This is a genomic window from Halostella pelagica (genome assembly GCF_004762015.1).
Taxonomy (GTDB): Archaea; Halobacteriota; Halobacteria; order Halobacteriales; family Natronoarchaeaceae; genus Halostella; species Halostella pelagica.
Window position 1 is genome coordinate 1 of sequence record NZ_SJES01000008.1, and the last position, 55709, is coordinate 55709.

General features: G+C 58.9%; 60 protein-coding genes and 1 pseudogene (1 of these 61 running past the window's edge). 12 read left to right on the forward strand and 49 right to left on the reverse strand.

The window, feature by feature from the left end; all coding sequences use genetic code 11:
* The 5 genes from EYW42_RS16075 to EYW42_RS16095 form a co-directional block, all read right to left on the reverse strand.
* A partial coding sequence (locus tag EYW42_RS16075) for an ArdC-like ssDNA-binding domain-containing protein (RefSeq protein ID WP_135536390.1) occupies positions 1 to 705 on the reverse strand: 705 nt, incomplete at its 3' end.
* 87 nt (positions 706 to 792) lie between these two features.
* The gene (locus EYW42_RS16080; protein WP_012289562.1) at positions 793 to 1140 is read right to left on the reverse strand and encodes a hypothetical protein; all 348 of its coding nucleotides are present in this window, start codon (positions 1138 to 1140) and stop codon (positions 793 to 795) included.
* 74 nt (positions 1141 to 1214) lie between these two features.
* Positions 1215 to 2216: a DUF6610 family protein gene (locus EYW42_RS16085; protein ID WP_012289563.1), complete on the reverse strand. Its 1002-nt coding sequence runs from the start codon at positions 2214 to 2216 to the stop codon at positions 1215 to 1217.
* Positions 2217 to 2339: 123 nt separating this feature from the next.
* Positions 2340 to 2615 carry a hypothetical protein gene (locus EYW42_RS16090; protein ID WP_012289564.1) on the reverse strand — a complete coding sequence of 92 codons (276 nt, stop codon included), beginning with the start codon at positions 2613 to 2615 and terminating at the stop codon, positions 2340 to 2342.
* Entirely contained in the window at positions 2615 to 3034 is a 420-nt protein-coding gene (locus tag EYW42_RS16095) for a hypothetical protein (RefSeq protein WP_135536392.1), read from the reverse strand. Before EYW42_RS16095 ends, EYW42_RS16090 begins: the two co-directional genes overlap by 1 nt.
* 165 nt (positions 3035 to 3199) lie before the next feature.
* On the opposite strand from EYW42_RS16095, the gene EYW42_RS16100 reads away from it, so the two are divergent.
* A complete protein-coding gene (locus EYW42_RS16100) occupies positions 3200 to 3820 on the forward strand; it encodes an SDR family oxidoreductase (protein ID WP_012289566.1) in 621 nt (206 codons plus the stop codon).
* A 158-nt stretch (positions 3821 to 3978) separates the two neighbouring features.
* Here EYW42_RS16100 and EYW42_RS16105 read toward each other — a convergent pair whose 3' ends face one another.
* The 3 genes from EYW42_RS16105 to EYW42_RS16115 form a co-directional block, all read right to left on the reverse strand.
* Entirely contained in the window at positions 3979 to 4344 is a 366-nt protein-coding gene (locus EYW42_RS16105) for a DUF7568 family protein (protein WP_012289567.1), read from the reverse strand.
* 130 nt (positions 4345 to 4474) lie between these two features.
* Entirely contained in the window at positions 4475 to 4774 is a 300-nt protein-coding gene (locus EYW42_RS16110) for a hypothetical protein (RefSeq protein ID WP_049892640.1), read from the reverse strand.
* Positions 4775 to 4828: 54 nt separating this feature from the next.
* Positions 4829 to 5050 carry a hypothetical protein gene (locus tag EYW42_RS16115; RefSeq protein WP_049892641.1) on the reverse strand — a complete coding sequence of 74 codons (222 nt, stop codon included), beginning with the start codon at positions 5048 to 5050 and terminating at the stop codon, positions 4829 to 4831.
* 184 nt (positions 5051 to 5234) lie between these two features.
* On the opposite strand from EYW42_RS16115, the gene EYW42_RS16120 reads away from it, so the two are divergent.
* A complete protein-coding gene (locus EYW42_RS16120; protein ID WP_012289569.1) occupies positions 5235 to 5486 on the forward strand; it encodes a hypothetical protein in 252 nt (83 codons plus the stop codon).
* 126 nt (positions 5487 to 5612) lie between these two features.
* On the opposite strand, the gene EYW42_RS16125 is transcribed toward EYW42_RS16120, so the two are convergent.
* The 10 genes from EYW42_RS16125 to EYW42_RS16175 all read right to left on the reverse strand — a co-directional run bounded on the left by EYW42_RS16125 (position 5613) and on the right by EYW42_RS16175 (position 12490).
* A complete protein-coding gene (locus EYW42_RS16125) occupies positions 5613 to 5891 on the reverse strand; it encodes a DUF7389 domain-containing protein (RefSeq protein WP_012289570.1) in 279 nt (92 codons plus the stop codon).
* A gap of 23 nt (positions 5892 to 5914) precedes the next feature.
* Positions 5915 to 6316 (reverse strand): DUF6166 domain-containing protein, encoded by a 402-nt coding sequence (locus EYW42_RS16130; protein ID WP_006186966.1) that lies wholly within the window; start codon positions 6314 to 6316, stop codon positions 5915 to 5917.
* A 105-nt stretch (positions 6317 to 6421) separates the two neighbouring features.
* Positions 6422 to 6913 carry a hypothetical protein gene (locus EYW42_RS16135; RefSeq protein WP_006186967.1) on the reverse strand — a complete coding sequence of 164 codons (492 nt, stop codon included), beginning with the start codon at positions 6911 to 6913 and terminating at the stop codon, positions 6422 to 6424.
* A 108-nt stretch (positions 6914 to 7021) separates the two neighbouring features.
* Positions 7022 to 7459 carry a hypothetical protein gene (locus EYW42_RS16140; protein WP_006186968.1) on the reverse strand — a complete coding sequence of 146 codons (438 nt, stop codon included), beginning with the start codon at positions 7457 to 7459 and terminating at the stop codon, positions 7022 to 7024.
* 83 nt (positions 7460 to 7542) lie between these two features.
* Positions 7543 to 7923, reverse strand: a complete 381-nt coding sequence (locus EYW42_RS16145) for a hypothetical protein (RefSeq protein WP_050033547.1) — start codon at positions 7921 to 7923, stop codon at positions 7543 to 7545.
* Positions 7924 to 8238: 315 nt separating this feature from the next.
* Entirely contained in the window at positions 8239 to 9465 is a 1227-nt protein-coding gene (locus tag EYW42_RS16150; RefSeq protein ID WP_012289573.1) for an MFS transporter, read from the reverse strand.
* Positions 9466 to 9710: 245 nt separating this feature from the next.
* Positions 9711 to 9992 carry a DUF7521 family protein gene (locus EYW42_RS16155; RefSeq protein WP_049892643.1) on the reverse strand — a complete coding sequence of 94 codons (282 nt, stop codon included), beginning with the start codon at positions 9990 to 9992 and terminating at the stop codon, positions 9711 to 9713.
* Entirely contained in the window at positions 9989 to 10366 is a 378-nt protein-coding gene (locus EYW42_RS16160) for a winged helix-turn-helix domain-containing protein (protein ID WP_012289575.1), read from the reverse strand. Before EYW42_RS16160 ends, EYW42_RS16155 begins: the two co-directional genes overlap by 4 nt.
* Before the next feature lie 385 nt (positions 10367 to 10751).
* Entirely contained in the window at positions 10752 to 11726 is a 975-nt protein-coding gene (locus EYW42_RS16170) for a transcription initiation factor IIB (protein ID WP_135536394.1), read from the reverse strand.
* A 224-nt stretch (positions 11727 to 11950) separates the two neighbouring features.
* Entirely contained in the window at positions 11951 to 12490 is a 540-nt protein-coding gene (locus tag EYW42_RS16175; RefSeq protein ID WP_115864529.1) for a plastocyanin/azurin family copper-binding protein, read from the reverse strand.
* 99 nt (positions 12491 to 12589) lie between these two features.
* Here EYW42_RS16175 and EYW42_RS16180 point away from each other — a divergent pair, with 99 nt between their 5' ends.
* Positions 12590 to 14398: a multicopper oxidase family protein gene (locus EYW42_RS16180; protein WP_115864528.1), complete on the forward strand. Its 1809-nt coding sequence runs from the start codon at positions 12590 to 12592 to the stop codon at positions 14396 to 14398.
* A gap of 546 nt (positions 14399 to 14944) precedes the next feature.
* Here EYW42_RS16180 and EYW42_RS16185 read toward each other — a convergent pair.
* The 3 genes from EYW42_RS16185 to EYW42_RS16195 form a co-directional block, all read right to left on the reverse strand.
* Positions 14945 to 17530 carry an efflux RND transporter permease subunit gene (locus EYW42_RS16185; protein ID WP_115864527.1) on the reverse strand — a complete coding sequence of 862 codons (2586 nt, stop codon included), beginning with the start codon at positions 17528 to 17530 and terminating at the stop codon, positions 14945 to 14947.
* 276 nt (positions 17531 to 17806) lie between these two features.
* Complete coding sequence (locus EYW42_RS16190; protein ID WP_098727616.1) at positions 17807 to 18085, reverse strand: DUF7521 family protein; 279 nt, start codon at positions 18083 to 18085, stop codon at positions 17807 to 17809.
* Positions 18082 to 18534 carry a winged helix-turn-helix domain-containing protein gene (locus tag EYW42_RS16195; RefSeq protein WP_098727617.1) on the reverse strand — a complete coding sequence of 151 codons (453 nt, stop codon included), beginning with the start codon at positions 18532 to 18534 and terminating at the stop codon, positions 18082 to 18084. The genes EYW42_RS16190 and EYW42_RS16195 overlap by 4 nt, the downstream gene beginning before the upstream one ends.
* Before the next feature lie 372 nt (positions 18535 to 18906).
* On the opposite strand from EYW42_RS16195, the gene EYW42_RS16200 reads away from it, so the two are divergent.
* Positions 18907 to 19347: a hypothetical protein gene (locus EYW42_RS16200; RefSeq protein ID WP_135536396.1), complete on the forward strand. Its 441-nt coding sequence runs from the start codon at positions 18907 to 18909 to the stop codon at positions 19345 to 19347.
* 74 nt (positions 19348 to 19421) lie between these two features.
* On the opposite strand, the gene EYW42_RS16205 is transcribed toward EYW42_RS16200, so the two are convergent.
* The 3 genes from EYW42_RS16205 to EYW42_RS16215 form a co-directional block, all read right to left on the reverse strand.
* On the reverse strand, positions 19422 to 20315 hold the full coding sequence (locus tag EYW42_RS16205; RefSeq protein ID WP_202613934.1) for a biosurfactant protein 1: 894 nt from the start codon (positions 20313 to 20315) through the stop codon (positions 19422 to 19424).
* A 97-nt stretch (positions 20316 to 20412) separates the two neighbouring features.
* Positions 20413 to 21339 (reverse strand): transcription initiation factor IIB, encoded by a 927-nt coding sequence (locus EYW42_RS16210; RefSeq protein WP_006186984.1) that lies wholly within the window; start codon positions 21337 to 21339, stop codon positions 20413 to 20415.
* 213 nt (positions 21340 to 21552) lie between these two features.
* A complete protein-coding gene (locus EYW42_RS16215; RefSeq protein WP_135536400.1) occupies positions 21553 to 22449 on the reverse strand; it encodes a replication factor A in 897 nt (298 codons plus the stop codon).
* Positions 22450 to 23189: 740 nt separating this feature from the next.
* Here EYW42_RS16215 and EYW42_RS16225 point away from each other — a divergent pair.
* Both EYW42_RS16225 and EYW42_RS16230 read left to right on the forward strand, forming a co-directional pair.
* Positions 23190 to 24113, forward strand: a complete 924-nt coding sequence (locus tag EYW42_RS16225; RefSeq protein ID WP_135536402.1) for a MarR family transcriptional regulator — start codon at positions 23190 to 23192, stop codon at positions 24111 to 24113.
* Complete coding sequence (locus EYW42_RS16230) at positions 24110 to 24922, forward strand: DUF6036 family nucleotidyltransferase (protein ID WP_135536404.1); 813 nt, start codon at positions 24110 to 24112, stop codon at positions 24920 to 24922. The genes EYW42_RS16225 and EYW42_RS16230 overlap by 4 nt, the downstream gene beginning before the upstream one ends.
* A 42-nt stretch (positions 24923 to 24964) precedes the next feature.
* Here EYW42_RS16230 and EYW42_RS16235 read toward each other — a convergent pair whose 3' ends face one another.
* The 10 genes and pseudogenes from EYW42_RS16235 to EYW42_RS16275 form a co-directional block, all read right to left on the reverse strand.
* The gene (locus EYW42_RS16235) at positions 24965 to 25294 is read right to left on the reverse strand and encodes a hypothetical protein (RefSeq protein WP_135536406.1); all 330 of its coding nucleotides are present in this window, start codon (positions 25292 to 25294) and stop codon (positions 24965 to 24967) included.
* A gap of 69 nt (positions 25295 to 25363) precedes the next feature.
* A complete protein-coding gene (locus EYW42_RS19940) occupies positions 25364 to 25660 on the reverse strand; it encodes a hypothetical protein (RefSeq protein WP_202613935.1) in 297 nt (98 codons plus the stop codon).
* 9 nt (positions 25661 to 25669) lie between these two features.
* Positions 25670 to 25915 carry a hypothetical protein gene (locus EYW42_RS19945; RefSeq protein WP_202613936.1) on the reverse strand — a complete coding sequence of 82 codons (246 nt, stop codon included), beginning with the start codon at positions 25913 to 25915 and terminating at the stop codon, positions 25670 to 25672.
* Complete coding sequence (locus EYW42_RS16245) at positions 25905 to 26582, reverse strand: nucleotidyltransferase domain-containing protein (protein WP_135536408.1); 678 nt, start codon at positions 26580 to 26582, stop codon at positions 25905 to 25907. The genes EYW42_RS19945 and EYW42_RS16245 overlap by 11 nt, the downstream gene beginning before the upstream one ends.
* Before the next feature lie 170 nt (positions 26583 to 26752).
* Positions 26753 to 27094: a type II toxin-antitoxin system PemK/MazF family toxin gene (locus EYW42_RS16250; protein WP_135536410.1), complete on the reverse strand. Its 342-nt coding sequence runs from the start codon at positions 27092 to 27094 to the stop codon at positions 26753 to 26755.
* Positions 27091 to 27450, reverse strand: coding sequence for a MarR family transcriptional regulator (locus EYW42_RS16255; RefSeq protein ID WP_135536412.1), 360 nt, complete (start codon positions 27448 to 27450; stop codon positions 27091 to 27093). The genes EYW42_RS16250 and EYW42_RS16255 overlap by 4 nt, the downstream gene beginning before the upstream one ends.
* Positions 27451 to 27544: 94 nt before the next feature.
* Positions 27545 to 27754: pseudogene (locus EYW42_RS20715) on the reverse strand (DUF7558 family protein); the annotation flags it as partial.
* A gap of 26 nt (positions 27755 to 27780) precedes the next feature.
* Entirely contained in the window at positions 27781 to 29328 is a 1548-nt protein-coding gene (locus EYW42_RS16265; protein ID WP_135536416.1) for a hypothetical protein, read from the reverse strand.
* 722 nt (positions 29329 to 30050) lie between these two features.
* Positions 30051 to 30389, reverse strand: coding sequence for a DUF7558 family protein (locus EYW42_RS16270; RefSeq protein ID WP_135536418.1), 339 nt, complete (start codon positions 30387 to 30389; stop codon positions 30051 to 30053).
* Entirely contained in the window at positions 30389 to 30679 is a 291-nt protein-coding gene (locus EYW42_RS16275; protein ID WP_135536420.1) for a hypothetical protein, read from the reverse strand. The genes EYW42_RS16270 and EYW42_RS16275 overlap by 1 nt, the downstream gene beginning before the upstream one ends.
* A 204-nt stretch (positions 30680 to 30883) precedes the next feature.
* On the opposite strand from EYW42_RS16275, the gene EYW42_RS16280 reads away from it, so the two are divergent.
* Positions 30884 to 32602 (forward strand): MBL fold metallo-hydrolase, encoded by a 1719-nt coding sequence (locus tag EYW42_RS16280; protein WP_135536422.1) that lies wholly within the window; start codon positions 30884 to 30886, stop codon positions 32600 to 32602.
* A gap of 120 nt (positions 32603 to 32722) precedes the next feature.
* On the opposite strand, the gene EYW42_RS16285 is transcribed toward EYW42_RS16280, so the two are convergent.
* The 13 genes from EYW42_RS16285 to EYW42_RS16345 form a co-directional block, all read right to left on the reverse strand.
* Positions 32723 to 33157, reverse strand: a complete 435-nt coding sequence (locus EYW42_RS16285) for a hypothetical protein (RefSeq protein ID WP_135536424.1) — start codon at positions 33155 to 33157, stop codon at positions 32723 to 32725.
* Between the two features lie 8 nt (positions 33158 to 33165).
* A complete protein-coding gene (locus EYW42_RS16290; protein ID WP_135536426.1) occupies positions 33166 to 33699 on the reverse strand; it encodes a DUF7342 family protein in 534 nt (177 codons plus the stop codon).
* A 157-nt stretch (positions 33700 to 33856) separates the two neighbouring features.
* The gene (locus EYW42_RS16295; RefSeq protein ID WP_135536428.1) at positions 33857 to 34303 is read right to left on the reverse strand and encodes a hypothetical protein; all 447 of its coding nucleotides are present in this window, start codon (positions 34301 to 34303) and stop codon (positions 33857 to 33859) included.
* Positions 34304 to 34376: 73 nt separating this feature from the next.
* On the reverse strand, positions 34377 to 35648 hold the full coding sequence (locus tag EYW42_RS16300) for a phage NrS-1 polymerase family protein (protein ID WP_135536430.1): 1272 nt from the start codon (positions 35646 to 35648) through the stop codon (positions 34377 to 34379).
* A gap of 367 nt (positions 35649 to 36015) precedes the next feature.
* Complete coding sequence (locus EYW42_RS16305) at positions 36016 to 39084, reverse strand: TraM recognition domain-containing protein (RefSeq protein WP_135536623.1); 3069 nt, start codon at positions 39082 to 39084, stop codon at positions 36016 to 36018.
* Positions 39074 to 40201, reverse strand: coding sequence for a hypothetical protein (locus EYW42_RS16310; RefSeq protein WP_135536625.1), 1128 nt, complete (start codon positions 40199 to 40201; stop codon positions 39074 to 39076). Before EYW42_RS16310 ends, EYW42_RS16305 begins: the two co-directional genes overlap by 11 nt.
* The gene (locus tag EYW42_RS16315) at positions 40194 to 43541 is read right to left on the reverse strand and encodes a VirB4 family type IV secretion system protein (protein WP_135536432.1); all 3348 of its coding nucleotides are present in this window, start codon (positions 43539 to 43541) and stop codon (positions 40194 to 40196) included. Before EYW42_RS16315 ends, EYW42_RS16310 begins: the two co-directional genes overlap by 8 nt.
* A 6-nt stretch (positions 43542 to 43547) precedes the next feature.
* Positions 43548 to 44744, reverse strand: coding sequence for a hypothetical protein (locus tag EYW42_RS16320; protein WP_135536434.1), 1197 nt, complete (start codon positions 44742 to 44744; stop codon positions 43548 to 43550).
* Positions 44744 to 45445 carry a hypothetical protein gene (locus EYW42_RS16325; protein ID WP_202613939.1) on the reverse strand — a complete coding sequence of 234 codons (702 nt, stop codon included), beginning with the start codon at positions 45443 to 45445 and terminating at the stop codon, positions 44744 to 44746. The genes EYW42_RS16320 and EYW42_RS16325 overlap by 1 nt, the downstream gene beginning before the upstream one ends.
* A gap of 182 nt (positions 45446 to 45627) precedes the next feature.
* Positions 45628 to 47367 carry a hypothetical protein gene (locus tag EYW42_RS16330; protein ID WP_135536627.1) on the reverse strand — a complete coding sequence of 580 codons (1740 nt, stop codon included), beginning with the start codon at positions 47365 to 47367 and terminating at the stop codon, positions 45628 to 45630.
* 68 nt (positions 47368 to 47435) lie between these two features.
* Positions 47436 to 47921 carry a pilin gene (locus tag EYW42_RS16335; protein ID WP_135536438.1) on the reverse strand — a complete coding sequence of 162 codons (486 nt, stop codon included), beginning with the start codon at positions 47919 to 47921 and terminating at the stop codon, positions 47436 to 47438.
* A gap of 17 nt (positions 47922 to 47938) precedes the next feature.
* Positions 47939 to 48208: a hypothetical protein gene (locus tag EYW42_RS16340; protein ID WP_135536440.1), complete on the reverse strand. Its 270-nt coding sequence runs from the start codon at positions 48206 to 48208 to the stop codon at positions 47939 to 47941.
* Between the two features lie 464 nt (positions 48209 to 48672).
* Entirely contained in the window at positions 48673 to 49608 is a 936-nt protein-coding gene (locus EYW42_RS16345) for a WD40/YVTN/BNR-like repeat-containing protein (RefSeq protein ID WP_135536442.1), read from the reverse strand.
* 123 nt (positions 49609 to 49731) lie between these two features.
* On the opposite strand from EYW42_RS16345, the gene EYW42_RS16350 reads away from it, so the two are divergent.
* From EYW42_RS16350 to EYW42_RS16365, 4 genes are all read left to right on the forward strand, one after another.
* Entirely contained in the window at positions 49732 to 50478 is a 747-nt protein-coding gene (locus tag EYW42_RS16350) for a hypothetical protein (RefSeq protein ID WP_202613941.1), read from the forward strand.
* 51 nt (positions 50479 to 50529) lie between these two features.
* Positions 50530 to 51780: a hypothetical protein gene (locus EYW42_RS16355; RefSeq protein WP_135536444.1), complete on the forward strand. Its 1251-nt coding sequence runs from the start codon at positions 50530 to 50532 to the stop codon at positions 51778 to 51780.
* Positions 51781 to 52054: 274 nt separating this feature from the next.
* On the forward strand, positions 52055 to 52948 hold the full coding sequence (locus EYW42_RS16360; RefSeq protein WP_259371301.1) for a DUF4238 domain-containing protein: 894 nt from the start codon (positions 52055 to 52057) through the stop codon (positions 52946 to 52948).
* Positions 52949 to 53006: 58 nt separating this feature from the next.
* Positions 53007 to 53309, forward strand: a complete 303-nt coding sequence (locus tag EYW42_RS16365; protein ID WP_135536449.1) for a hypothetical protein — start codon at positions 53007 to 53009, stop codon at positions 53307 to 53309.
* A 247-nt stretch (positions 53310 to 53556) separates the two neighbouring features.
* On the opposite strand, the gene EYW42_RS16370 is transcribed toward EYW42_RS16365, so the two are convergent.
* Positions 53557 to 54111 carry a hypothetical protein gene (locus EYW42_RS16370; protein ID WP_135536451.1) on the reverse strand — a complete coding sequence of 185 codons (555 nt, stop codon included), beginning with the start codon at positions 54109 to 54111 and terminating at the stop codon, positions 53557 to 53559.
* Positions 54112 to 54577: 466 nt separating this feature from the next.
* Between EYW42_RS16370 and EYW42_RS16375 the strand changes: the two genes are divergently transcribed.
* Positions 54578 to 55309 carry a hypothetical protein gene (locus EYW42_RS16375; protein ID WP_135536453.1) on the forward strand — a complete coding sequence of 244 codons (732 nt, stop codon included), beginning with the start codon at positions 54578 to 54580 and terminating at the stop codon, positions 55307 to 55309.
* Between the two features lie 55 nt (positions 55310 to 55364).
* On the opposite strand, the gene EYW42_RS16380 is transcribed toward EYW42_RS16375, so the two are convergent.
* Positions 55365 to 55709, reverse strand: partial view of a TRAM domain-containing protein gene (locus EYW42_RS16380; RefSeq protein ID WP_135536455.1) — the 3' portion only. The gene runs 90 nt beyond the window's last position; the window shows 345 of its 435 coding nt (coding positions 91–435); its start codon lies off the right edge, out of view; its stop codon occupies positions 55365 to 55367.

A 55709-nucleotide genomic window follows, 5' to 3' on the forward strand; every position in this document is an offset into this window, starting at 1 on the left:
GTGAGCGAACTCGTGGATGAGTGTCACGGCGAGGTCGGCCTGATTCGAGCGGGCTTTCGCCTCGACGACTGGTTGGAGATCACGCTGACTCCGGTATTTGCAGACGCCCTTGGCGTCGCCATGCCCCCAGTCGTCAGCGTCGACGATACGGACCGTAACGCCGATATCAGCGGCTGCATCCTCGAGTGCGGGCACCAGGTCGTCGGCATCGCCAGTCGCCTCAGTCTCCAGCCCAGGAAGCGGCTCACCCTCGGTCTGAGACACATCGAAGACAGCAGTGGGTTTGAAGCCGACAAGCCCTTTCGACCACTCGTCAGGCGATGTCTCGTCGTACTCACAGTCGCTTTGTTCATGGTAGCTAGGCGAGTTCTCGCACTCGGGACACTGCTTGGTGATGATCGGGGCCCAAATCCAGATGGCCTGTTCGCCCTCCTGGACGTGCCGGTCGAACTCATTCCGCCAGGTGTTGTAGCCGGCGACCTTCGTCGCCTCGGGACACTGGAGATTGATGAGGAGCGTGTTTCGATGGGAATAGTCGTGGAAGCGACTCTGGACGTCGAGCCACTCCTGGAACTCCTCGCTCGCCTGCGCATCGTCAACGTGGTCGACGAGCTCGTCGATCCACGCTTCGATGGTACTGTGCATCTCGTCATGTCGAGTGTCGGTCTCCTCGAATGAGACCGACGGGTCACTGGTCGTAGCCATAGTGTTCACCGAATCGAATTCACGGCGATTGCGTCAGTTCAGGACGCGCCGCACCCCTTGGGGCGCATAAAAAACTCGCGGCGGCGGTCACCGCAAGGCTGCTTTCTCGTCAGCGAAGCCGACCGCCACGAGGTACTCGAGGAACTCATCGAACTGTTCCACGTCGCTGGGGGTGTCGGCCGCGAGGTGTCGTACCCACTCGATGGCCCACTGGAACGCGGGATCGGCTCCGCCCTTTCCGTGGATGTACCACCAGCGGGCGGCCTTCAACACGACTAGCGGATTCGTCGGTGGCTGCTCGCCGGCTAGCTCACGAGTAACCGATCGGATTTCCTCGGGCACCTCGCCGGAATCGACCTCGCCGGATTGGGTGTTCGCGACATCGACTGGAATCTCATCAATCGAGACGTCGTTCGTACTCTGTTGTTGACTCACAGGAGTTCACCTCAGTGTGAAGGCCTTTTTCGAGCCCTCGCCCACTCCGGGGGCACGAAAAACCGCTTGTGGCGTCATGCGGGCGGGAGGTACACGCTCTGCTCGCCGGCGAGCTCCTCGAGATTGTTCCGATGACGATGTGCGAAGTAGCAATCATAGCTGCAGTAGCCACAGATCTCGCCCGTGTCGTACTCAGCGATGTAGGGGCTGCGCCGGGTCATCCAGACGTTCGCCTCACATTCAGTACATGCAGCACCATCGAGATGGGTCGGTGACGGGCCATGATACTCGAGTTCAAGTCCATCCTCTTGGGGCGTCGACTCGGGCCAGACGCCGTGTGCCTGCCAGAACTCGCGAATCTGGGCAAGGCCATGGCGAACGGTCTTCCGAACTGTCATGTGCTCGGCGTCGCGACCGCTGTCGTCCCAGCCGTCCGACGTCCAGAACTCGCCGAACTGCGCCCCACGATGCAGCCCGTTCCAGTCGAGGCCGACGATGTCGGCAGGTGGGTCACCCGTCAGCGTCGGTCGGGTGAGCTGCTCGATCACATCGAGTTGCTTGGGTGGACTGCCACCGAGAATATGGACGCGCCGCCCGCGCCAATCAGCAGGATCAGAGAACTCGTGAGCGAGTCGATCAGCGTATCCCCGGGAGTACCCGACGACGAGGTCATCGGGGACAGCGTGGATCGCTGCCTGGCACTTCGGGACGATCACGGGGTCTGCGTCCGGGTAACTTCCCTGGATCTCGCAGGCAGCAGCAACGTATTCGTCGACCTCGTCGACGTCGTAGGCGTCGCCAATCACACCGACCTCCGGTTCGTATTCGAAGAAGCGCTCGATATACCGATCGAGGTCGGGATTTCGAAAATCGTTGTCGAGCATCCCGACCGGTAGGTCCAGGTCTGTGTACTGCTGTTGTTGGTAGGTACAGTCCTCGCGAAAGCCCGTGAGAAAGCCGAGCCGGAATGCGTCAAGCGCAAATGGAACCCGGTGGAGGAACGCCAGGTGGTCAGCCTGCCGAGCGGCTGTAATTTCAGTCGCGATGCTGCTGGTCGGACGTGCTGAGAGCGCCATCTCGAATCACCCAGAAGATGCAGGGTTGATCGCCCCGCGCTCGCTCTCGGGGCGAGAAAAAACCACGAGCAGACGCCAATCTTAACCAACAATAAGAGCTAGCCGCTTCTGATGTTGGTTAACTCATCGGTGGTATCGAGCCTCGAGTGGGTCGATCTCTCCGGCGTGGACGAGACTCGTCTCTGAGTCCGCCTCTTCGTGAAGAAGATCGACGAGTGCGAACTGCGCGCAGGCAGTGAACGAACACGCCTCGTTCTGACACCAGACGTCGGCGTAGGCGATGTCGGTCTGCTCGCCTGCATAGACGGGTTTCCCAATACCAAGCTGCGAGTCGCAGCCGTCGCGAGGGCAGATCGGTTCGATACGCGTGAATGTGGGCGTGTCTTCCATTGAATTCATCAGTAAGGGTCGTAGCTCGGCGTGATATCGCCGGTCAGGACGCTGCTCTCGATGGCGTTGCTCTCGCCGCCTTCGAGGTCGATGATGCGATAGACGGCGTCGCCGCTCCACTCGCAGTCTTCATCGGAACACTTCGCGCTCGCGTACGCGCCATTCTCGTTGTTCAGATGGACACTCAGGAGATCGAGACGCTCGCTGCAGAGCGGACACTCTGCTGGCACCTGCGCGTAGCGATACCCCGTCGCGATGGTGATGTCGTCCTGGTCCACTTCGACGCCGTGGCGCTCCCCGAGTCGGTCACGGACTGCTACGCGAAGATCGTCCAGGAGTGCATGGCGCATTTCCTCATCGACGGGTAGCTCGACGCCGTCGACGGTGATCGTCAGCCGGTACGCTATCGTCTGGGTTGTATCGTCCATTCTGGTCACCTCTGGGGGCACATTCGCCTGCGCCCGCGCCCCTCTCGGGCGCTCAAAAACTACCTCGTGAAGGGCCAGTGGTGGTCTCTGATGACCTCTCTGCCGGATCAGGAGCTTCCCCGAGTACGAATTCTTTTGGCGCTATCGCACGTCCGTTACGACGCCATGAACGTACTCATCGCAGGATCACACGGCGGGGTCGGCCAGCATATTACTGCGGTGCTGAGCGAAAGCGATCACACAGTCCAAGCGATGGTGCGCGAGGAGTCACAGGTCTCGGAGATGGAGGCCTTCGGCGTCGAGGTGGTCGTCGCGGACCTCACCGAGGACGTCTCCCACGCCGTCGACGGAAGCGACGCGATCATCTTCGCGGCGGGGTCTGGTGGCGAGGACGTCGAAGGCGTCGATCGAGACGGTGCAATCAGGCTAATCGACGAAGCCGAAGAGCACGGTGTCCCGCGCTTTGTCATGCTCAGTGCGATCAATGCCGACAACCCTGAGGAGAGTCCCGACGCGCTTCGGCCGTACCTCGAAGCCAAACTGGCGGCTGATGAGCATCTCCAAGCAAGCGAACTCACGGAGACGATCGTCCGACCAGGGGAGTTGACCAACGAGTCCGCAACCGGGCGGATTGAGGCAGCCCGTCGGGTCGAACGCGGCCAAGTCACCCGCGCCGACGTTGCCCGCACGCTCGGTACCGCACTCGACACGGAGAACACCTACGGGAAGACCTTCGAGATGATCGAAGGCGACGAACCAATCGAGAGCGCGCTCGAAACCGTTTGATCAGATTCGCCTTCCTCTGGCGCTGGTGCGACGGCCTTTCTGCACTCGTCGCCGACTTCCTCACAGCGAACGGCATCGGCATCATCCCGAAATTCATCTCGGAGGGACTATTCTATGACACCTTCCGCTAACGAGCACGTGTCCTTCCGAACTCTCGTTCAGCGTTCAGGGCCGTAGATGATTGCTGACCGGCTTTCGTAGCCGCACTCTCGACATTCGAACCACCGTTGGACTTTCGCGCCGTCAGCACTCTTCTGGCCGACGACGACGTCGTCGTTCGGACACTCTGGACAGGGTAACTCAGGGTGGGGTCGCTTTCGGAGTTCATCGCGAAGCGAGGTAGCTTCTTTCGTCTCGAATCCGCGCGACCACACCGGGTAGCCGTCGACGAGGATCGCGGCACGCCACTTGTGGATATACGAGTCCGGCGCTCGGTGAAACACCGCGTGCGCGTTGGTCTCTGTGTTGCGATACGCTAGCTTCGGGGTACGGCTCTCACGCGTCCAATTTGTAATTCGTGGCATGGGTACTGATGCCCCCGCGTTCGGGAGGCTCGCAGTCGCTTGATTCGGGGATTGACTAGTCTCGCGAGTCGATATCTCGCTTCTCACCATCACTTACCCAACACAGCCAGTCGAACGAACTGGTTGTTGGTTACTCCTCGAAGAGACAGCGATCGGATGCATCGTCGCCGGCGAGCGTCTGCTGATCCTCGGTAGTATCGGCGAAGAGGTTCGACTGATCACTCTCGGACGATTGTTCTACCTCCGGACGGTCGTCGACGCCGAACTCACTCGCCTCGGGCCGATCGAGCCGTGAATCACGGTCGCGGTGGTCCACGTCCGCACCGAAGTCCTCGAGGGAGGTTTCGACGCTCGTCCCGGTCACTTCGAGCTGGCCATCGTCTCCGAAGGCGGTCTGCTGTTGAATCTCGATTTCCGGTCGATTGCTCATGTGAATTGAGCCTCCACCCACTGGAGGCTCCGAAAAACTTCCACGAGCGTTGTCTCAGCCCTCTTCTTTGCGGAGTTCGCTGGCTCTGTGTTCGAGACGCCGGAGAATCTGGACCCGATTCTGGTGGGTGTTCTCGTAGGCAACGCAGGCCCGCAGCGTCTCCATGTCGTGAATCGTCACGATGCCGGCGTTGAGAAGTCCCGTATTCGATGGTTCGAGACGCTGTTCCGGTGATAGGCCGCTCGATTCCGTGGATTGCTCTGAGGAGTTGCTCACTGAGTGTCGCCTCCGCTCCTGCTGAGGCGACGAAAAAACAGCGCCGGACTGAGAATGTCAGAGAGTAGTTTGTGCATCCTCGTTTCGCGTCGTGTGGCGAATAGGCTGAACGCTCAGTACAGGTAGTACACTTATCGCTCGGTACAAGCAAAATATATAATGGATGGCGAGCGTAGGACTTGATATGGCTGACTCCGACAACCTCACTGAATCCGAAATTCGGCGTGCCGTGAGGGAGGAGATGTCAAGAGCGGGACGGTCAGTTCTCTCAACTGTCTTTTGGACGATACTGGCAGCATTCACGATCCTCGTTGGCCTTCAAGCGGTTCAAATGGCATTCTACACAACTGGTTTGGCTGTTGTGGCCTTTGCAGCGGTCGGTATACTCGTTACGGGCGCTAGCATCTATCTCCTTTATCTCCTTCACTGGGCCTAGCAATAGCTGATACTACGATTTTTGAATCGACTCGCCCCATTCGCACACACATTGAACAGATAGTTCAGTCAAAACGAGTCGAAATTTGTGGCCTGCCAAATCGTTTTGTGAGACCCGCTAGACTGCTTACTCGTCTTCTTCCTCGGGTTGGATTTGGCGGGCGTCCTCGGCGAGTTTGTAAACGTACGCTCGAAGGATCTCCATGTCCTCTCGGGCGTCTTCGAGCGTTTTCGCTTTCACCTTGGCTTTGATCTGGTCTTCATCTCGTGTCCCGGTTCCGCGCTTGAGCTTCACGGTCAGCGAGACACCGACGTCGCTGCGTTCGACGTATTCCGTTGGTGACGGCCGCTCACTGTTCTCTATCGATTCGACATCCGCACGAGACGGCTGGTTGTGTTCCGACATATGTTACTCTCAGTGATTGGTGCTCAGATAGACGGTGCGGCCGCTTCGTCGGATGTCTCGCGAAGGACTGCGTCGATGTCACTGCCGGTGAGTCGCCAGCGCCCGCCGGGACCAGTGCAATCCAACTGGCTTACGACCTGGTTTTTGAACTCCGTGTATTGCGCTAGCGCAACCTCCTCGTCGTCGGAGTAATCGAGCAGGAGCGCGAGCGCGAGTTGTGCCGGGCCACTGCCCCCGTATCCCCATTCGAAGCCAGAGGGACTGTGACTCGCCAACTCGAGACTCCGATTTGGAGTGAGCCGTTCCTGACCGGGCTGTTTCTCCACGATGGCGCGGCCTCGCTGTCGATAGCCGACGTAGACGACGTCACGGTCACTTCTCGGGCGTGTCTGTTCGACTGATTGTGAGTCGATAGTTCCACTCATCGTTCTATTCGAGGTGTGCTCGTTCGAGCACCCCCGCACCCCTCAGGGGGCGAAAAAAATGCTCTGCGGTCACTGCACCACGGAGCAGCTGGCCGGTTTGTTCCCTCAGAAGTGGATGTCCGCCGGCACAATCCAGAGATCGTCACTCTCGTCGAGAATTCGCTCCAACTGGCCTCGATGCCGGATGCCGCTGCCATGTTCGTCATACAGGCAGACCGAAGGCCCGTCGTACGCACCGACCTGGTGGAATGCGTGCCGGGCGAGGTCCGCATCGCGCATGATCTCCTCGTCGCTGTGTTCGTCGAGTGCCTCCTTCACCCGGTCGAGATTCCGCTGAAACTCCTCTTTCGTGGCTTCCCAGCCGCGTTCGAGCAGCTCCTCGCCCTCATCGGATTCCACAGAAGCTGCAACCGGGAGATCACCCCAACGGGCCGTTCCAGCGACCGTCGTGTCCTCCTCGTCAAAGCACACGTAGTAATCGAAGACAGCACCTGCGTGTGGCACGGCGCCGACGAGTCGATCGAACACCGTCTTTCCGGTGGCGAGCGCATCATCTCGTGTCGATGCCTCAACTAGCGTGTAAATGACCATGTGCATCGGTTGTCACCTCGGTCTGCCGACGCACGCGACTCCGCTCCGCATCACTGCTTGGTGCGCCGGCACCCATCGCCGGCGCTCGATAAACACCGCCGGAATACGCGCTCGCTAGGCGTCGTCTCGTTCCGACCCAGTGATCTCCTCGACGGTGATCGTCAGGTCACCGGTTTCGTAGTCGGCGTCGAAATCGACCGCGAACGCCGCCGATTCGTACGCTGCGTGGTAGGCGCGGTGGAGTGCGAGTGTTCCAGTCGCTTTGAAGTGGAAGAACGCGGCTGCCGTGTACGGTTTGCTCGCGGTTTCGATCTGCGATTCGACCGATGCTTGCAGCGCGATCTGCGGCGTATCGGTGTCGATCCCGGCGGCAAAGGCCCGAGCTTCGTCGACGCTCGCTTGCGAATGCTCGGGCGTCTCGCCAGTAAGAACATTCACCGGGGTCTCTGTCTCCTCGGTGAACAGGACGTCTTCGAACGTCTGCGTACCGAGGATTGCCTCGGGGCCTAGCTCACAGTCCTCGAACGAGTCGTCAGTAGATTGCTCGGACATGGTATCACGAAGCCCCACGTGGGGCTCAGTCCGTCAGCCCCCGATAAACGACTCCTCTTCACCTGCCAAGGGATGATCACCAGTTATTCGCCGATCGGGTCGAGTCCGGTCAGATCGGCGTGAAGGACCTCACCATTGCGGATGACGTACCGCTTGGCGAGGACCGGAAATCGACACTTCGTATACCCGGCCGTCTGGATGTCGAGTTCCTGGTCGCCATCGATGTACTCCGCGAGCTGCCGGAGGAACTCGTGGGTCACGATCCCACCGTCATAATCGGGGAGACCGTTCTCACGCGCTTCGTACACCTCGAAGCTATCGTAGCCCCAGATGATGAGTTCGCCCTCCTCGTCTACCTCCCAGTTGAGGGTCCCGAAGCAATAGCTCTCACAGAGCTGACGGACTGCTTGTGCGTCCGATACAATCGTGCCGGTCGACGTCGTCGCTGCTTGGAGTGTTGCCATAGGTTGTACTCGAGGGCGCTTTCCTACCCCCGCACTCCTCAGGGGGTAACAAACGTACTGCGGTTACTGGGTTCTGGAACGGGACGGTGGATGATTCGCTCCTCTCGAATGTGCGGAAAGCGTTTAGAAGACCTCCCAAGCAAGTACACGCACGTATCGAGATCTGTTGTGATACCGGCCTTCGGTCTATTGGCCTACGTTCCGAGGGGCAGATATGGGCCTAGAACACTCGCTGAACGAAGCCATCTACACCCTCTTTTCGTGGGTGCGGGGCAACCGTACTCGGGATAGAGACAAGCTCATGGAACAGATCAATCACTCATTTGTGAATGTGCGACGTTGAGTTGATTGCCCAGTTTCTGAAAGCGTGAGAAGGCCGAACGCAGAGATGCCGAGAGCGAGGGCAGCGAGACCGGCGATGAGGAGCGTATCGGTGTAGCCCACAATTGAGGCAACAGCAACGAACACTGGCGGGCCGAGGGTCGTTCCGAACTGAAGCACGCTCGTTCGGATACTCATGATTCCGCCGCGGAACGCATCGGGCGCGAGTGTATTCAGTGCTGTATCGGTGATCGGTTCCGCGAATCCCTGCCCGATACCGAAAAGGAACAGTGCGCCGGCAAGGACGGTGATCGAGTGGGCGAGTGCAGCGAGCGTCATCCCGATACCGTAGGTCACAAAACCGAGTGTGATGAGCCGCGGGGGTGAGAGATGGCGCATGAGACGGGACGACTGTGAGGACGTCACCCCCATCGTCACCGCTGGGAGTCCGAGCAACAGCCCGATCATCCCAGAAGAAAGGCCGTAGGATTCGTCGAGAATGAACGGGACGACCGTGAGCTGTGCGCCATAGAGAACAAAGAAAATGCCGAAAATAGCGACGTACAACCCGAGAGCCGTCCGTGTTGGGACCGATTGAGCTGCGTTAACGACGTACGACAGTCCGGACGAATCCATGCTACTCTCGGGTTCAGGGAGAATCGCAGAGCCGGCAACGGCGACGACAATACCGAGTGCGAAACAGACGAACGGCGCGGCCCACGAGAGCAGCGCAAGGCCACCGCCCAGTAAGGGGTAGCCAGCCGCGCCGATGGCGAGGATTGCCGCGTTCAGTCCAATGAGACGACTCTGCTGTTCCCCCGAGAACAGGTCACCGAGCAGCGTCACGGTGAGACTCATGATGGCACTGCCAGCGGTTCCCTGCACGACGCGGAGACCGAGAAGCGTTGTGAATTCGTCGACAAACACGACTGCAATGCCACTCACGCCAAACAAGAATAGCGAAGGGACGAGCACACGTTTGCGACCAACGCGGTCGGCGATGAGACCGATGAACGGTGTGAGAACGATACCGGGCAAGGTAAATGCCGAGATGAGGAGACTCGCTTGACTCGCCGAGATGTTCCATGCTGCTTGAATCGTCGGCAGTGCTGGGCTGATGAGGGAGACGCCCATCACACTCACGAGCGTACTCGCAAAGATGATGAGGACTGTCTGTGATTGCTGGATGTCTGTGAGTGGGTTGGATAGAGCTGTTCTCATGGATGTTGTCGTTCGAAATTCGCTTGCCGATACTACATCGAATAGCGCTGTGTACGGTAGTGGGGCGTGAGTGAGATACCGCCGAGGCAACGGTCAGCGTTATCCGGTCCACAATCAGCGTACTGGCGGGCCGACAGAAACCGCGTGCCAACGCAGTTGCATACTCGATACACCGTACTTTCTCCAAAATGGGTCAGACTGAGTTTCAAACTTACGTACTCGCCTTCGTAGTCGCGGAGCTGTCTTCACCTGCGTTCGAGATAAAGTGAGTACATGATGATAGCCAATCCTATCGCAACAAGGACGCTATTGATTAGAATGCCCAATTCGAGTGAGACGGAGAGGATTTGATGTGCAATTCCTGCGAGCAGCGCGCCGAACGTGATAACACCGAACCCGATCCCGAGCGCTCGCAGTGAGGGCGTGCCTGTTCGTCGATACGCCTTGTACGCGATATACGTGATACCGCTCCCCAACAGCAGGATCACCGTCTTCACGACGACAATGGCCGGTCCTGTCCACATCATAACTCATCCCCCATCTTCGACCAAATATCTTCGAGGCGTTCGTCGGGGCTCCGTGGTGGGCGTTTCACGGCTACCGACAAGTCGTCTTCGTCGTCCATAGAGATGGTCACATCGTCGAAGTCTCGTTCGTATCGCGTAGTTCGACCCCCACCAGGATTGATTGTGTCCTGTTCGCGGACGAGGGAGGCTCGACTAAGGAGTTCTAGTTTCCGGTACAACGTCGATTTGGGTATGTCACAGGCGTCGATGAGTTCGTTCGCGGTCATGGGTTCAGCTGTTTCACGGAGGATAGCTCGACAGTTGGCGTCGTCCAGCGCATCAAGGACATTCTGCAACGATGGAGAGTCCTCAGATGACGCGGGATCGCTCACCATACTCTAATTTTGGACGGTATTGGGGATATGGCATCCGATTACAACTCAAACAATGGAGAGTGGACGTAGTCTGGAACAGAAATCGGCTCCTCGAGAGTATCAATCGCATCCATCTCAAATCTGTCTGACTCCATTCTCAGTGACCTCATAGCGTCCTCGGCCGCGTGAATGGATATATCCCTTCTCGTGTAGACGAGCACAGGTTTGATCCACCGTTATCGGATGGCGCTCAGCAGTTTTAGCGATCTCCATGACACCCAGTGGCGATTCCGCGATGAGTATTTCAAGGATCTCCCGTTCGGTTTCGCGAGTGAGTTCACTCATCACGTCCCTCGCTGAACTGGAGGCGTCCGAACCCTCTCGCATGGCTCCGCTGGATCGCTCTTCACGCATAGTCACCGTTCTCTGCGTAGACTTCGAGCAGTTCTTGATAGCGATTCCGAATGGTTACCATACTCACGTGAGCAGCGTTACTCACCGTCTCCTGTGTCAACTGTTCATTCGTTAAGTGAGTCGCCGCGTAGAGCGCGGCCGCTGCAAGACCCGCAGGGCTCTTTCCGCTGTGAACAGCCTGCGCCTTTGCGGTAGTGAGTAGTTCACGGGCCTGTCGTGTCGCCTCATCGCTCACCTCGAGCGCCGACGCGAATTGAGGGATGTATTGGAGAGGATCTGCTGGTTCAATCTGCAACTCGAGTTCACGAGATACATACCGATATGCACGCTGAATGCGGATTTTTTCGACTCGGCTGACCTCAGCGAATTCAGACAAAGGACGTGGCGTTCCGTGTTGTCTGGCTGCTGCGTACAGAGCGGCTGTCGACATTCCTTCGATGGATCGGCCTGGAAGGAGGTTTTCGTCGACAGCCCGGCGGTAAAGGGCCCCAGCGGTTTCACGAACTGGTCTTGAGACACCGAGGGCGGATGCCATCCGACTGATTTCGCCGAGTGCTTGTTTGAGGTTCCGTTCGTGTGCATCCTTCGTTCGGAACCGCTCATCCCACGTTCGAAGTCGTTGCACTCGGGCACGCTTACGCTCCGAAATCGACTGTCCAGACGCATCCTTATTTTGCCAACCGATCGTCGTACTGAGTCCCTTGTCGTGCATGAGTTGCGTTGTTGGAGCCCCAACGCGACTTTTCTCGTCTCGTTCTTCACTATGAAATGCCCGCCATTCCGGACCGCGGTCAATAGCTGCTTCGTCGAGAATCAAGCCACACTCCTTACAAGTTGTCTCCCCGTGCTCATCATCGTGAACGACCCGACCATCACACTCCGGACATGATACTCTCGACTGGGACTCGGAGGTTGATTGCTGTTCACTTGTATGGTTGTCTTCGATGTTGAGTGTCGTGTTGGGCATGAGTACCAGATTCCAGATATCGTCTCTCGATCAATCTGAGTGGGTGTCTCTAGCGTAGCTGTGAGTCGACACTCCCAAGAATACCGGGCGGAATCCCAACATATGGGAATCCGGCAATCTGGTTTATTGAGCACAAACTAAGATTCGCGGTGTCGGAAATATAGTTGTCTCTGATTGGGATACTAAGGTTACGAACCGACCAGCTAACAGCTGCGGGTGGAGCGTCACCCAGAAAAGTCGCTGTACGAAACCGCTCCCTGGTCGACGATCGTTTGACTCTCAGGGACGTCTCCGTCCGGCGGCATACTCCCCTCAGCGGGGCCTCCGGGCTCTCCAACCACGATGCGGCCGACCATGTCGAGGCTCTTGTGGGGGGTACAGTAGTAGTCGTGCGTACCTGCTGTCTCGAAAGTGTGTTCGAAGGTAGCACCTTGTTCGCTGAGTATCCCACTGTCGAACGCCTCGGCACCGTCCGGGATGCGCGTGACTGACGCCTGTCCATTCCCCTTCTTGTATGCTGTCGCAGAGTGGCTGCCGCTATCGATCTCGAACGTGATCGTTTCGCCGGATTCGACGAAGAGCCCGATCGGGTCGAAGTAATAGTCGCTTCCCTCCGTGACCATCAGAATTGTCGTTGTGTCTCCGTTCGATGGAGTATCCGTCTCACCGCTTTCGTCGGGGTTCGAGCTGCTACAGCCAGCGAGCCCGGTGAGACCTGCGGTTGCGGCGACTCCACCTGCTTTCAGGACCTGTCGACGTTCCATACCCGACCATTGGAACGCCACTGATAGACCACTTTGGCGGATTCCCACCGGTCGGGATTCCGCCGTCGACTGACTGTCACTGCGCACGAAGTTCTATACATGAGGGACCATCTTGGAGCGCCCGGGACCGGCCTATCGCGGCGTGAATTCATTGCGGCGACGGGCAGTACTGGCGCGCTGAGTCTCGCAGGGTGTGTAGCCCCGACTGGAAGAACTGAGACTCCGTCGCAGTCACTCTCAGGCGAGCATTCGTCGCCTGAGATTGAAAAGTGGCTTGCCGAAGTCCCTCGGCCAGGTGTCCTGGAACCAGTTGGGGAGAAGGACGGGAACCCCTATTACGAGGTTGAAATGCGCGAGATTGAGCAGAAGATTCATCCTAACCTTCCACCGACGACTGTCTGGGGGTACGACGGCCAATACCCGGGGCCGACGATCGAAGCACAGCAGGGCGAACCAGTCTATGTGCGCTGGATGAACAAGTTACCGAACGAACATCTCCTACCGGTGGATGAGACGATTCACAGTAGCAAGATTCCCTACGACAGTACCGGAGTACGGGTCGTGACCCACCTTCACGGCGGGAACGTCGAGCACACGAGCGACGGCAAGCCGACAGCGTGGTTCACGCGGGACTTCGAGCAAACCGGCCCGAAGTTCAAGAAAAAAGACTACTACTACGTAAACGACCAGCCCCCGGCCACGCTCTGGTATCACGACCACTCGCTCGGAATTACTCGGTTGAACGTCTACGCCGGTCTTGCCGGACTCTATCTCCTCCGGAACGACCGAGAGGAGTCACTTGGTCTACCGTCGGGCGAGTACGAGATCCCACTGGTGCTCCAGGACCGCAGCTTCAACGACGACGGATCGTTGTTCTACCCGACCGCCCGCTCCGGGACGGACAGCGACTCGCCGAACCCCAACCCGAGCATCGTCTCGCAGTTCTTCGGTGACACGTCCGTCGTCAATGGGAAGGCTTGGCCTCGGCTTTCAGTCGACCCGAGGAAGTACCGATTTCGGATCCTCAATGGGTCGAACTGTCGGTTCTACAACCTCAAGCTGTTCGAGTACAACGAGTCGGACGGAACGACCGGAGCGGGCGGGCCGCCGTTCACCCTCGTCGGAAACGATGGTGGTCTGCTGGCCTCACCGGTCACGATCGAGGACCGTCTGGAGATCGGTACGGGCAAACGTGCCGATGTCGTCGTTGATTTCTCGGACTACGCCGGACAGACGCTCCTGGTGCACAACGACGCCGCGGCACCTTACCGTGGCCCGGACATTAATACCGGAGAACAACAGCCGCTACCGGACGTGATGCTTGTCGATGTCGCCGCCGATGACGTCGACGATCCGAGCCAGGTTCCGAGTACGTTGGCGGAAGTGCCAGAAATCCCCGTCGACTCGGTCGACGAGGAACGGTACCTCCCGATGACCATGAGTTCCGACGAGTACGGACGACCCTTGCACCTCTTGGGTTCGGAAGCGGAGTCATCGCCCCACAAACTGTACGATCCGGTTACTGAGGAGCCCACCCTCAACGACACGGAAATCTGGAGCTTCGCGAACCTGACGGGAATGTCTCACCCGATGCATATGCATCTCGTGCACTTCCAGGTGCTTGGGCGACAGCCGTACAGTGAGTACGACCCCGAGGCGGAGACGATCGATATCGAGTCGCTTGAACCCCCCGCACCGGAAGAAATGGGCTGGAACGACGTCGTCACGGCGAATCCGGGGGAGGTAACTCACGTGATCGTTCACTTCGGCGGGTTTGAGGGCCTATTCAACGACCAGACCGGCTGGTACATGTGGCACTGTCACATGCTCGAACACGAGGACCACGACATGATGCGGCCCTTCAGAGTACTGCCGTATTCTGGCGGTGATAACGATGACGGATCCTGAACGCGATCACGTACCGGAGGTCGATGTTCGGAACGACGTCGACATCGTCGCTGCTTGGAGTGTTGGCATGAGTTGTACCTGGGGACGTTCCCCTGCTCCTCACCTCCTTCAGGGGATAACAAACATATCCTGAGACGAACCAGGAAGAACCGCTCCTCGAGGGTCGTGTATCAGGATACTATGTGGCCGCCAACGTCCCCCGTGGCGGCTGGTCAAGTAAGGAGATTCACTTGCTCCAGGATTCTCATCGCTGCGTCGATTCGCTCCCGATTGGCGGGATCCAATTCATCGACGTCGATATCAATGAGATTGCTGAGCGTGCGGTGCATCCGATAACCAGGTGTGTTTCGTGGGTCCATGTGTACGCCTCCGCCGATTTTCGGCGTAGAACAACCTATTGTACGTGCGCAGGTCGTCGTCGCTTGGGTCACCAGAGCTCACTCGGCTGTACCTGAACCGATTTGTGGTCTGGAGACACGAGGACGCCGTCAGGCGGTACATAGCGAATGAATCACCGGTTCCATTGTGACTCTATTGCGGCTATTTTCAGCTGAGGTATCGTTCTCGGACTACGAGGAGAGACGGTAACACGGTGACACAGCTCACGAACGCGAAGACGATACTCAACCCAGTCACGAGGCCGAAGCGGTGGAGCGGCGGGGAGAGCGCGAGTGCGAGGACGCCAAAGCCCGCAGCCGTCGTCGCTGCACTCCCCAGCAACGCACCGCCAGTCCCTGTGACTGCCGCCACCAGCGACTCGTCGAGCGACGCTCGGCGCTCACGCTCGTCGACGAATCGTTCACCGAGGTGGATGCTGTAGTCGACGCCGAGCCCGATCGCCAAACTCGTGATGACGACAGTCTCGCTGTTGAACGGGATGTCGAGCAGTGCCATCGTGCCGAGCAACCACGCAAGCGCGAGGAGGACGGGGACGAGCACCACGACCGCGAGCCCTGGCGCGCGGTACCGCCACCAGTACAGGCCAAGGAGAAACGCCAGGATGACACCCAGCGTTACGGCGAATCCTTCGACGAGCGTCTCGAACAGGGCGCTCTGGACGACAGCAGTGATGATCGGCCCACCCGTCGCAACGGCTGTCACCGGTGCGTTCCCCTCGATGCCTGTGGCGACCTGCCGCACGTCGGTGGCGATCGATTGGGCGGCCGCGTCGGTCTGCACACCGACGAGTGACCTGGCTGTCGCATACGACCCGTTCTCGGTACGATAGAGGACTGTCGACGCCCGGTCGGGAGCGGCGCCGTACACGAGGTCGTAGACAGACGCGACGTCCTCGTCCGGGAGGCCATCACCATCCGAGTCTCGCGCGTCAATCGCGGCGGCGACCGTCTGATTCCCGGCGGCGACAGACCGGAGGACAGTCGCCGGACTCTCGACAGCGGCCGTGCCGTCCGACTGCATGGCGATCGTTCCATTTCGACTCGAATACTGAGACGTATTGTCGGTTGCAGTGAGCACTGCCGGCGCGGTCACGTTCCCGCGTATCAGTATCTGGGCCTCCGAACCCTGCCCGCGTTGACGGAAGTTGTCGCTCAGGTACGAGAGATCCTCTCGGACGTCGTACTCAGCGGGGGCGAACGGTTCCGGAAGCGACTCCATCCACTCTGGGGCATCCTCCGGCAGGAAATCCGCCTGATTGAACTCCGTATCCAGGCCCGTCGCACCGTAAGCACCTGCCGAAGCCAACAACAGTGAGACGACGAGAATAGCGATCGGTGCGCGTCGAGAGAGAGTCGCAGTACCCGAGAGCACACGGCGAATCGGCCCTGAGCCGACCCCGAACGCTGACTGCTGGCGGTCACGCCCGAGTCGAGCGAGGAGTCGTTCAACTTCGAGTTTGACGGCCGGGACGAGTGCCACGAAGACGACGAACATCGCGACGATGCCGACCGCGCTCAGGAGCGCGAAGTCCTGTATCGACCCGAGCGGGCTGACGTAGTTCGAGAAGAAGCCAATGCCGGTCGAGAACGCGGCAGCGGCCAGCGCAACGACGACACCGGCGACCCCCACCCGCATCGCAGTGGTCGGGTCACGTCGGCCATCGGACTGGGAATCGGCGTCGAGCTCCCCCGTTCGCGCCTCGCGATAGCGCATGACGACGTGGAGCGAGTAGTCGATACTCAGCCCGACGAGCAGGAACGGGACGGCGATGAGTATCGAACTGGACGGGATTCCGAGCCAGCCCTGGATACCCTGGAGCCACACCATCACTATGCCGATCCCGAACAGGCTGACGAGCACGTCGACCACGTCGCGGTACGCGATACCGAGGACGACGAGCAGGAGGACGAGAGCGACGGGGGTGATGATGAGGAAGCTGTCGCCGATGGCCTGCGAGGACGCCTCGTCGATGATGCCCTGTCCGAAGACGAACGCGTCGGCGTCGTCGAAGCGCTCGTCGACCAGGGAGGCGATAGCCACTTGCGCATCGGACGCCTCCTGGGGCGTTCCGCTAGCGCCGCCACTGTTGTCGGATTGGAAGACGAGTGTCAGTCTCGCGTCGGCGCTCGTTGCGCCGGGTTCGTAGTCCGACGGCAGGAATGTGGTCGGGTCACGGTCAGGGGCGGTCGAATCCGAATTGAGTAGTCGAGTGAGTAGTGCATCAACCTCCTCGTCTGAGCGTGATTCGAGCGCCTCGATCTGTTGGTCGAGTGTCGGCGCTGGTGGCTGCCCGTTCCGACCGGTGGAGGCTGTGTCGTTTGTCCCGCTCCCAGCCGTTCGGGCTTCGAAGTAGGCCGCAGTCGCCACGATGTTCTCGAGACCGCGGAGCCCCGACTCCGCTCGGAGCGTCGTATTGATGGCTTCGGTTTCCCGTATCTCCTGCTGGAGTCGGAGGCTCTGCAGTAACGACTCGCGGGTGAGGACGTCTCCACCTTCGTCTTTGACGACGATCTGTGTGACCACCGCATCGTCCGTTCCGTACGTCGATTCGATCTCCTCGAGTGCTACCTGTTCCTCGGAGTCGATGCCTGCCTGACCGATCGCACCGTCTTCACTGGTGCCGACCACCGCGCCAGCGCCGACGATCGCCGTGAGGACGAGCAACAGGACGATGATGAGTTTGCTCCGCGAGACGAGCGCGTCCGCGTATCGAGACGGCAAATTCCGTTTCATTGGTCACCGACACCGCTTCGTATTCGCGTGGGCTGTGGCGTTGAGGTTGGCTGACGGACTGGTGTATTCGACTCGTTCATTGTCACACTCTCCGTGTGTGCCTCATATGGAACGATGGAGGTCTCCCACAACGTGGGACAACCGCGAAGTTCGGTTACTCTCTGGAAACGATTTCGTAACTAGACAACTGAACAGGCCACTCTGAATGAAACAGACGGCGTGGGTGGGCTGGATGGAATAGTCTCTGAGTGGTTCCAACCGATCGAGTAGCCGCGGCTACTGACCGTAGAGTCCGTATATCATGACGAGGAAACCGCCACAAGCGATGAGGCTCTCAAAGAGCATTCCCTGGACGCTCGGAATGCCGAAGATGTGGTGGAGGATCCCGACCAGAAACGTCCCGATGGTGATGACCATGAGACCCACTGCGAAGTACTGGAGTCCCTCGATCTGCGTTCGTTGATAGGCTCGATACGCTAACAGGGAGACGATACCCCCGAGGACTAATGCAGCGATTTTGACGATGCCGAGCAGGATGATAATACTGTCCGTCATGATTCTTTCTTCATCTCGGACCAGAACGTCGCCATACGGTCCTCGGCATCCTCGTCTGGTCGTTCGACGGAGACGGTGAATTCGTCGTCGTCGATGCTGATCGAGATATCCGCGAAATCCCGTTCGTACAACGTGGCGTTCGGTCCGTCACGGCGGACTTCAGTGTACTCTTTGACGAGAGCGGCCTCACGGAGTCGCTCAAGTTTGCGATACACTGTCGAACTCGGCAACTCGCATTCGTTGCAGAGTGTGGTTGCGGATTTCGGCTCGGTCAATGTCGTGAGTATCGCTCTGCATTTACTGTCTTCGAGCGATTGAAGGACTGCTGAAACGGGCGGATCGTCGTCATCCGTCGAGGGATCCTGCACCATATTGGTGGCTGTCTGAGTCGCGTTCGACCGTGATGGGATGAGCGAGAGCCGGTTTGGGTCGATGAATTCCTCAGTCATTCGAATATCGCATTCTCCAGGTCGTCTCGACTCCGAGACGGGTACGCTGTCAGTTAGCTCTGTCTTACGACTATGGGTGTATAGGGGTATCGGGTGTTCCCAGATCGTTGGACTAGCAGAACGTCCGATACGTAGTTGGGTAGAGTCGATGCCGAATACTGGTCTGATCTCCGCCGCTCGGTCTCCAATCCCACATTCTGGGACAGTTCCATCGTTGTTTATCTACTGCTGTCACAGATTTGGGTGAATGATGGCTAGATACCGTTACCGGCCGAAAGAACGAACCGAACTCATGATCCTCGAAGCTGGTGAATCTGTTGACGACAACGCGGATACTGGACAAAGATCGTGCCTGAGTATGGAGGGTCAGTAATGGCGACGATGCTCGACGTTGTTATGACTATCCACACTATTTTTGCTGCACTGTGGACCGGAGGTACACTCTTGGTTGCAGGCACTGTGCTCCCTGCAGCTCGTAGAGACTTGCTCGGAGAGGAGGCGTTGGCTCTTATCGGCCGTCGATTCTCGTATCTCACGATCGCCTCGGTGCTGCTACTGCTGTTCACCGGTGGGCATCTTGCAGGAACGCTCTACACCGCCGAATCCCTCCAATTGACCGGGCGGGGGCATCTCGTCCTGACAATGGTCGGCCTGTGGCTCGTCCTTCCAATAGTGCTCTACGGTGGCTTCCGTCAGCTAACCGGCCTTCCACCGGAACAATCGGCGGCAACTGCAGCGACGGCAGCGCGACCGTGGTTTCTGACTGCGAGTGTTGTTTCGATAGCACTCCTCATCGTCGCTGGGCTTCTCTGAACTGATTTCACCGTTCGCTATCGAGAGTCCATTTGAACGGGCAGACCTGGACGTATCTGGCATCACTAGCACGATTAAGCCTTCTCGGCAGGGTGTGGACCGTATCTAGGCGTTCCACACACCTGGCACTCCCATAGTGGCTGGCCGGTCCATTCATCGTCAGGGACGACTTCGAAATCGCGGAATCGATGTTCGGTTTTTCGGTCGCACTCTCGACACTCGAGGTGACCTCTGTTCGGGCTCTCGTGTCGCGGTCTCCCGGTACTGGAGTCGGTGACGGATCGCTGGAGTGCAATCGCCGGCACCAGCCAGACATCGTCGTCTGCGTCCTCACGAAGGGTCACAAGACGCTCCTCGTCGTGAATCCCACTCCCGCTTTCGTCATAGAGGAACGTCGCGCGCTCGCCGTCGTGACGCGACTGCGTTGTGCCTTGCCACGTAGTCCGCTCACGAGCTGCCGCGAGCAGCTGCTCGCCGCACTCCGATGAGACCCGTGCCGCCGAAGGAAGCGAGGGCCACTGGTCGGCAAGCTGCGCTACAGGTTCCTCGTCGAGGTCGTCGATGAGCTGGCAGTTGTCGACCGCGGGGTCGGAAGCCGATTTCGCGAGAAGAGCGGCCGCAGTAGATCCCTTTGCCACGGCGCCGTAGAACGTCCGCGACTCGACGAAGACGTGGATGATGTGGAGGATATCACACTCCGAATCAGGGGTGTCCTGGCCATCGGTGACTGCATCGAGATGATTCGTGAGACAGAACCGGCATTTCGTCTGGCCAGCGGGGATCGATGTCCCACAGGAGGTACACTCGGCCGCAGTTGCTGTCGTGGGGTCTGGATAGCCTGTGTGGGCTTTACCTGTTCGTTGACGTCGGGGCTCTCCGTCACTACTGGTGGAGAGATTGTCGTCGGGGATATGCGTCGCTTCGCCAAGCGGCCGGAGCTCTTCGCAGTCAGAGTAACGTCCGGTCATAGAGTAGTCTGGTCGCAACATGCTTCGTCTTCATTTTTAAATGATTGCTCTTACGCCAATTCCACTACAGACACGCAAATCAACAAAAGGAGCGTCGTTAGACAGCTAGTCCGTCCAGCGCGTCTCGGTGAGTTCGGACGGTTACGGTTGAAACGTTCGCGACCTCTGCGACGTCCGACTGTGAGAGCAACTGGCCCTGTTCGCACCCCGCTTTGTACAGGCAGGCCGCGGCGAACCCTGACGGGCAGACACCCGTAGTGACTCCCGTTGATTCAGAATCCTCCGCCAACCTCCGTGCTCGTTGCCGAATCTGATCTGGGACATCGAGTTCCGAGGCCAAACGCGGGACGAACGCACTGGGCGTCACAGGCTTGGCCGGGAGGCCGAGTTCCGTATTCAGCGTCTTGTACGCGTTCGTCACGCGCGACTGCTCAACGCGCGCCGGATCGGTAACGTCATCGAGGGTTCGTGAGAGCCCGTCGCACCGACAGGCGCCGTAGACGCTCGCGGTGGCCATCGCTTCGATCGACCGGCCCAGCAGGAGATTTTCGTTCTGAGCGCTCCGGAAGAGCTGGCACGCCTGATCACGAATCGTCTCGGACAGCTCGAGCGCGCTCACGATCCGGCGGACCTCACCCAGACCGTGTGCGAGATTGCGCTCGGCTTTCGACTGAAACCGCCCACGAGTCTGCTCCCGGCGCATCCGTGCGACCTGCCGGCGCTTCCGTCCGGAGAGCGTATTTCCGTTTGCGTCCGTTCCATGCCCGATTTCGGTCGATAGGCCTCGGTCGTGTCGCGCCGCAGTCAGCGGCGCACCCGTCCGTTCACGTTCGTCCTCGTCGAATGCTCGCCATTCAGGCCCGTGGTCGATGCGCTGCTCGTCGACAACCAGGCCACAGTCTTCACAGACGGTTTCGACCGCATTGGTGGTGACCCGGCCGTCACATTCGGGGCACTGTTTTGCACTTGAGTCAGTCTGGACATCTTCGTCGAACGTCGTCTCGTAGATCTCTTTGGTTGCCATGATTCTCACGAGGGACAGTACAATGAATCGCGCCTCTTAGAGCGCCCCTCACCCGTTAGGGGCAGATAAACACCTAGCGGTACGGAGCCGGCGCAGTGGGATGCTGTGGCGAAAGCCCGGCGGCTCTGTGAGCCGCCCGGAACGTGGAGGTTGGGTGGGGCGGCGGGAAGCGGGTGAACGGGCATTAGCAAAAAAGAGAGCTGCGTTAGCCGACTACTCCCACCACTGACCGCGCTCGGGGAATAGCACGGTGCTCCACCCGGTCAGGGCCACTGAGACGCGCCCCTGATACCAGTTCCGCGCCGCCCCGTGAATCCGCACACGCTCTCCTTCTTCAATCCACGGAGCATCTGATTTCTCCCAGATCGTCACCTTCGTTTTCCCACTATCGTCTTCGATGAGTCCGACTTGGGCAATGGCCGGACTCGACGGTTCCCAAAGTACCTTGACACGACCCTCGATGCTCACCTCCTGTCGGTTCACGTCCTCGACCTTTCCAATCGGGATCACCTGGCCCGGCGCCGTCTGCAACTCCTCGAACACCCCGACGACCGCACTCATCATGTCTTTCCCCGTGACGACCGCCTCGGCCAGCCGCCGACTGATCGCCGCCCGCGACCATCCATCCAGCTTTTCGGCCAACCGCATCGATTGTTCGTTCACCGCTGCCAACTCCTCCTGTTCGAGTTCTGCACGCGGGTCAGCCCGTTCTGGGTCTGCCAGCGGGTCCACGCTCGCTCGCCGCTTCTGGAACTCCGTCCGCCGCTTCGCACTTCGTTTTGCTGCGATATCTCGCGTTCGCTTCTCCCGACCCTCCTGCGTCCCGAGTTCGGCCTGGGCACTGATGCGCTCCAGCTCAGCCTCCCGCGCCTTGATGCGCTCTTCCTGTTCGAGGGTCTTGCCGAACATGTGATCCGGTCCTTCCTCGACCCGCGCGTCCGGATGGTTTGAATCGACCTTCGCCTGTACTTCCATGTCGACCGTCGCCTGGAACTCCGGGGTCTCATCGACGACTTCGAAGCCATCCTCGTCGACGTCCGCTTCATCGTGTTTCTCGAATGCCTGTTCATCAACCGAAACTACATCACTGGTAACGTTCTTACTTGACATTGCAGAATCTCTGAAGGCGCTCACTCGGCGTCTTCTTCCGACACCACGACTCTCCAGCCGTGGCTGTCCACAACGACCAACTCACCCATCGCGCGCTCTCGCTCGCGCCTTCGCGAGCGCCCCTGGGCGCGAGCGAGAGCGCGCCCAAGGAGGCCGACCATCCAGCACCGCGCGCCGCCCGCCCGGAGCAAGCGTCCAGCGGGATATGCCCGTTCGTGTCCGGCCTGATGCGCGGGACCGTGTCCAGGGCGACTGTCGGGAGCATGGCGAGCCCGCGGGGTGGCTCGCCGCGCGCAGCGGCACAAAGCGCTGGAACGCGAAAGCCCGCAAGGGGCGCAACCGACGGGGATACCCGCTGGCGTCGAAGGCACATTCACTTTAGCCCGGAACGGGCGCTCGCGGTGCGGGGAGCGCCCGCATGCCCGGAATGGTCTGTCGCGAGCGACGCGGAGGGCGGAACGCGGCGAGCGGGGCGTGCCGTTACAAACCACCCGTCCAACCGAATTCGACGCTCGGTGAACTAGCCGCCATCCTGGTGGACTCAGAAAGGGCGAGGCCGTCTCGGTCCTCCCCCGACCCCGCTAGCACCGCAGGCACGAGGAGCGCAGCGGCGGTCGCGGGATGCCGAGCGGACGAGGGCTTTCATCTTGTTGCTCACCCACTAGTCTCAGCTGAAACAGCCGCATCTCGTTGCGAGATGACGAAGTTATTTAAATATAGATTCGTAACTATGCAACAGAATGCTCACGGAAGGCGAGATCCGCGCCCTCACCGCTCTCCACGGTGAGCAGACAGTCTCCGAACTCGCAACCCAGCTCGACCGTAGTCTCAGCTACACATCTGAACTCGTCGATCGTCTCGAAGCGACCGGGCTCGTCGAGACGCATCGGCACGGCAAAACAAAGCAGGTCCGACCATCGGACGCAAAAGCACTCGAACTCCTCGCAGACATCACCCAAGCGTATTCCCACATCGAGTGGCCTGAACTGCTGTCGGGCGCGACGCTCCGCGTCCTCTATTATCTCGATACACCGCGTGCCGCAACGGACCTGGCACGCCGCGCCGACGTCCACCGGAGTACCGTTCATCGCGCCCTCGATCCACTCCAGCATCGAGGGATCATCTACCAGACTGACGACGATGCATATGCACTGAACGAGGGGTTCGAACAACTGAGTACACTTGCTCGGGAACTCGCGCATCACATTCACCGCCAGACCGTCGAACAGCACACCGACACCTACACCATCCTCTGGGAGTCGCTCGACGAGTTCCTCGTACAGACGGTCGACGAAATTACCGACGATAATTTCGTCCCGACCGGGCCAGAGCGATTTCAGACGTACGACCTGCCCCTCCTGGCACGCGACCGCCGATACTACCTCTATTCAGAGACGGCGAGTGAGCTCTCGCCGGCGACGCTGTGCTGTCACATGCTCGTGATTGATTCGGGAGCGCGAGCCCAGTCGTACTGCCTGCTCTTGGTCAGCCACGTCGACATCGACCGTAACGAGTTGCGTGACCAAGCCGTAACGTACGGCGTTGACGAACTCGTCGAGGACCTTCTCACGTATCTCGACACCAGCGGTGAGCAGCGAACGTCTCGACTCCCCGAGTGGGAGGAGTTTCAGGAACTGGCTGCGGACTACGGGGTGGCAGTATGAGGGCGCGGTTCGACAGTTCGTATATTCGCTCGGAACTCGAGCGTATCGGCCAGCAGCTAGATGAACCGCTTACCGTCTTTCTGATCGGCGGTGGTTCAATGGCGTTCCGTGGGCTCAAGGACACGACCAAAGATATCGATCTCATCGTCGCGTCCGGCGCGGATCTGGGACAGCTCCAGGCAGTACTACTCGAACTTGGATACGAAATCGTTCGGGAACCGGATGACGAATACGAAGAACTCGGTGCCCAGCGAATCCTCGAGAATGAGGACGGGTGTCGTATCGACGTCTTCAATCAGCAGGTAATCGACAAACTGGTCCTCTCTGAAGGGATTCGCAAGCGGAGCGAGCGGTATCTCGACCTGGGGAATCTTGTGGTCGAACTCGTGAGCCCAGAAGACATCTTCCTGTTCAAAGCGGTTGCCGGACGAGTGGACGATATCGAGGACATGTTTTCATTGATGCAGACTGGCCTCGATTTCGACGTCGTCGAAGCAGAACTCGCCGCGCAGATCGAACTGCTAGACCAAGAACTGTTCGTGACCTACGTGAACGAGGCGTTGACTGATCTCACCGAACAACACAACGTGAGGACACCCCTGCACGACCCTGTGGCGGAGATTACAGAGCGTGTCTACGAGGAGCTCGAAGTGCTTCACACCCTCGACGAACCGAAATCGATGCCCGCCCTGCAGCAGGACCTTGATTACTCCACGGCTGGGCTACAGGATATCCTGAATCGTCTCGAGGAGAAAGATGCGGTTACGGTGACTGATGAGCACATAGAACGTCGCTCAACAACGATCTAACGGCGGAACTACTGGGACTCACAGCGTTACTGAGAGGCGGTTTCAGCTGTCTTGCTCCGTGTTTAACTCCCGAAGGAACCAGCCGGCAGTTGTGCCGATCCGAACGCCATCGAAGTTACGCATATCGAGGTCAACCGTGGCTGTGCGAAACGGGTAGTGTTCGACGAGGATACGGCGGATGACGGTTCGAACGGTGTCTGCATCATACCGATCGACGATCTCGGCCATGGCCTCATCGAAATGTGCATCCTGATGGTCGTCACGAGGACTCGCCGCTCGGTAAAGCACTAACTCACAGACATCGTTCACTGAGGGGTGGGCTGAATTCCCTGTTGCTTCACGAACGTCGTAGAGTGCATCGGTATCCGTCATTCGGTCTGGCCGTATCCGGCAGTCCTTCGGTATTATCGATTTCTCTGGAGTGAGAGGTACTCACACGGATTACTGCGAACAGATGCACTCGTGCTGTAGTGACGCATACTCCAGAATATATCGGTGGACTGCGTCGGCAAGCGACAACATCGCGTCGACTTGCTCGGCGCTGGCGACCGCCTCGCGATAATACACGTCAGCCCGATTCTGTTTCCAGAGCTGGGTGAGGCGATCGGCGAACTCCTCGCTGAACAGATTCACCTCTCCGCCTTGCTGGTATACCGTCGTATGTTCGTAGCGTAAGTCCTCCCCGGATGCATGTTCGCGGTGCAGGAGATAGAACTGGATGCTGCGCTCGACGGCCACAAACGATGTCTACGGAAATCGGAGATTTTCGTGCTGCCAAAAACGCGGAGCGTTTTTGAACACCTCGATGACGACGGTATAGTACCCATTCTGCTCGCGGAGCGTTCGTGCTGCTTCGAGGAGTCGGCAGGCCCTCCGTAGCTGGACGAGGGCGGCGTCAGAGACATCCAGATCGGTTTCACCTGTTCGCCCACGGGTCTGCTGAAAGGCTGCCTCGGCGTCGGTGAGCGCTTCGTCGACGTAACTATCGTGCATTTGTCAGCACCTCCTCTTTGAGCTGTGTGAGGGTCTCGGACGCTTTGAGTGTGAGTCCGGTGGCGAAAATCTCGCGCAGTCGATCCCCGTAGCGGCGTGCGCTCTCGACGGATTCGACGAGGACGTGGAATTTGTAGCGGTCACCAGCGAAGGCTTCCTCGCTCAACTCCGACGTCAGTTCATGGGCGGTTTGCTGAGCTGTTGCTTTCGTGCCGTCGACGAGCACGAAACAATCGATATCGCTTCGTCGGTCGGCGTTCCCACGGGCAACACTGCCAAAGAGGACGATCCCGTGGATGTCGTCGACGTTGTCCGTCAGCCTCGTGAGGAGTTCCCGGACCGGGGCGTGAAACTCGTCCTGTGGAATCTGAATAATTGGATCGTCGGGCTTGTTGAGTCGACTGCGAGTGATGCGAACGAGCTTTTTCCGCCCGGCGTACTCGATATTGACGAAGTCGACCGCCTCGAGGTCATCGACAGCCGACGAAATACTTCGGTGGGGATGGTCCGTCGCTCGGCTCAGATCCCGAATCCCGAACGCTGTATATGGATTGTCGACGAGCAGTGCAAGAATCTCACCAGTGCATTTGTGACTGAAGAGATCCGTGGACGGGACGGGGATTGGCAGCTCGAGTGATGCATCCCTCTGGATACGTTCGCTACCCATGGATAGAATTACGCGCTAGGGCTTATGTAGACTAGGGGAGCAGCTCTCGCGTGAATCTTAGCGGTGCAATCTAGGTAATCTTCGGAGGGTACTTCTTGTTACACACATCTGCGACCGACGCGTAATCGGGATTCTCTGTCCGCTCTCGGATGTTGTAGAACGCGTCGCTACTAGGAGTCTGTCGGTGGGTCGAGATACGTCTGCATCGTCTCGATGACGGTCTGGACGAAGTCCTCTTGCAACCGGCCCTGTCGGCGGACGATCGCGGCGTGTTTCGGTGAGGCGACCGCCCAGGGAGACGCGTAACTCTGCTTGGGCATTCCGCCTTCGACCCAGTCGGCCGACTCGATCGGGACGGTTGCGTCGTGTGGTGTCGTGGTCAGCGTGACTGTCATGTACTCCTCCTCACCGAATGGATGTGCGTCGTTATTGAGAATTAGCCATGGGCGCGGATTTTCAGCGGACTTGAACGGATCTGGTCCCCAGACGACATCACCGCGCTGATAGGTCATTCCTGATCCTCATCGTCGACGGCGTGCTCCACCCATTCATCCATATCCTCCTCGCCGAAGCGGTCGTTCGCAGCGCGCGTGCTCTCGAGCATGCTGCTGTACGCTGCGATGTCTTCGTCTTCGCCGAGTGTCCAGTAGTTGCCCTTGTGTCGAACGAGGTTCCGGTCCTCGAGGCGGGAGAGCACGACGCTGATACTCCCGGCTTTCACGTCGGTTGCATCGCGGATCTCGCTCTGCATGAACGCCTGGTCGGGATGCGCAGCGAGGAAGCGCATAACTCGCTCAGCGTTCGTTTCGCCGCCGTTCTGGAGTCGGTCCTCGGGGGCTGATTCGAATGTCTCGACGTCGATTGGCATATGTATTCATTGTCGCCGAGCGTATTAGGTATATCGGCGTATTTTTGGTCTAGAACAGGCTGTCGACACGCCCTCACAGTTTTCCCCGGGGTACTCATCCTGACTCGACAACGTGGTCGTCGAGGGTGCGCGCCCAGTAAGTCGCTGGCCCGCCAGGACCACAGCGGACACAGAGGTGTAGAGTGCCGTCGAGGTGGCCGAGTTCGACGCGAAAGGATGTGAGTGCCGGCAGCGTATCGACGATGCGTCCACAGCCGTCGCAGGCGTGGTAAACGAGTTCGTTTGAATCCCGCCGAGATTCTATTCGCATCCGCGACATCGGGCGACTACCTACTCGGTCTGCATCGTCAGTTCGTACGCGTCACCGCGGAACTCGAAGCGACGCGCGTCACTCTCGTAGCCGACGGCTGCGTCCGCGACATCCGCGTCAGTCCGCAACACGACAGCGTCGATGTTCGGCCCGCGGAACCCGAGCGTGTTCCGGAGACCGCGAACGGGTGATGGCCTAATTCGAAGTCCGCCTGACGGCATCACCTGCTCCGCGATGAGTCGTTCGTCCGCCGACGCCACGGGTTCGAGTGTGAGCGTTGCGTCCGGCGGATCTTGGCCGTCGCCATATCGGGGCGAGGTCACAGTCACGGTACGCCGGTCGATTTCGCTGGTCACGTCGTCCGTGGGCCGCACGCGGACCTGGTTCCCGCGGAGTTCGACGAGGGCTGCGCTCTGGTCCGCGGGATTCCCGTAGCCCGCGACGACGGCGTACCGACCGCCGCCGAGGTAGCCGTAGTTCCCGCCGAGGCCGCCGGCGTCGACTTCCGGAAGCGCCTCGCCGTGGTACGCGTTCAGCGTCCACGTCTTCGCGCCACCCGGTGGCAACATCCGGCAATCTGATGTGTGTACCCGGGGGCCGACGTGGAACCACTCCCCGTCCACGAGCTTATGGAGGTTCCAGTGACCACAGCCGACCGCCTCGCGGCTCTTGTTCACGACAGTGAACGCGACCTGTTCCGGGAGGCTGGCACGCTCTGTGCTCGGGTGAACGTACACGGGCGTGGACGCGTCGGCGTCATGATACCAATGGGTGCGAACCTCTTCGGAAATGGCTGGGACGTCGGTGCCCGCGAACCGTGATTCAGCTGTCGGTCCGGGCTTGTCCGTGTGCCACACGGCGAGGCGTAGGCCGGCGTCGTCGATGCCGCGGAACTCATAGACGCCCGTTGGTCTCCCCGTACCGACACCTTCGCCCCTCCCGACGACGACGTACTCTCCGTGCACCGTCTCGCCGGCATCGAGGCGGACCTGCTCCGGGAGCCACTGGTTAACTCCGTCAGCGAGTCGCCAGTACCCGTCCGAGGAGAGTTCCACCGCGGGCGCGTCCTCCACGAGGTCGTGGTTCTCGGTCGGCGCGAGCACGAGACCGGCGCGGTACGTCCAGTCGCCGTGAGCGAATTCGTCGCCGAACGGGTGCGGAATCCGACTCGTGAGTCGGCCGAACGGCGGCGTCCAGTGGATGTCGAACGTGTTCGCGTACTCGTTTTCGTTGGTGAGCGACGCCTTGAGCGTCGCGGGGTGGTCGCTCGTCGCGGTCTGCGAGAATCCTACCTGAATGCGCCCGTCGTCAGGCGTGTGGTAGCTTCCGGGCGTGAGTGCGTATGTTCGCGGCCCGGTCTGGAGGTCCACGATGGTCGCGTCGAACATCGATGACGGTCCGTCGCTCGCGGACGTGGTCGGCTCGTCGGTGGACGTGTCCGGGTGGTCGGTCGTGGTGGTCATACTCGTCTGCTGGGTCGTCGTGGACTGGGGCGAGGACTGGAGGATGCCGGTGCATCCGCTCAGTCCGGCGAGTCCGACGGATGCGAGGAAGGCTCGGCGGCGCATACTGGACGCGTCGGACAACAGTCAAAAGTACTTTGTGTAGGCTGAAACGGTGGTTTCAGGGTCTGCATACGTCGGTACAAGTGGTCACGTCACCAACCCGGACGACACGGCGATGCATTTCTCGGAAATCGTCCATTGGACTCGCGGCCGGGTCGATCCACCGGGCCATTCGAGACTCCCGTCACAGGCGTACCAGATTCGAGCCATCCCACGGCTTAATCGCCACCCCTCCGTTGGCGGTGATCTTTGCCACGTCCAGTACCCCCCAAATACTGGATGGCTCATCGTCCTGAGACGGTAGGCGTCGCGACCATCTCTCGTGACGCCTCGGGAGAGCCAACCGAGACAGTCGTGAAGCTACTCGATGTGGTCACGGCGCATTGATGAGATTCGAAGGGCTGGCGGTCCAGTATTCGGCGCATCGAGCGATCCATCACCTAACAGGCATCCCCGAATCGGTCCCTAGAGAGTCCTCGACTGACGGGTACGAACAGGTTTGATTCCGTGACCAATGAAGTGACAGTGACCGGTAGGACTCGTCGCACTGCTCGCACACACTGCCCCGGGCGTCAATAATCCACGTACTCATGAATGCTGGTCGGGAGGTAGCTGTTCAAGCGCGCTCTCCCAAATACCTCCGGTCATACCTGCTCTTTGATTTGGCCCCCCATATGGTATTCAGTGTATGGTATCTCGAATCCGTAGGGAATGGTGATGTCAGTCTATCCGGAGTCGGAACCAGCGACGAGATGTTCATCGAGATTACGCGTCCAGTACGTCGCAGGCCCGCCGGGACTACAGCGAGCACAAAGCTGTAGCGGTCCCTCGAGATGGCCGAGTTCCACACGGAACCGAGCGAGGGCCGCGAGTACGTCGACGACGAGTCCACACCCGTCGCAGGCATAGTGATCGCGCTCATCGGGATTGGGTCGCGCCTGAATTGCGCAGTCGACGCAGATTGGGTGGGTGACTCGCTCTTCTTTCCCCCAGGTATGGGCTTCACCGGCCTCGGCGCCGGGCAGTGCGTCGCAGAAGGCACAGCCGGCAAGCGTCTGCTGCATCAGGCCGTCTCCTCGCCGGCGTCGCGAGCGGCCGTCCAGCCTCGATGGAAGACAGCCAGTTGTCTGATCGAATCAAACGCAGCGCCACTGGGCGTATGGACGAGTACTCGCTCCTCCGCAACCGGAATGACCACTCCGTTATCGATGCAATCTGCGACGAGTCGTCTGGCTGTTGCCTCGTCGACGTCGTCGGTCTGAATCCGTGCAGCATCTCGGTCTTGGGCTACCAATTCCGCCTCAAACCGATTGTGATCGTCTGTTGTGTTGTCGATTGGGTCTGGATCTGTCATTGGAAGTCACGCGAGGGCACGTGTTTAAGCGCGCCGCGCGCCTCTCGGCGCTGATAAACCCCACTGCGGCGGTCGTCATTCGGTGAACTCACCGTGCAGCGCCTGGTCCGTCCTTCGCTGTTCTTACTGCCAGCTCGGCGACGTTGTTTGCTCCAAATAAGAAGAGATGATATATACTATCGCACTTTGAAGAGAGACGTATCGATGGAGATCCAGTTCCAGCACGCAAACCCGTATTCCGGGCGCGAGTCCGTACTCCTCCGGGTTGATGGGTTGCTCGCCGACCAAACAGTCTGCGTGCTCGTCGATGCTGGAGCGAACGTGTCGACTGCCGATCTCCTCGACGAGGACGCCAATGAGTATCTCTCCGCGGTCTGCTTGACGCACGCTCATCTCGATCACTACCAGTCGCTCGGAACGAACCTCGACCACGCCGCACCAGTGTACGCCGCCACTGATACCGCCCGGATGCTCGAAGACGTCTTCGCAGCAGGCGCGGACCACTACGAGCTATCGAATACAGACCGCGTGCTCGAGCAACTGGAACCGATTGCAGAATGGACACAGGTCGTTCCAGGGCTCCGTGTGCATCCTGTTCCGGCGGGGCACACGCCGGGCGCAGCGGGCTTCCTCTTCGACGTCACTGACGGCGACGAGCGACGAACGATTCTCGTCACCGGTGATTTCACGAACCGTCGCGCTGCCGGCTATCCCGGCTTCGATCCCGACCTGCCCGTGGACGTCGATGTTCTCGTACTCACGGCCGCAACCAGTGAGGCGTATGAATCGACGCTCACCGACGCTGTCGCCACGATCTGTGAACGCGTCCGGGCTGGCTCGACGGTTCTCACGACGGCCAGTGGCCTGACCGGGCTCAAGATGGCGTATCTTCTCGGGCATCTGGCCGATCACCGGGACGAGACGCTGCCGATCACGCTTGTGGGCCACGTCGCAAAACTCTACGACCGCCTCGACTATACCGTGCCGAACGTCGAGGCGACACCCGAGTTTGCTGACCCAACGGATGTACTGGCGGCGGACGGCGTGACGATTGCCGGGCCGGAGGTTCCGGTTGACGGGAGCGCCGAACGGCTCTTCGAGACGATTTCGGACGACCCTGGGGCAACACTCGTCCAGCTCATCAACGGCGGGAGTTCTCCGGTGACGAGCGCGGCGTGTACGACTCACCAGTTTTCGCTCAGCGATCACCCCACTCCGGAAACTCTTGACGGTGTCGTCGAGGGCCTCTCGCCAGTTCACGTGGTCATCACCCATCAACAGGGTGCGGCCGCGGACCAGTACAAGGACAAGTACGATAGTTTCGTCTGGGCGACCGACGACACGGCCTGCTATACGTTACTGGATGAGTCGGGCTGGACACCGCCGCCGTGGGTGACGGAATCGACAACTCGCCGCGTGCAGGCCGGAACGAACACGAGTGGGCGGCTGCTCGGCGACGCGGTAGGTGACGTGGAGATGCCACTCCCGAACGTCACGCGCGTTGATGACGTCGATCTCGGTGCGGAAGGCCTCGACCTGGAGCGGCTTCGTGATCGGCTCCCCACCGGACGCGTGGGACAGCCGCCGGACGGCGCCCGTGGCGACCAGCAGGATGATGACGGTAGTACGGCGGCCACAGACGGTGTGCGGGCCGACGGGATGTCCGGTGAGTGGCCGGGGACGACCGATGAATCGGATATCGAGACGGCACTCACGAGTCTTGACGCTCGGCTCGAGCGAATTGAAACGGCAGTGACCGAGCGAGGGATCGGTGCTCGGGTTGTCGATGCTGGCGATGACACCCTCCTGCTTCGACTCGACAACCCGCCAGAACACCTCGAACATGGCCAGCGGCTTCGCGTGCTGCTTCAAGACGAGGTGGTCTCGGAGAACGCTGCCGGGCAAGCTGACCGTGAGAGCTAATCGAACCCACGAGTCGATTCATGCACGGGGAGGATGGCCGCACCGTCACCGAGATGGGTGAGCATCGTCGTGCGGCGTACGCTGTTCGGCGAAACCGAATGGTCGCGATTGCTGGGCCACCTACTCGTCCCACAACTGGGTGATTCGCTCTTCGACCTCGTCGAGGACGAGTCTTAGCACGTCGCGATGGTCGGTTGGCCACGAGGCGTCGTCGCCGGGCGTCGGGGCGGTGGGTGGGAGATGGAAGTGGTCTCGCGTATTGTGGGGGTTCGGGTGACGGTCCCACCGGCACTCCCAGGCACGCTCCGGATGTACCTCCCGATAGTGGATTTTGAAATCGTCATTCGTGTACCAGCGGACAGTCAGGGTTGCCTCGTCGACGGTCGCTGGATAGTACGGCGACGCGAACCGGACGTACAGTTCGAGATGACCGCTCGCGTCCGTGATGGTCGCCTGTTCGACTTGGTTCGTGCCTCTGAGACGCGTCTGTAGAAACTCGAGGATCGGGCGATCGATGGGGGCAGGGCTGCCCCCATCGCCAGCTGGCGGTACCATCGCTAATCCTACCCGGAGGCCTGTTCGCCCTCGGTACCGGCGCGTTGCTGGCGGGCGCGTTCGTAGCGCTCGCGCTCTTCCCGAGCGGTTGCCCAGTCGCCGAGGTCACTGTACACGTCGTCGATCGTCTGCTCGTCGCTCCCCTCCGCCACGGCGACGGCGTCGACCGCGGCAGGTGTCGCGGCGTCGTACACCGCTTCGTAGTCGGTGATTCGCGTCGTCAGCTCGCGGACGCGTGCCTGTAGCTCTTCGACGGAGTGGTCCGCGGCGAGTTGGTTGATGCGTCGCCACTCGAAGTACGCGTCGTTGCGCTCGTAGGTGGCCGGATGCCCGTCGTGGCGCGTGACGATGCCGAGGTCGGCGAACCAGCCGAGGTACTTCCGGGCGGTCTTCGGGTCACAGTCGACGCGCTCCGTGATCGCGCTCGCGGTGGCGGGCTCGCGGGTCTGGAGGACCGTCCCGTAGATGCGTTGTTCGACGTCCTCGCCGCTGAAGGCGTCCTCAAACGGCGGCGGTCCATTCGTGGATTCTGAATCGACCATACGTGTTCTTGTGCCCCGATGGATATAGTTCTTGCTTCAGGGAATAGTTTCCCGGTCAACGCGGCGCATGGGCTACCCGCTGGGTAAAGTTGAGCGGAACACCATATTAACCAACAACTCCAGAAGGTCGGCGCGAATGTTGGTTAACCTGACGGGCTCAATCCCGTCGGCGCTCTCGAGTTGGTTTGACGCTAAACGTATCCGTATCGTCGACTGAGGCGTCGTGACTGCGATCCGATGCCAGCGATGATGACCGCGTGAGTCGGGTGATAAGATCCTCGCGAACAGCCTGCCGTCTGACTGTCGACTCGTGCCACCCGAGGCGCTCGTCGTAGTGGCGTTTCTGGAACGTTTCCCCGACATCGTCGACGGCAATGAACTGCGTTCGTTTCGCTCCCCACACGTTCGCGGAGACGTACTCTGCACCGACCTCTTCGTGGGTGAGTTCGACAAGGACGCACTCGACGAACGAGACGATCGATTCGCCACTTCGGGTATTCGGGACGGACAGGCGAAGATTCGACCAGGGCGATGTCGATGCGTCGTGATGGGCTGGTGCTCGGTCGATACCACGGTCTCGCTGATGCTGTCGCTCAGAATGCATACGTTGCTTCGGGGCAGTTCGAAACCCCGTCACCCCTCACGGGGAGGATAAACGCTACGTCGCGGTCTCGCCGTTACTCGGAGCCACTCCCGAACAACCGTTTTGTCCGGCCCCACACGGACGCTGTCTCGGACCCGTCATCGCCCTCACCAGCATCGACGAGCTGCTCTTCGTGGGTCCGGTCTGTCTCCCGATCACGATCTGCGAGTTCTTCCGTGAGCCGCTCGATCTCTGCTTCGAGTGTGTCGATACGGTCCTCCTTTTGTTCGAGCGTTGCCTCGAGTTCGTCGACACGGTCGGTCAATAGTCGGTTCTTCTCGATCAAATACGCGCGACTCCGGTTCGAGTCGTCACGTCCGGCATCCGTAGTCGACGTGCCTGAACTGACGTGGGATTGCGTGGACTGGTCGCCCGAGTCCGGATCATAGAACTCCGAGGTGTTCGCAATCGCTCGCTCGATGGTCTTCTCCCCGTACGTCGATCCATCGGCGTAGTGGACATCGTCCCACTTCTCCCGGAGAAGCCCTGACTGGCGGAAGAGCTGATCTACCCGCGTGTGGTCGCCGCCGGTCCAGAACGCCAGCAGATAGCACAGGGCCATGTCAGCCTCCGACTGGCTATCGTATCCGACCGTATTCCCGTTCCAGAGCCGCTCAAACTTCGTCCCGTTCGATGCGTTCGTTGCCTTCTCGAGAAGCTCCTCGTCCTCGAGGTCAACGTCAACCCCGCCTCCACCGTTCGTTTCTGACTGCTCGTCAGTAGCGCCACGTTGCTCGGACTCGGACTTCACATCGCTATCAGTGTCTTGGACGTACTCGCGGTGGATTGCCCCGAGCGCGTCTTGTCGGCGCGCGACGTGAGTGGGTGTCTCGGCGACGTGGTCGCCAGTAACGGTGAAAAAGCGCGCGGTGTCGTACAGTTCGATACTCCCGCGGCGGTTTCGGCCCTCCGGTAGCTCTCCGGTGATGAGCACGTGGTGGCCGGTGCCGGATGGCGAAATCTCCGTATAGGAGTCGAGTCGCTCGATGATGTCCAGCGCCGCGTCGTCGACGTCCCCGGTCTCGGGATCGCGGCAGTCATCGAGATCCACGCCAACAATCGGATCATCGTCAGTAAAGACGAAGCCAACGCCATCAGCATTCCCTGTTTCGACGTACTCAAGTGCCGTCTCGAAGCTGGCCCACGTATCTGGATCCGTCGACGAGGCGAATGCTCCTATCCCTGGCGTCACCGGTATCTTCGTCTGTTTGCCATCGCGCTCTTCTTCTTTCCAGCATACCCACTGCTCGCGTTCTCGCAAGCTAGCTGGCAGCGCTGCTGTGTCAATAGAGGTGTCAGAACTCATCGTTGATCTCTCCGAGGACCACCGACTGAATCCTCCGAACAAACTATATCATAACCCCGATACGACTGCCGATAATTGATATGCTGTCCGACCTGCCTGTCCCCGCACCGTTCTGCGGATGGAACCCAGTGTATACTAGTTGGTTTTGGCCGGGGATGTTGCGTGGACAGCACTCCCGTCATGCGATTTTGCGTGGACAGCTGTGTCCGTGGGGATTCCTTGGATGGACGGTCTGCGTGGACAGGTGAAGCAAATGCTGGATTCTGGCTGTGTGAGGGGCTATTTCGGAGAGAATCGCAGACGACATGCCATCGAACAGGGATACTCTCAGAAGCACTAACACAGTATATCATATTTCTGGTGTATTTTATGGATCGAGGAGGGTCTGTCCCTCTTCTGTCAGGGTAAGTCCGATGTAGAACTGTACGCGGTCACCGTCCACTCTGGACCGGTCGGTATCGAGGTTGACCACGTTCCGCAACTTCCGAGTGAACCAACCCTTGGTTGTCCCGTCGATATCGTGCTGGTCAGTCCATGTGGCGTACGCCTGAAACAGATCATCCTGTGGAACTTTGGCTCCATCGGCCTGCCTGACGTACATCGCTGTAAACGCTTCAACACCGTCGCCGTCCGGGTCGATGTCCATCGACTCGTCTTTCGATGACGAAACAGATGCATCGGCATCTAGTGAAGCATCCCCGCCAAGGCCGGTCGTCGAAATCTCTACCCGGCCTGAATCACCGGTTGAATCGTCCGGCCACAGCTCCTCGAGATCGGGATTCTTGGACAGCGCATACGTTTCTCCTTGCTGGAAAATCATTGGACTACCGTCAGCTGGCAAAATCAGCACGATGTAGCTGTCGCGCGAATAGTCTGCATCTGGTAGATCGACGTCGGGGATGAACGGCCGCTTGATCGGGGTCCAGTCTCTCTCGAAGTCGTCTTTCGAGTCATAGACGCAGGTATCTCCGGGTTTGTGGACGGTGTACTGGCCGGTTTCTCGATCGTGGCTATAGTAGGCCGGAACACCGTCTTTGGAGAGCGTCCCCTCGTCTGGAACGCGGGCGAACTCCGTATCGCCGTCTGAAAGCACGCGCTCGCCGTCATCGCGTGTCCAGACAGTCCGATTTGTGTCTCCGGTGTGTGGCCGAACTGCAGTTACTCCACCGTGAGCGGTCGCGCCACCGCCGAACATCACGATCTCGTCACGATTATAGAACTGCTCGGTACCGTCGGCCCGCTCTTGCACCGGCGGCGAGAGGATGTTCTCGATTCGCTTGGCCCACTTCGTGTCGGAGTCACCAGGACGGACGACGAAGAGCGGTATCCGGTCGGCCTCATGTGCTCGTTTGAGGTTCTGCAAGACTTTCGCGGGCCGGTCAGGTGTCGTCGTCTCGGCCTCGATATTGAAGTCGTCGTCGTGGTCAGGGTGGGTCGCGGTGGCGTCGGGTTGCTCACTCCCGTCCTGTTCGAGGATATCGACACTGAACCCGCGTTCGGTGAGCGCCGTCTCTGTATCCATGAGTACTGCATCGTGGCTCGTTCCGCCTGCCGATCCGACAGCCCCAGTCTCAGGCTGTACCGTCGTTTCCCCCTCGTCGGAGAGACGAGCGACGATGTCGTCGTTCTCCAGTTTGACTTCGAGTAACCGTGACGCTTCACGCACGTCCGGCAAGTCCTCGTACTCATAGTCAATATCAGGCTGGGTGTTCTCAAGGCGTACCGAGAGTTCTTCGTCGACGGCGGTGACGTCCACCCAGCCGTTTTCCGCCCGCACATCCTCACGTATTTGCACTGCACGAATTGCCTCCGCCATCGTTTCATCCAGTATCTTCGTCGGGTTGGCTGCCTCGTTGGCGTCGCTGTAGATGAGGGTCTGCATAATCTCAGCGTCGGTCAGCGGGTCGGTCCCGTACCGGTCTAAACTCTGCTCGATGATATCGTCGACCGCATCAGCCGACCGAAGCGGTGGATACGGCGGGAACGAACGGAGGAGGACGGGCTCGGAGTACCGACCGCCGTCAAGAGGTAGTTTCGTCCAGGCCTGATACTGGTCGGTCGAGATGAGGTCCTCTGCCGTGTAGTCTCGGAACCGCTTCATCAAGAGCTGGGCGTCGTCGACATCGTTCACCGAGAAGGCGATGAGGTTGTCGCAGTTGTTCTGCATCGCCTTGAGCGTCTCCTCGTCGAACTGTGATGGGTACTGGGAGGAAAGCGTCACGGAGAGTCGCATCGACCGGGCGCGGGCGAGCATCGACTCGATATCGAGGTTGTCACTCGCGATGTCGTCAAACTCGTCACAGAGGACAAAGTAGGGGTCCGGGTCGGTATCGCGTTCGTACGACCGTTGTTGAATTGCGCTCCAGAGGTTCCGCATCACGCCGAGCGTGACCATCTTCTTAATATCCGTGTTCTCGACGGGTGTGCGGACGATGACGATTCGGTCGTTGTCGATGATGTCGCGGAAGTCGATCGTGCTCTCGCGGTGGGAGATGATTCGCCGGATGACCGAATTTTCGACCCACGATTTGATCCGCTTGAGCAGCGGTCGGACTGTCTCGTCGTCCATCCGTGCGATTTCTATACAGAATTCGCGCACATACGGATCGTCGACGTCGAGGGCGAACTCTTCGCGCCGTTCGGCGTTCAACAGCGTGAAGTACATATCGATCACCGAGAACGATTTCTCGGATTGCATCATCGCCCGGCCCATCGACTCCGTGATTGACTCCATGTTGATCCCCCAGTACTCGTCCGTATCGAAGATCGCCTTCAGATTCTCAATACGATTCTCAATCTCGTTTTCGCGTTCCTCCTCGGTATTGCAGTCGGGAACCTCGAGGAAGTTCAGTCCGACCGTCTTATCGTGTTCTGACGATCCAGGCTCGATCCAGACGACGTCGTCCAGACGGTCTTCGGGGAGTTTCCGCAGGAGTTCACGGGAGTCGCGACCTTTCGGGTCGAAGTATACGAAGCCGTAGCCTGAATACGCCCACTGGATCATCATATTCAGGAGCTCGGTGGTTTTTCCGTAGCCGGTGGTGCCCGTAATCCAGATGTGACGGAAGAGCGACTCGAAACGGAGCGGTGCTTCACGAAAGCCTCGTTGCGCGTCCTCGTCGTAGCCGATCCAGAGTGGGGCGGGCGAGGTATCAACTCCTGATTCGAACATCTCGCGGACGTGCGACCCTGCGACAGTGCCCTCACCTGCTGTTTCGGTGATGACGGACTTCCCACCAACGTAGGCCGTGTCTCGCTCACTGATATCGTACGTTTCTCCGAGTCGGGTCTGGGAAGCCGATAGTGAATCGGACGTTGATCGCTCGTCTCCGTTGGTTTGCGAATTGGAATCTACGTCCTCGTCTTCTGTGGGCTGCTCGGACGAGGGAGGCGACTCCTCGGAGTCGTCACGATCGAAGAATCGGTCAAACACCATTGTGTCCTCTGTTGTCAGCATTGCGTTCGTTGGCATCTCCGCTGTCGGTGGGCGGTTCGTATTGGCCTGCGTCGGCGGGCACGCGGTCACCGCGTTGCGTGTAGCGCCAGTCGATGTTCGGCGTCTCGATCTCGTTGTTCGGGATGTGTGCGACGCCGGCGAGTTCGTCGACAGTCATGATCATCCGCCGGTCAGTCCACTCGCGGTCAGCCATCCGGGTGATATGCTGGCGGAGTTGACTCGCATGCTTGGCTTCCTTCCGATGCCACACCGGCGTATCGTCGAGACCCTGCTCGGTGATCGCGTTGTAGTACTTTCTGAACATCCCGGCCACCCCACGGGCACGGGCCTCGGCCTCGTCCTTATCTGCTGAAATTGCGACCACACGGATGTTGACGTGGAATGCCTGCTGGCCGCGCTGCTGCTCGATAGTTTTCGCCGCCTGCTTGTCCTTCTCACTTGCTGGCCGTGTACGAGGATTGAGCCAGCCGACCGACGTTCCCTGCCGGAGTGCGTGGGCGAGGTCGTCGACGCTGTTGTGCTTGAACCGGTCGCCACCGGTCCAGGACTGCTTGGCCGGTCGAAAGACGACTTGCGTGATGACCTTGCTGTCGTCGAGCGAGAGCATCTCGCTCGTGATCTCGCCATATGGATCCGTCTCCCACTCCTCGCTGTTGTGATGGCGAATCGGGTAATAGGGGAGCTTCTCCATCTCCAGCCACGCGCCAGCGACATACTCGTCGGGCTCAATGACGGGGAAGGCAGCCCCACCTTCGACGGGGAACACCTCGCTGTTTGCGTAGTTGTTCCCAACGCGGCGGCGAAACTTGTCGGCGGCCGCCTCGGTCGCAGCGTGCATGTAGAACTTGATCTTCCCCTCGTCGAACCAAACCTCAAACGAATGATGGTCGCTCGTGTTCTTCCCCCGGAAGTTCGTCGTCACGTCGTGAACGGACTGTAGGAGACCGGCGCCGTCGACGATGCCTTGGTTCTCTTTGAACGGGCGAATCCTGAGAAGGATACCCGGCGCACTTTCTGGGTACTGGACGAACGGCTCTTCGAGCTCCAGCTGTGTTGCGTCGTACTGCGGGTTGCCGCCCAAGAGCGGGCTAAACATCATCAGTACCCTCCTCATCGGACTGGACAGCGTCGTCTCCGCCGTCAGCGAGGGCGGATGCCTTCACCGTGCCGTTCTGCCGTGCGTTCGCGACGACCGCTTCGACGATCTCGTCCTCGGTGAACCCCTCATCAAGAATGCGAGTGGCCTCTTCCTCGCAGAGGTCGTAACGGTTGGTGAGCGCGTTCATCTGCGCCTGATCCTCCACGAATCCCTCGAAGTCGACGAGGTCCTCGGGTTCGGCACTTATCGTCTGCTGGATGAACTCGCGATCGTCGGGTTCGTAGTCAATGACGCGCTTCTCGAACTCGTCAGCGACGACGTGCAGCGGGTACGTCCCGTGTTCTTCGACGCGGACGAGTGCCTGACTGTATCCGAGGTCCTCCTTGCCTGCGTCGGCCCCACGGACGTACTGGCGCTGCTCACGCGTGAGCCCGATCTTGTCGGCCGTCTCGTCATCCAAGTCGGGCAGTTTGTGGAAGACTTTGATGGGGCACATACCAAGAATTTTCTCGGCCTGGTCGGTCTCGTAGAACTCCTGGGCGGTCTGGGATAGCAGTACCATCCGCAGGCCGGCGTGGCGCTGGTGGCGGAACGCCGTTTCGAGGAAATCGAGATTCGCCTGATCCTCGAACAGGTAGTGGGCCTCGTCGATGGCGAGTTCGACGTTTCGATCGGTCTTTTTCGCCTGCTGGTAGACCGTCGACAAGAGCAGCTGCATCAGGAACGTCTGGCGGTCGATTCCCGACGCACTCCCCTCGATCTGCCCGAGATCGATGTAAACGACCTTGTTGTCGCCTTCGAGGATGTCGATCTCCGACCGCTCAGAGAGGTTGGCGTACGCACCACCGTCACGGAACGGCTGGAATGCGATTGCGAGTTCGTCGGCATACTTGGCGGCGCGTTCGCGAGCAGATTCGGACGCTGCGATGTTGTGCTCGTCGGGATGGTCGGCAATATCCGCGAGGATACGATGGACGTCCGTCATCGTCGGCGAGTTCTCCGGGGTGTGAGTGCTGACGTCGTCCTCGACGATACCGGCCTGTCGGTACGCCTCGTCGATGACGTACGAGAGAACGCCCGTTTCGGTTCCGAGGTTGATATCGCGAGCGGTCAGGAAGTTCTCGAGGACGGCGTAGACCTCGTCTTTCTTCGCGGACAACGGTGAGATACCGTCCTCGGATTCGAGCACCTCCTGGGGCGTCTCACGGATTTCCAGGGGATTCAGCTGTGTGTCGCCCCCGACAGAGATCGTCTTCGCGTTCAGCGCGTCGGCGATGCCTTTGAACCCACCAACCGGGTCGATCATCACGAGCATCGTCTCCTGCTGGCGCTTCATCATCCGCAGGTGGCGCATGATATCCCCGAACGTCTTCCCCGCACCGGGCATTCCGACGACGAGTTCGCTATGGCCGGTTTCGAGCTCCCAAGGATTGATCTGGACAGGTGAGCCGTTGTGTCCATGGTAGCCGTACTCGACACCCTCGTCCATCATCATATAGTTCGAACTGAACGGGAACATCGCGCCGACCGCCTGGTTCGTCAGCGTCGACATCCGGTCGCGACCAAGCTCATTCTGACCGAGGGGCGAGACAGTCGCAAGCCCTTTCTCTTGCCAGCGGTTCGCGACTTTGAGTGTACAGTTCGCGGGCGCGTCCTTTATAATCGAGCGCAACCGCGTCGACTGGTTGTCGAGTTCCTGCTTGCTCTCGGCAGAGAGTCGGATGAAGACGCCACCACGGTAGAACGACGCCTTGTTCGCGCGGACGAGCGACCGCATGAACTTCCCACGGTCAATGTCTTCCTGGAGGTCTTCGGCTTTGAGGCTGTTCGAGTCGTGCTGGTTGACCTTCAAATCCGAAATCCAGTCGGCCATCATGTCCTCGGCCGACTGATTGTCGAACGGATCGAGATGGATGCTGATGTCCGTCTGTAGGTCGGTCTCCAGCAATAATCGCTCGAGCATCCCGTCGGCAGGTTCCTCCGGGAACTGCTCGATCCAGAACGTCCGGACATACGTTTCGTCGTTGATGACGGCGTAGGTCGTCTCCCAGTCGACTGTCGACGGCGCGATAATCGATTGGTGGATCGTCGACGTGTCGTCAAGCCGGTCCTCGAAGGAGATATCCGTCTCGTCGTCCGTTTCTGACGCGTTGCTGCCCTCGTCGTCAAGATCATCGACGGAGACGTCCCACTTGTCGCGCTCTTGGTCGTGACCGTTGGTCGAAGTGCCACGCCTGCTGTACTGGCCATCGTCCATCGCGTCGACGACGTCGTCTGGGTCTGGCGTCGACGGTACGTCATCGCTGATACCGTGTGCAACGACCGGGAACGTGCCGATCGCGTCAGTGATGTCACCGTACTCCTCAGTACGTCCCGTCCAGTATTCCTTCGTCACACGGGTGAGGTCGTAGGCGTCGACGGGACTGACGGAGCAGCGGTAGAGCGATGATCCGCCCCGGCGGATCTGTCCAAGCCGGGATTCCAGCTTGTCCTCTTTGAGGCGGTCGCGTTCGGCCTCGGAGAGACCGTCGGTCTGGAATCGACCAAACACGCGCCCCAGGACAGGGATATTGGCGAGGTAGGCGAGCACGCTATCACCGGTTTCGTCGAGCTGTTCGACGTCGGCGTCGCGAACAGCGGTGATGATGTAGTATTCGCGGATGGTCGTACTCTCGGAGTCGATATCGCCGTTCTGATCGGTGTTGGTGGTGATGTACTCTTCAAGCAGCCGTTTGAGGACTGGCCGCGAGCGGACATCGGCGTCACCGAGGCGACGCTGGTGGCCGCGGACGACGTCGTCCTGGTCGACCTCTCGGCTAGTGAGATAGAACTTCACGGGGAAGTCGATGGTCGCGTTGACGAACTCGGAGAGCGATTGGACGGCTTTCGCCCACGCCTCATCGTCTTCGAGCGCCATATTCGCCGGTTCAACTTTCATTGCACCGACGAGCGCGCCGTCTGACCGCTCGATGGCGTGCGGGAAGACTTGCCCAACTCGGGTCAGGTAGCGGACCTCGCTACTGTCCTCCCCGTGAGTGTACTCCTTGTTCTTGACCGCCCAACCGAGGCGGGCGGCCAGCCACTCGGTGAGCCACAGGTAGGAGGGCTTCACCTTGTGGAGTAATCCCAGGAGGAGCCCGAGCATGATGCCGAACCCGAGGATTGGGATCGTAAAGGTGGCCGGGACGAGCGCTGCGCCGATGAGCGTGACGAACGCCACGCCGACGAACAGCATGATCTCGCCGATGGTATACCCCTGGAAGAACGCGGTCGTCCCGCCCAGGGACTGGTGAATTCGTCGGGCACTATACTCGTGATCGTCAGTGTTCGTACTCATGAATCGTCACCACCGCGAAACCTTGTTTTTCGTGTTCCTGAACGCCTGCTTCGACCGGGCCTTCGCCGCCTGTGTGGCCTGACTCACGTCTTCTTTCGTCTTATCGCGCATCCGGCCTGTCCTCGACTTCCGGAGGTTGTTGTAGCGGCCTGCGTGGTCTTTCGTTGACTGAGCAGACGACCCGAGTTTGTAGGCTTTTGAATCGCCGCTACCGAGCTGGGTCTGCCCGCTTTTCGTCACTGGACCAGATTTGTTCTGTGCGTAGCCGCGATGCACATTTCGGGCACCGCGGACAGATTTTCCAGTGCCTGTCTTTGCGGCTGAGGCGGCAGCTGCCGGATTCGTCTTTCCGGCACCTTGGCGGGCAATCGTCTGGACCGCAGGGGCAGACCAGTAGACGGTCATAATCGAGGCGAGGCAGGCCGCTGGAATGAGCACGAGCCCAAGGAATAGCGAGAAGATTCCGTCTGCACTCGCTGTGAGATTCATCTGCCAGCCGATTCGAAAGAGGACTGCAGCAGGAAGTCCCGCGAGAACGAGACCAGGATAGATGCCAGCAGCACGACGAGCGATCTCCGAGGCCGGACTGAGCGGCCACACGTCGAGTGCCCAGAAGACACCGAGTAACGGCATCAGCGGTGTCAGTACGAGGATCCCAAGCCACCGAAGACCGTAGACGATGGCAGCGACAACGAGCAGGAAGTTCGAGATGATCACCATGGCGAGAACGACGAAGAGACCACCGACCGCTGACTCGATGAGACTCCCAAACCCGGCCGACATACTGTCGATTGGGGCAAGCGTGAGACCCAGTGCATCGACGAACTGGAGCGGTAGCGACACGAGTGGGAACCAGACGAACGTCCCCATGAATACGAGACCGATCCGTCGGAGGAGCCGCTTGCGCCGGTAGTTGCTGATCGATCCCGACCGGAGCCCGATGTAGGCGAGCCCGACGACCAGTAACATGATCGTCAGCGGCAGGATGTACTGGAGATAGAAATCCGCGTACAGACTCTGCCATGGCGCATTATCGGGGGTGCCGACGACGATATACCGGGAGTTGGATTTCGGCGCGGGGACGCCGACAATTGGATTGAGAAGCGCCTCGAAAATGTCGTTCGCGAACCCGAGGAGCGCCTCTTTAATGCTCGTAAGTACACTCTCGATGGCGTCCTCGACCTGCTCTTCGAACCACCCCATCAGGTACCACTCCCGTTTGACGTCGTTTGGGTCGAATCAGTCGGGCCGCCGTCGACGATGGTTAGCTCGCACGAGTTGTTCGTCCCACCATACTCGATTGTCTGTGAGTACGACGGATTCGTCCCGGCCTGGACGACTCCGGCGACGGTGAGCGTATCCGTCTCCAAGTTGCCACAATCAATAGCCCCGTGAACACCAGTCGGATCTTCGGTCTGATATACCGGAGCGGTAGAGTAGATAGTCGTCTCACCGGGTGGCAAGAGGGTAGTAGGATGATGGGTCAGTGTCTCCGACGGAGAGACCTTGGTATGTGGCGAATTTGTCCACTGAAGTGCCGTGAGATACGTCGGCGCGTTCCCTGTATTCTCGACCGTCAGAGCGGCGAATTGCTGCCACGTTGACTGGTCTTTATCCCAGTCTAGATCCGGGTGGTTCTGCGCCCACATGACGTCCGTGATTGTGACTTCAGGCTGGAGGGAGATCGTCGCCTCGCCGATGGTCTCGTCACCAGCGACGGCGACGACGCGGTACTCTCCGGGCGTGTACCCGTCTTCGGCTTCACCGAGTAGCTGAAATGTGACCTGTGTCGCTCCCTCTTGGACCCGCTGAAGCGAGTTCATCTCACCGCTCGGGTTGATGAGGTTCACCGAATCAGCGTCAGTATCGCTGGCGAGTTCGACAACGAGATCAGTCTCGGCCATCGCAACACGCTCGAAGGCATCGCTTTCACTACCAGGAGAGGACGACGTCTCAGAGCTAGGACTGTTGGGATCGGATGGCGATGAGGAACAGCCAGCGAGTGCGACGAGAGCCCCGCTGACTCCACTGAGAACTGTTCGGCGGTCGAGACACCTGTCGTAACTGGAAGTGATTGTGTTGTCGTTCATGTTCGGTTGGTGAATCCGAGCAGCGCGCCGTTGGACATGTAGTCGAAGCCGAATACCAGGACTACGACGGGAATGAACCAGAGAATCGTCACGACGACGAGCTGGATGAGCGTCTGGAGGTCAGGGAAGTTCGCAGGTGTCTTCGCAATATCCTCCGACGCTGCATAGGGCTGCTCAGTGCGCCACCAGGCGGCCGACTGGTACCGGCCGTGAACGAGCAGGGACGGATTCGAGACGGTGATGACGGCCACCCCACTGCTGTTGAGCGCCGTGGTCTGGTTCCCGATTGTCACGCGGCCGGTTGTGACAGCGTCATCGGTCACGTTTTCTGTGACCATCGCACGGACGACCGCGTGGGTAGCGTTGGCTTCGGTGACGGTTAGAGTGAGATTTGTTTCGCGGACGGTCTGCTGCTCGGCGAGAGAGACCGTTCGTGATTGCCCGCGGACGATACCATGTACAGTAACCTCGCGGAAGGCGCTCTCGTCGAGGGTTGTGGAACTCAGCGCAATTGAATCTGCGTTCACGTACGGATTGGCAGACTCGAGGTCAATGTTCGCCGGCAGTGATGGCCCTGCCTGCTCGGTTCCCCACGTCTCCTCGATGGCGAGTGGGTGTTCCCCGTTGTCGGCCGGTTCAGTAGGTACGTACGGCGCTTGCCGACTCGGGAAGGCGTGAACCTGGACGGGACGGACTGAGGATGCGGCACGCGACGTATTGGTCGCGGTGCTCGTGACCATCGTCTGCCAACCGGAGCTCCCGGCTGTGTAGAACCACCAGTTGCTCCGGGCGCGAACATCGCCGTCGACGGAAATCGTCGACCACTCCGTGTTCGGATGAACGACCGCGCCGATCTGGTCATCGTGTGCCTCGAACTGGACGCGCTTTCCAGTGATGTCCGAAAGTCGGTTGACAACGACGGGCTGTGACGTCGACACCGTTTTCGATACTTCAGGGGTTTCGATATTACGAGTCCAGTCGCCGTCACAACCAGATATCGAGGAGTTCCAGTTCGGACAGTCCAGCGTGACATGACGAAGCGTCACCGTGATATTAGCCTCGACAGTCAGCCGCGGCGATCCAGAGAGGCCCGTATACTGGAGCGTTGCCTGATGGCCGCTCCCGGAGTCGATGGTCTGATCATCTGCGGAGAGTTCCACTGACTCGATACTCGTGCGGTCGACCGACCAGCGTTCGCGGTGCGACCCGTTCTGATCTCCTTGGGGGGTGGCAACGCGGTAGTCACTAATTACACGGACTTTGCCGTCGGAGGCGATGTACTGCGTCGTCCCGTTCGACTGGTGGAGAACCGTCGACGGCTGGATGGCGAAGATGCTGACGTATGCATCCTTGATGTACACGCCATCGTCGAGGGACGCACCTTCAGGGTGGACCGACGAACTTCGGTCACCAGGATTGTAATCACCGAAGTCGCCGCTATTCCAGTCCTCGGTGGCCTGTGGTGGACGAGCGAACGGGATGTCCGTCGACCGGGCAAGCCGGTGAGCGAACTCGGCGCGCGAGGAGATGTTGGCGTCGTCGAAATCGTCGGCCGAGAGGTTGCCGTTGTCGACGTCCTCGGACCAGAGCCGCTGAAAGGTACTGTTGTTCACGCCGTAGTCCGGACCATCGTCAGGCACAGCCTCTCCGGAATCCGATGGTGTGACGGGAGCCATGCCGCCCGTGACGACCACCGTGCTGCTGCTCACGAGGAGGAAGGCAAACACGGCGACCATCGTACGGAGGGCGTCCATCGTATGCGGGCGTGGGGCGTGGGACAGTTCGCTGTCGATGCTAAATGAGCCTAAAATGGCTTGACACAGTCTGAGAAGCCGAATCCCATCTGACTCCCGACCTTGTCGATGAGTTCGGGGGAGACGAGTGCGAGAGTGACTATGCCGAAGCCGATGCCGGACATGACGAGTTTCTCCTTGGCATCGTTCTTCTTCTCGGGGTTGCCACCAGCCCGCATGTACGAGAGGCCAGCCTTCCCAGTATAGAAACCGGTTGCGGGGAGGCCGAGGCCAGCGACTGCGCCGAACACGAGATCAATGCCGGTCGCGACGCCAGTATCACAGTACACGTCGCCGACCTGACTCTGTGCAGCGGCCGGGCCGACAGCAACGACGAGGAATGCAAGCCCCATCGTGAGAGAGACAGCCTGCGGTGGCGCACGGGCGACGGAGGCTTTGAGACGGTGGCTGATCGTCGATTCAGCAGTATGATCGTCAGTAGGGGTTGTTTCTGTGAACGGTGCATCGCTCGCGGGGTCAGAGGGTGCGTTGCTCATAGACGTTCTCCGGGGAGCTAGTCGGTGGACGGGTCTGCTTCGAGCAGGGCGTTCATGTCCTCGATGTTGGAGGTTTGTTCGAGGAGGTCGTCGAGGTCTCGGTCGGTTTCGGTGAGCGCTTTGTCGACCAGGGCCGAGAGCTCATCGCGGTCGATATCTCGATACGCCATCTGCTCGGCCAATGCTTCACGGAAGAGCCCGGATGCGTTGATACCGGTCGCCCAGCTGAGAAACAACGCATCGGCGGGCATGATCGACACTGTGGTATTGACGGTGTTCCGTGCCATTCGTCAATCGAGTATGTGCGATTGTACGACAGTCCGTGTTGTTTGATACGCCCATATATGCTTTCTGTACGACTCAGATGGTTGTGAATAATTTGTATTAAGGATTATATGATAATCGTCTATCGCGTTATCACTCGGATAGCGGAATAGCGATACGGCAATACGAAGTACAGGGCACCACCTCCTGTAGCAGAATTATTCTACACCGGAGGTTAAGACGCTGCAGGAGAAACGCGTCATCCGATGGATAGATGCGGCGACTGTGGCGGTGGAATCTTCGACGGCTATCGGTGCGATAATTGCGGGAAGTACACTTGTGAGGGCTGTTTCGAATATCTCTCCTCGAAGGGCCTAATCGTAACCAAGCACAAATGCCCCCACTGTGACGAGTGGGCCGTGCTCGATCATTACGCGTAATTCGGGTAGACGCGCTCAAATCACGGATCACCATTGCAGTACTCAGTTTAGCAGACTTCCAGCGATCGAATCCCCGCTGGTATCATTCCAGCATCAACCCACGTTCCATCCTCGTCGCGGCTGATGAGTCGACCGTCGTTCGTACCAGCCAGCACATCCCCTTCGACGGCAGTCCACGCGAGGATGACCTCGGCTGGTCCACCGGGGTAGGAGACGGTCTCAATCGTCTCACCAGAATCCGTCGACTCCACTAGTATCGCGTCGGCACCGCCCTCACCGCTCCACGTCCCTGGCGAGCTTCGTGCAGCCGCTGCATAGAGCCGTCCATCGAGTTCGAAGGCCTCCCGGAAGTATCGGTGATCGAGGTCGGTATCGAGGCTCGTCCAGGACTGCCCGGCATCGCGTGTTCGGTAGAGCCCGTCGCCACACGAGGCGACGTACTCGTCCGCCCCGAGGACGAGCACGTGATGGACGTCGTCGTGGACGCCGTCGCGACGCTCGGTCCATGTCTCGCCCTGGTCGTCGCTGACGTGGACGCCGCCGACCTCGACGCCGGCGATCACGCGATCGGACATCTCCGGATGCACACCGAGACTCCGCACATGGGCTTCGTTACGGTGGCGCGGCGTATGCCACTCGTCCCGCGACGGAAGCTCCTGGAACCCCTCGAGTTCGGCCCACGTGTCGCCATCGTCGATCGAGACGTAGAGGTGCGCCGGGTGTGTCCCCGCGTAGAGTCGCTCACTGTCAGGACTGGCGACAACCGAGTACACCTCCTCCTGTGGGACGTTGAGGTTTTTCCACGTCTGTCCCTCGTCCGTCGACCGATACAGCCCCGTCTTCGTGGCCGCGAATACGCCGTCGAGTTCTGGAAACGTCTGGACTCTGGGGACGTCACCGCTGTCGAGAACCTGTTCGGCGTCCTCGACGGGGACAGTTGCTGTGCGGTAGACGCCGTCTCGGGTGCCGATGAGAATTGCCATGGAGGGAGTACGTCCGCCGTTTGATTAACCTCCGGGGTGTCCCACCGTGCATTTGCTCTTGCTGTCCTTTGACCACCAAGGCATCAATCACAGGCTAACCGTCGAATTTGAGGGATATACTCTATGGCATTTCTCCCTTGGCAGAGAGGCTTGAAACCCAAACTCTGCTACTCTCAGTTCCCCTTTCTCGATCTGCTTCTAAACCAGAAAGTTACTGTTCTGTCGAAGATATTGTTCAGTAAAATGGAGCCGTCACGTGTTGTCGATGACTCGTTCCGTAATCTGTTCGACAAAGTCGCGAGTATTATCCACGAGCAGGAGGATTTTGAGAAGGCACATGAAACACTGGATGAGCATTTCCGGTATCTCGAAAAGGGGAATAGCCGGGCAGTGTACGAGGTTCCATCCAAGGTTGCAGAGGGGGATCAGCGTCTAGTAGTGAAATTTGCTCTCCCCGTACCCGGGAACACAGGAAAAGAGAGTGCACTGTATCCAGTCGACTACACGGAGGGTTGGATGTCAAATTGGCACGAGATAATTCTCTCCAATTTTGAACCGCTGGAAGACGTGCTCGTCCCGGTGATTGACCACCACGAAGGCGCCTTGTGGACCGTGATGCCCTACGCAGAAACACTGCCACAGTCCCAGGAGGTAACTCAGCGTCTTACGCCTCTATCCGATGAAATCGAAGAAGCGGACGTAGAGTTCGTGAGTCACGGTCAGACGACTGGGCAGCCGGAGATTTACCAGATCAAAGCTTGGGGCAACTACAGAGGCGAGTACCGACTCAGGGATTACGGAGGGATCGTGGTATCCGAGGACGAGTTCCTTGAACAGCTCCCATATCCGCTGTCAGAGCCAGATGTCTAAGTTTTCAGCGGGGGCTTGATAGTCCCGTATTCCTAACCGATCAAAGTAAGAATGGCGGAGGACGAGGAAGAGGCTGAAAATCTTAGTTTTGAGGAGATGATGGACGCGGCGGAGGAGCGCCGGGAGAACCGTCGCAACCAGTACACTTTCGAGGAGATAGAAACTATCCGTTCTGCCGGTGAAGTGTACCGAGAGCTGTGTGACGTCGGTGCTGTCGCAGACGAGTTCGACTTGTCTGAGGGGACTACGCGAGAGTTGCTAACTATCTACAGACTAGTGTTTGAGGAGCCACCGTACATTAGGAAAGTTTCGGTTGATGTGGGACGGAGGTTCTTCTCCCTGGAAAAGGAGATGGATGAAGAGGTAGACGAGGACGTGGACGAGCCAGTAGAGCACCTACTGAGGGAGTATGTGGGCGCGGTCTTGCTGGAGAACGATATCGAGGATGAACCGGTGAGTGAACCTGTTGAGGATGATACGCCTCCGCTCTCGGATGAGCGTTCGGAGAAATTGGAGAAGATGGCGGAGAGCATCACGGTCCCCACGGGTTCGTTGTTAGCAGCGAGTACGGTAGCGAATCTTCAGGAGACAATTCAGCAGACGCAGGCTCAGGCAGTAGCCCGTGCGGTTCAACCGTTGATAGAACAGCGTGAGAGAATGTTGGCATCGGCGATGCAGCCGTTGATTGAGCAGCGTCAACGGATGCTGGCGATTGCTGTCCAACCTCTCTTGGAGCAGAGGCAGCAGATGCTGGCGGCGAGCTTGGCTCCACTGGCCTCCATGATGGAGGACCAGCAGAAAATCTTGAACTCAACGATGGCAAGCGTTCTCTCCAGTGCGGTCGCAGACATCCAATTTCCGGAGCCTATTATCGCAGATTTGGCGTCGATCCAACCGTCTGTGAGTGCGGCGGCTGTTGCAGCTTCGACTCCGCCAGCGACTGGAAGCTCGATTGTTGACGAGGCCTCTACGACCACGGTTGAGACGCAGCCTCTGGAGGCGTCGGCGACTACGGCTCCGTCGACAAGCCCTGTTGATGCGACCATGGATGCGACGTTGCCGGATTCGGAGGCGTTCTCGACGGAGTTGGCGTTCGAGATCCCGGCGATGTTGGTACAGTCGATGCTGGGTGCGGGACCCACTCGTGACTGGTTCAATAGTCTCCCAAAAGGAGCGCAGCAGTCCGTGATTGGAGGTCTTATGGTCGGGTTATCCTACTACTTTACACAGGATTTGACTCTATCTGGTGTCGCTGCTACTGTCATGACTCCAGGTCTTCGAGAAATCTTGACCGACGATTGACGCAGTCTCCATCCCTCGCTCCCTCGGCATCATAATTGGGTGGTCCTGTTGGTCCTGGATGGCAACCGGAGCTGAGGTGGATTTCTCGCTCGAAGTCTTTTTGCCGTATAGCTGGCATCTTTCCTTTACTTAGAACAGCAATGGTGAATGAACACTACGTGCAGCAGTCCTATCTGCGGTTATTTGCTCCAGAGAATGAGGGTGTGGTTTCCAGGTATTCGTTGGTGGAGAAGCACGGCGGGGCGGCTACTTCGACGCGATAGACCGGTACTCGATTGAGAACGCAGCTTCCACGGAAGGCTACGCTGACGAGTTGTTGGAAGGTGGAGTGACGAGTAAGGCTGAGAAGGCGATGGTCAACACGCTCCGGAAAGTGGATGACAACCAAAGTTTGTCGAAGGAAGATATCGCCAACATCTTCCAGTTCGTCTCATTCCAACGGGATCGATCCCCGGCGTCGAAAATGCACCACAGAATGTTGGAGGAACTATTCAGGGCGGTGGACTACGAGGTTGAGGACTACTGGGAAGGCGTCATGCACATGGATGGGAACGAGCGTTATACCGGGTTCCAGCACCTAGGTTGGAAGGTTGTTGAGAACCAGACCAAGCTACCGTTCTTCACCTCCGACGTACCAGTCTTTGTTTATCAGGACGAATTCCCGAAAGACGAGGAGGAAGGTTTCCAATTTGATGGTAAGCAGATTTTCTGCCCGATTACCCCAGACAAGCTGTTGGTATTGTTGGACCCGAGTATGTTCAAAGTGGAGCCTCAGTATCCGGACACAGAGATCGACACAGTCGGGGTGAAGGACTGCCGGGAGGTTTGGAAATACAATCTGGTCCAAGGACTAGGTGCCTTCCAAGAGGTCTTCGGTCCAGTCGGTGCGGGCGAAAAATTACAGCAGATGATCGAGGTCATGTGTCGACACTTCCCCGACGAGGACTACATTCGGGGCAACAGGTGGAGCACGGAGCGTATACATCAGGCGCAGAGGCGGGGTATTCAGGAGTCACACCAGCATCCACATCAAAATACGATACCACCGGAAGACAAGCGGATCATCATTTCCTGTAAGAAAGCAACTGATGCACGCTGGCTGTACGACCACAAAATCTCACTCATCAACGACTTGAGGCTGGAAGAGCCTATCCCGGACTACTGGTAGCAACTGGTTCCCGGGGTCGGCAGAGGGCTTTTGGTTACAGGCAGAGAATAATACGATAATGAATCAGGACGTAGGTGACGCGGTCGAAACTCTGGTTTTCGGTCCGTTCATAGCACTGTGTATTGGCGTCCTGTTCTACATGGTGGCGCAGATTTATCTGATTCTAAAGCCGATGGGAACGAGTGGTCCTTTCGCAGGGGCCTACAACGTTCTCGGTGCCTCGTTGTCTGCCAGCTACAGTCTTATTCAGTTAGCGTCAAGCATCGAGACCTGGATTGCCGTCGTAGTTATCCTGTTGGCAGTCTACGGTTTCTTCTCAAGTCTCAGTAGCGGCGGAGGTCGTGGTTTTAGCCGGCGATAGAAAATCACACGTTCGCTATTCTAAGCGATCTCGGTACGCGTAGACTCCGTTCCTGTTACAAGAGTGAAGAGGGCTACTGAGATGAGGTAGATAGTATCAGCCTCAATGGTTGCCAGTAGTTTGAAAGAGAAACTGCAGAGGAGAATTGAGTGGACGCCGAATGTTCAGCTGGTGCAGTTTGCAGTGATGGTGCTTACCTTCTTGATCGGGGTACCGCTACTGTAGGATAAGTCAGGGTTCGGAAGACCTACGATGTGGCGTCGGAGATGGGCGTCGTCTGATTGATGATCTGTTTGGTATATTCGATGGGGGCGAAGTCTTTGTACTCTTCTTCACTCAGCACCCGTTCTTCAGGTGTACCGGAGGAGCCACCGGAGCCACCGGTCTTCCGGTAGTAGATCTTCTTTCCGACGAGCACCGCCAGTACTTCGAGTAGAGTGATTATGGCGACGGCGGTTACTACGGTGATTCCCATGCCCACCGGGTTTGTTGCAGTGAACTGGTTCAGCGTCATTCCCGGTGCAACGTGGGGATGGACGAACAGCTTCACTGTCCCACTACCGAACAAGGCAAGGAACGCCCACACTGTCAGCGTCTTTAGCTCGGAGGGGGGCGACTTGGTGAACGCGATTAGTGCTGCGAACGGTGAGATGATGGCGAGGAAAGCGAGTACCGGATGCACGCTACCGTTGAGGTTCGCCAAGAAGAGGTCGAGCCCGCCAATGACAGCTGCCCCTACGAGAATGTGGTGACGTCGCTCGAAACCGTACGGCCAATTTAGTAATCCCCGTATGTCAATCATATCGACGTGTTCGATTACCTTCCACTTGAATCTTCTTCCACGAAGTATGCGGAAAGAAGGTTGTACGGGTCAGGAAGGGGCCTCGAAGGTATTATAGTCTCCAGTCGATTAAGCAGAAGTATCGGAAGTCACGAAATGGTCAGCAGGGTCGCGTGGCAGGGCTGAGGTTCGACTCCTCAGAGGCGTATGCCACACCAGGCAGTACCCGAGGACCCGACCCGGTAACCAAGATTCTGACCATGACAGGAACAAACGCCCTCGCATCGATTATTGCAGGTGCAGTTCTGACGACTTCCGCACCCACGGTGGCGGTTATCATCGTGGCGCTGTTCGCATTTAGCGTCATCATGATGCGGACGCCTTCTCTCGGGGCAACCCTCTTGAGTGAAATCTCTCCCCGGTCGTTCCCTCTCAGAAGAAATCCTTTGTACGATGGACTACGTATTGTCGCTTGTCGATATGACAGGTGACCGCGTTCAACTACAATCCAATCTTTGATATTGATGTCGTCAGCGATGACGACGGTATCCGAGTCCATTTCGATGAGGACACGTTAGGGATCAATCCGAACGCCAACAGAGGCGGGTTCTCTCTTACTCCGGATTGGAATAACCGACACTTCACTCTCGCCTTCTCTGAGAATTCTGTGCTGTACCATTTGACGCACGAGGGCTCTGAGAACGGTGAACGACCTGGTGAAGGAGATCTTCAGCCAGAAGCGTTCATCGCCGATGTGTACGGAGCAGTCCGTGCCTTGGGACCGGTTATTCCAGCTGACCGGTTGGAGATCGAGTCGGTAGGCAACCCTGACTTTGACGAGATTGAATCGTATCTGGAGGAAAAGGACGTCATTCAGAGAAGCAGTACCGGTGTCTCGGTCAACAGAGGTCGGAAAGACCGGTTGATCTCCGACCTTAATCAAAAGCCGGGGATGAAATACGAGTTCTATGAGCGGGTGCTGAACTACGTTTCTCTGAATGAAGCAGTCGACTCGGGTGAGCACATCTTCGTGGTCCCTACAATGGACGCAGTGTATTTGCTGTTCTTTTTCCCGGATGAGTATGTCGGAGTAGTGGAACTCAGGCAGTTCTACGTGGTGTTAGAGATGATGGCAGGACTACGAGAAGATGAATCCGGGCTAGGTACCGGATCACAGACTTTGAACTTCTTGTCCCATGCGTTAGCTCATCAGGATTGACCGTTATTGACGTAGAGGTGCTTTGAGGACTGATCGAAACTCACCAGATATCCACTTATAGAGCCCGCGAATCACTATCGACGACGCTGGCAAACGCGACGTTCTCTTGGACTTGCTCGATCTCAACTGTCGGCTCGTCACCAGGTTGTCCGCCGGGAACGATCACGACGTAGCCTCGCTCAACTTTCGCGATACCGTCGCCTTGATCGCCGACGGTTTCAATCGTCACGTCCCGAACCTCGCCGTCATCGACAGGAGGTCCCGATGGGGGCTGAGTCGCATTTTGGCGTGTGTGAGCATTCTGAGAAGCCTGCGGAGTCATTGCCTTCGCAGACGAGGCAGCATCAAGGACTGCAACTCGATAGGTTTCGTCGACAGTCACCGCCTCCTGATCGATTTC

Excerpts from the sequence above, each read along its gene's own strand:
- EYW42_RS16085 (WP_012289563.1), bottom strand. The coding sequence starts at position 2,216 with ATGGCGCTCTCAGCACGTCCGACCAGCAGCATCGCGACTGAAATTACA.
- EYW42_RS16090 (WP_012289564.1), bottom strand. The coding sequence starts at position 2,615 with ATGAATTCAATGGAAGACACGCCCACATTCACGCGTATCGAACCGATC.
- EYW42_RS16095 (WP_135536392.1), bottom strand. The coding sequence starts at position 3,034 with ATGGACGATACAACCCAGACGATAGCGTACCGGCTGACGATCACCGTC.
- EYW42_RS16100 (WP_012289566.1), top strand. The coding sequence starts at position 3,200 with ATGAACGTACTCATCGCAGGATCACACGGCGGGGTCGGCCAGCATATT.
- EYW42_RS16105 (WP_012289567.1), bottom strand. The coding sequence starts at position 4,344 with ATGCCACGAATTACAAATTGGACGCGTGAGAGCCGTACCCCGAAGCTA.
- EYW42_RS16110 (WP_049892640.1), bottom strand. The coding sequence starts at position 4,774 with ATGAGCAATCGACCGGAAATCGAGATTCAACAGCAGACCGCCTTCGGA.
- EYW42_RS16120 (WP_012289569.1), top strand. The coding sequence starts at position 5,235 with ATGGCTGACTCCGACAACCTCACTGAATCCGAAATTCGGCGTGCCGTG.
- EYW42_RS16125 (WP_012289570.1), bottom strand. The coding sequence starts at position 5,891 with ATGTCGGAACACAACCAGCCGTCTCGTGCGGATGTCGAATCGATAGAG.
- EYW42_RS16130 (WP_006186966.1), bottom strand. The coding sequence starts at position 6,316 with ATGAGTGGAACTATCGACTCACAATCAGTCGAACAGACACGCCCGAGA.
- EYW42_RS16135 (WP_006186967.1), bottom strand. The coding sequence starts at position 6,913 with ATGCACATGGTCATTTACACGCTAGTTGAGGCATCGACACGAGATGAT.
- EYW42_RS16140 (WP_006186968.1), bottom strand. The coding sequence starts at position 7,459 with ATGTCCGAGCAATCTACTGACGACTCGTTCGAGGACTGTGAGCTAGGC.
- EYW42_RS16145 (WP_050033547.1), bottom strand. The coding sequence starts at position 7,923 with ATGGCAACACTCCAAGCAGCGACGACGTCGACCGGCACGATTGTATCG.
- EYW42_RS16150 (WP_012289573.1), bottom strand. The coding sequence starts at position 9,465 with ATGAGAACAGCTCTATCCAACCCACTCACAGACATCCAGCAATCACAG.
- EYW42_RS16155 (WP_049892643.1), bottom strand. The coding sequence starts at position 9,992 with ATGATGTGGACAGGACCGGCCATTGTCGTCGTGAAGACGGTGATCCTG.
- EYW42_RS16160 (WP_012289575.1), bottom strand. The coding sequence starts at position 10,366 with ATGGTGAGCGATCCCGCGTCATCTGAGGACTCTCCATCGTTGCAGAAT.
- EYW42_RS16170 (WP_135536394.1), bottom strand. The coding sequence starts at position 11,726 with ATGCCCAACACGACACTCAACATCGAAGACAACCATACAAGTGAACAG.
- EYW42_RS16175 (WP_115864529.1), bottom strand. The coding sequence starts at position 12,490 with ATGGAACGTCGACAGGTCCTGAAAGCAGGTGGAGTCGCCGCAACCGCA.
- EYW42_RS16180 (WP_115864528.1), top strand. The coding sequence starts at position 12,590 with ATGAGGGACCATCTTGGAGCGCCCGGGACCGGCCTATCGCGGCGTGAA.
- EYW42_RS16185 (WP_115864527.1), bottom strand. The coding sequence starts at position 17,530 with ATGAAACGGAATTTGCCGTCTCGATACGCGGACGCGCTCGTCTCGCGG.
- EYW42_RS16190 (WP_098727616.1), bottom strand. The coding sequence starts at position 18,085 with ATGACGGACAGTATTATCATCCTGCTCGGCATCGTCAAAATCGCTGCA.
- EYW42_RS16195 (WP_098727617.1), bottom strand. The coding sequence starts at position 18,534 with ATGACTGAGGAATTCATCGACCCAAACCGGCTCTCGCTCATCCCATCA.
- EYW42_RS16200 (WP_135536396.1), top strand. The coding sequence starts at position 18,907 with ATGGCGACGATGCTCGACGTTGTTATGACTATCCACACTATTTTTGCT.
- EYW42_RS16205 (WP_202613934.1), bottom strand. The coding sequence starts at position 20,315 with ATGACCGGACGTTACTCTGACTGCGAAGAGCTCCGGCCGCTTGGCGAA.
- EYW42_RS16210 (WP_006186984.1), bottom strand. The coding sequence starts at position 21,339 with ATGGCAACCAAAGAGATCTACGAGACGACGTTCGACGAAGATGTCCAG.
- EYW42_RS16215 (WP_135536400.1), bottom strand. The coding sequence starts at position 22,449 with ATGTCAAGTAAGAACGTTACCAGTGATGTAGTTTCGGTTGATGAACAG.
- EYW42_RS16225 (WP_135536402.1), top strand. The coding sequence starts at position 23,190 with ATGCTCACGGAAGGCGAGATCCGCGCCCTCACCGCTCTCCACGGTGAG.
- EYW42_RS16230 (WP_135536404.1), top strand. The coding sequence starts at position 24,110 with ATGAGGGCGCGGTTCGACAGTTCGTATATTCGCTCGGAACTCGAGCGT.
- EYW42_RS16235 (WP_135536406.1), bottom strand. The coding sequence starts at position 25,294 with ATGACGGATACCGATGCACTCTACGACGTTCGTGAAGCAACAGGGAAT.
- EYW42_RS19945 (WP_202613936.1), bottom strand. The coding sequence starts at position 25,915 with ATGCACGATAGTTACGTCGACGAAGCGCTCACCGACGCCGAGGCAGCC.
- EYW42_RS16245 (WP_135536408.1), bottom strand. The coding sequence starts at position 26,582 with ATGGGTAGCGAACGTATCCAGAGGGATGCATCACTCGAGCTGCCAATC.
- EYW42_RS16250 (WP_135536410.1), bottom strand. The coding sequence starts at position 27,094 with ATGACCTATCAGCGCGGTGATGTCGTCTGGGGACCAGATCCGTTCAAG.
- EYW42_RS16255 (WP_135536412.1), bottom strand. The coding sequence starts at position 27,450 with ATGCCAATCGACGTCGAGACATTCGAATCAGCCCCCGAGGACCGACTC.
- EYW42_RS16265 (WP_135536416.1), bottom strand. The coding sequence starts at position 29,328 with ATGCGCCGCCGAGCCTTCCTCGCATCCGTCGGACTCGCCGGACTGAGC.
- EYW42_RS16270 (WP_135536418.1), bottom strand. The coding sequence starts at position 30,389 with ATGCAGCAGACGCTTGCCGGCTGTGCCTTCTGCGACGCACTGCCCGGC.
- EYW42_RS16275 (WP_135536420.1), bottom strand. The coding sequence starts at position 30,679 with ATGACAGATCCAGACCCAATCGACAACACAACAGACGATCACAATCGG.
- EYW42_RS16280 (WP_135536422.1), top strand. The coding sequence starts at position 30,884 with ATGGAGATCCAGTTCCAGCACGCAAACCCGTATTCCGGGCGCGAGTCC.
- EYW42_RS16285 (WP_135536424.1), bottom strand. The coding sequence starts at position 33,157 with ATGGTACCGCCAGCTGGCGATGGGGGCAGCCCTGCCCCCATCGATCGC.
- EYW42_RS16290 (WP_135536426.1), bottom strand. The coding sequence starts at position 33,699 with ATGGTCGATTCAGAATCCACGAATGGACCGCCGCCGTTTGAGGACGCC.
- EYW42_RS16295 (WP_135536428.1), bottom strand. The coding sequence starts at position 34,303 with ATGCATTCTGAGCGACAGCATCAGCGAGACCGTGGTATCGACCGAGCA.
- EYW42_RS16300 (WP_135536430.1), bottom strand. The coding sequence starts at position 35,648 with ATGAGTTCTGACACCTCTATTGACACAGCAGCGCTGCCAGCTAGCTTG.
- EYW42_RS16305 (WP_135536623.1), bottom strand. The coding sequence starts at position 39,084 with ATGGTGTTTGACCGATTCTTCGATCGTGACGACTCCGAGGAGTCGCCT.
- EYW42_RS16310 (WP_135536625.1), bottom strand. The coding sequence starts at position 40,201 with ATGTTTAGCCCGCTCTTGGGCGGCAACCCGCAGTACGACGCAACACAG.
- EYW42_RS16315 (WP_135536432.1), bottom strand. The coding sequence starts at position 43,541 with ATGAGTACGAACACTGACGATCACGAGTATAGTGCCCGACGAATTCAC.
- EYW42_RS16320 (WP_135536434.1), bottom strand. The coding sequence starts at position 44,744 with ATGGGGTGGTTCGAAGAGCAGGTCGAGGACGCCATCGAGAGTGTACTT.
- EYW42_RS16325 (WP_202613939.1), bottom strand. The coding sequence starts at position 45,445 with ATGGCCGAGACTGATCTCGTTGTCGAACTCGCCAGCGATACTGACGCT.
- EYW42_RS16330 (WP_135536627.1), bottom strand. The coding sequence starts at position 47,367 with ATGGTCGCCGTGTTTGCCTTCCTCCTCGTGAGCAGCAGCACGGTGGTC.
- EYW42_RS16335 (WP_135536438.1), bottom strand. The coding sequence starts at position 47,921 with ATGAGCAACGCACCCTCTGACCCCGCGAGCGATGCACCGTTCACAGAA.
- EYW42_RS16340 (WP_135536440.1), bottom strand. The coding sequence starts at position 48,208 with ATGGCACGGAACACCGTCAATACCACAGTGTCGATCATGCCCGCCGAT.
- EYW42_RS16345 (WP_135536442.1), bottom strand. The coding sequence starts at position 49,608 with ATGGCAATTCTCATCGGCACCCGAGACGGCGTCTACCGCACAGCAACT.
- EYW42_RS16350 (WP_202613941.1), top strand. The coding sequence starts at position 49,732 with ATGGCATTTCTCCCTTGGCAGAGAGGCTTGAAACCCAAACTCTGCTAC.
- EYW42_RS16355 (WP_135536444.1), top strand. The coding sequence starts at position 50,530 with ATGGCGGAGGACGAGGAAGAGGCTGAAAATCTTAGTTTTGAGGAGATG.
- EYW42_RS16365 (WP_135536449.1), top strand. The coding sequence starts at position 53,007 with ATGAATCAGGACGTAGGTGACGCGGTCGAAACTCTGGTTTTCGGTCCG.
- EYW42_RS16370 (WP_135536451.1), bottom strand. The coding sequence starts at position 54,111 with ATGATTGACATACGGGGATTACTAAATTGGCCGTACGGTTTCGAGCGA.